The organism is Butyrivibrio sp. DSM 10294 (assembly GCF_028539135.1).
Taxonomy (GTDB): domain Bacteria; phylum Bacillota; class Clostridia; order Lachnospirales; family Lachnospiraceae; genus Butyrivibrio.
Map to the genome: position 1 here is coordinate 346,029 of NZ_JANSWL010000077.1, position 44,288 is coordinate 390,316.

The window sequence follows — 44,288 nt, forward strand, 5'->3', positions numbered from 1 at the left end:
CTTCAGTTTTTTTGAAGAGTCTTATAATGGTTTAAAAAAGCGCGAGGCAAATGAAAAGCTGACAAAAGAGCAGATTCGAAATCTTTTCAAAAAGAGCGACCGCGTTCCCACGGATCTTTCAAAGATCAGGAAGTCTGCTGATAACAAGGAATTCCTCCGGGAACACAGTGTGGAGGATGCAAAGAAAGAAGCGGATCTCATTGACAAGATATTACGAGGAGAAAATACAGAATCCGAGGCAAAAAACAGACTCTATGACGAAAACGGAGCTACAGTTGAACAGTATCTGGATGAGACAAAGGAAGCTATAAATAAGCTTGGCGTTAAGACGGTAACGGGATTAAAACATAAGCAGATACTGGATATGGCGCACGTGCTCCTTAACAGCAATGAAAAAGAAGATTCAGCAGAGATGGACAGCGTAAAGCAGGATCTCACCGCCATTGCAGATGTTATGGAAAAAAATAAGAACCTTGAGGCTGAAAGCAAAGTCATAGAAGAATTTGATGTTGCCATTCATCTTGCAATCACATCCTGTAAGCATTACCTGAACAGTAAAAATCCTCATACGGAAATAGGACAGAAGAGATATCAGATTGTCTATGAAATCTGGAGCTCTCTGATATGTGAGCAGAGACTTATAATGTACGCGTACAATTCTGCTACAGAGAGTAAACTGGCGGGGAATCCCGTTACTCTTGGCCAGCTCTTTGGCATGACTGAGACAAACCGCAAAAAGAAGGCCATGAGCCCCGAAAAGAGTGATGAGGTTCAGACTGAGGATGTACTTGAAAAACTCTATAACTTTGGCAAGCAAAAGAATGCGCCCGGTCCAGGCAAGCTTTCCAAAGAAGCCGAGTATGGCAAAAAGATTCTTGGCCCCGGACATATTTTTATAGATGATGTAAAGAATTCCGGATTAAGTGATAAGGCCAAAAAGGCCCGGGCACAAAAGATTCTTGAGTTTAGAACACGTATCAAAGAATTCCCCAAGGGACAGGTATGCTCTGCAGATTTGGATATCCTTGGTACAAAGGTCCGCGTTCTGCAAAAGAGCGACAACACACTTTATGTAATTGACAATCACAAGGAAATTCCTGTAGGAAACAAGACCTTTGACTCAATCAACAACCAGATTGAGCAGGAAATATTTAATAATCCGGAGATATATGGAGATAAGGCTGTATCAGACCTTATAGCTCATTACCGCTCAAATGATATGACCAGTGGTGAGCATTTAAGGGTCCGTCAGGCCATGATAGAGTTCATCTGCGGCAAGACCGGAATGGTTCCAAATGAATTCTCCAATGTTGTGAAAAGTGCACTGGCAGATTTTACCTTGCATCTTATTAAGGGTGAGATAACTCCGGAAGAAGTTACGCGGCGCGTTCGAGACGAAATAAACAAGGGAGAGTTCGTCAACGGCGTTGAGCTTGCTGAAATGGTGGAACTTACTCGTAACAGAAGTAAAGATCAGCTTGATCAGATGGTTGTTTTGCAATCTGAACAGGTTCAGGTTGAAAGACCTATGGAAGAGGGATGGACCGCTGAGGAGAAGAAGGTAAAGGACTTCGTGGCAGACTTTATTTTCTCTCAGGAGACCTGGGAAATGGATGCCAGTATCTCAAGACCTGAGGGCTTTGTGGCAGATATGATACGTAAGCACGCCCCTGCAGTGCTGGCTCTTGTTAATGCCAAAAAAAAGGGGCAGAATACAGTAGGTCTGGTGGAAGGCATCATGGAAAAGATGTCTCTATCAGAACTGGATGGCGAACTAAACGGCGAAAGGGTAAAACTTGCAGCTGTAGTTAAGGATGCCATTAATTCCCTGACAGATCTTGTGGAAGCACAGCTTTCGCGCTTTAATGAGGGCGGAGACCTTGCTGGAGAAGCTAATTTAACCACTGATGAAGCAAGGCTTTCATACATCTTCGACAATATGAATGCTGATATGAGGCAGCAATTGGCAGGTCTCAAGGAATCCATGGATGCAGTAGCTGATAAGGCAGGTGCTATACTTCAGCAAAATGTAAATAAGATGACTAATGTCATCTTCCCGGAGCAGCAGGAAGGACAGGAAAAGGATCTTTCGCAGCAAAGCCTTAAGGAAATTCTTTCAGGTGCCACAAAGTCAGAAAAAGGACAGGGTAAGCTTATCCGTAATGTCTTGAAGAATTATTTTGGCAAAGTGTCCAATCTGGATAAGCGTGCAATGCTGGCATCTGTTATTCGAAACGCTAAAAAAGTAAGTGTCGATGATCTGACCGATACAGTTATAATTGCAAAGCTAAAGGCAGAGAAACCGGCAGAGTATGCCGGGATGTTCGGGAATCCGGATAAACTCAATGCAAAAGAGCGTGAAGCTATCGAAGAATACAGAAATGCAAAGAAAGAACTGCGCATGCAGTCCAACTTCCTTGCAGGGCTTCTTCGCGGAGCCGGACCTCTTATGCATAAGCTGATGCAGGGAATTCCGGCACAGTCACTGCCACCGGAAATTGCAGAAGCATTAAAGGATATGAAAACAAATCTTCCGCCTATACCGGACGAAATTGTCCGCACAAGGTTTGCTGCTATGGTTGAAAGTAGCGGCGGCACCGTTACCAAGATAGAAAAGATAAAATCTCTTGGAGCAGCTTCTGTGGGACAGGCATTCCTGTGTAAAGTATATGGTCCCGGAATGAAGCCCGAAGGAGAAGAAGTAGTAATCAAGCTCCTTCGTCCGGAAGCATCCAACCGCATGAAACGTGAAGAAGCCATAATGCTGGAGTGCGCAGCAATGACGGATGAAGCCATGAAAGCTACCTATGAAGGACAGCTTAATAACTACCGCAAGGAGCTGGATCTTTCTGTGGAGGCGGAAAACTGCCGAAAAGGTCAGAAGGCCTATAAGGAAGAAATGGAAAAGCTTCCTGAAGAACAAAGACTCAAAGACGTTAAGACCATGTCAGTCTTTGAAGAAATCCCGGCCACCAGTAATGCTCTTGTTATCAAAAAGGTGGAAGGTGATACTCTTGATTCCTATATCAATGACCTTAAAAAGTTCTCGGAAGATGCCGGAGAAAAAGCACATGTAGGAAGGCCTGATTTGCCAATCCGCCTTAATAGTGAAACAGAGAAGACAGTCGTTTCTATCAAAAAGGAACTTCTTGATAAGATTGACAACGCAGTTAAAAGACGTGACCATCTTCTTGGCCTTGTAAATGTCTGGATAACTCAGGCTGTGTGCAAGACCGGCTTTTATCATGGAGATCTTCACGCAGGAAATGTAATGATAAACGATGAAGATGCAACCTTTATTGACTACGGCAATGCAGTTCAACTATCCGAGAGACAGCAGGCCAACATTGCCAAGATGACTCTTGCGGCTTCATTGTCTGTTGTCAAGAAATATAAGGAAGTAACAGAAGAAATAACCAAGAACGGTAAAACGAAGACGGTCACAAGAACTGTATATGACACCGAGAAGATGAACAAGATTAATGATGAATCTGTTGATCTGTTCTTTGAATCCTTTAATGACATGCTGGCAGAGAGCAATGATGAAGCAGAAAATGCTGCTTATACCAATGAAAAGAAGGCTCAGGTTCGGGATATCTTTAAGACTGTACTGCAAAAGGGTAATGAGAATGACACAGGAGCCCGTATTGCTGCAGCAATCCTGAAGGTTCAGGAAATCGGAGTGAAGGTTCCGCCGGCAATGCAGAATTTCTCTCAGGGACAGATACGTCTCCAGAATTCTATTAACGAGCTTAATGAAGCAATTGATGACATGCACGAATTGGCTACTAAGCTCGATAATGCTTTCGCAAATAACACCGTTAAGGATCCTGTTTATGTTGTTCAGAGTAAGATTTCTGAAGAGCACAGACAAGAAGACGATAACGAGGCAGATGCCGCGTTCGAACATGCGCTGAAAGAAATCCAACCCCTGGATGAGGACGAATTTGTTAAGGCGGTTCTTGATGATCAGTATAAGCAGGGTGATCAGGAACTTGGCATTCGTACAATTGACAAGAGACTTGAATTCGACCAGTTCTACTTTAAAGGCGTATTGGACCTCAAGCAGCGCTATAACGAACAGGATGAGGATGTGAGGACAAACTATGAAAATATTAGAGACACTGCCAGAAGCCTTGTAACCGATTATCTTAACAAATACCGATCAAAGAGAGGAACCAAGGAGCAGCTTGACGCTGCAAATAAGCTGTCAAGCGACCTGCTTATCGAATTGGCATATTCTGGTCTATTTGATGCATTTGGAGGTATGTCATTCATGCTAAATGGTCTTCAGACCGCCATGAGAACGATGGATGAAGATTATTTAAATGATTTCCTCAATGCTGTAGATAAGCTGTTCCCGCTTGCACTAACTCTGCAGGAGAAGCTAAATGCCATCAGAAATGAACAGGATGGAATAGGAGGCAGGAAAGCCTCCAAGGAAAAACTTACAAGCATGGCAAAGGAGCTCTACAAAGATTTTGCCAAAATTTGGGATTTCGGCGTAAAACGAAACAAGATTCGAGCAGCCATAGAATTTGATCTAAATCACCCTTCGAATACTCTTACAGAGGCTAATCTAAAGGAAATTATGGCTATTACAGAAAAGAACGTAGGTCAGAGAGTTCGTGAAAAACTGGATAATTTCTTTGCCATAAAGAAAAAGGACATAACGATAGATGAAGGTGGTAAGCCCAAATCCTTTGATCTTTCTCCTGAGAATGCAGAAGAATTCATACGCGCTAAAAATGAACTTCTTGATGTTGTCATGGAGGGTGTGGCCATCAGACTTAAGAACTTCAAAAATGAAATGCATAACAGGAAGCCTAATTTCAAATTCGTTAATTATGATACTGTCATGACGGATGTAGTTTCCAATAATCAGAAGGCGCTTACAAAGAAAGTTGGCTTTGCAAACGCACTGTGGGCAGCAAAAGTGGTAGGATTCATGTAAAAATATTTTTTGCCATTTTTTTATCTGATTCGTATAAATAGTCAGAAGGAGGTACATATTATGGACGGAAAAAATAAACAAATGGATGATAATGCCCTTGAAAAGATTACTGGGGGAGTTGGGAACATAAATATCGAAGGCGGAGATGGAACTGATCTTCCTCAGTTTCCGGAGATGCCTTCTGCTATTCCGGGGTGGGAAAATCCTGCAAAGCCGAAAGATGTTCCTGGGAGTCTTAACGGAATAGGAAGGTAAACTAAAAGGAGAGCTGAAGTATTGCAAAAAGACAGGCGCTCACTTCAGGTTGTCGCCTTCAATACTATACTTTTAATTTCAACGGCACTAATACTGCTGATTGGGGCGGTAACACTTTTAAACAATTATATTGTCAAGATGAAGGAGTACAAGAGAGAGACAGCAAACATTATGGAATATGCGGTCTCTCTTCTTGGCACGTCTTACCTTGAAAAAGCCTATAATTCAACAAAAAAGCTCTACAATGATCTTCCGGAAGAAATCGCAAAGGATCAGTTTTCAGAAGAGTATATTGACTATTTTTTGGAACTGATAGATGAGGACTTCTGGAATGCCTATGACAGTCTTGTTCTTATAAGGGAAAAGGATAAACTAGCCAGCCTGGACTTTATTTTTCTTGATCAGGAAAGGAAACGGGCTGTTTATGTAATTGATGGCTCCGATATTGAAGAGGCGTATATACCGGGGCAGTGGCTTTCTGAAGAAGACAATGGCATAGATACACCGGAGCAGATGGATAAAGTGGCATCATCAAAGTATAAGATTTATGTGGGATACGGAGATGTAAGTGGATGGATAGCCACTAATTATCTAAAAGTATATGATGCAAATGGAGAATTTCTTGGCTACTGTACCTGCGATATAAATGTCACAGACTTCATCAAGGACCTGATTGTGGAAGCTATTGTCTACATCCTGATCTGTATGCTCCTGATCGCCATTGTGGCATATAGGGTAAGCTGTATCATGAGGAAAAAGATGATCATCCCCATTAATACTCTTGCCATGGCAGCTGAGGAATATACAAAAAGAGATAAAGCTGTCGAGGATGAGGACAAGCTGTTTTTTGAAGGGCTTAACATCCATACAAATGATGAGATAGAAACGCTATATCATTCACTTGCTGATATGGAGCTGGACATAAAAGAAACTATGGGGCGCATAAGAATGATGACTGCGGAGAAAGAGAAAGCCGCAGCTGAGATGGATCTGGCAGCCAGGATTCAGGTCAGCATGCTTCCCGGCAACTTTCCGCTGTTTCCTGACCATAGCGAATTTGATATCTATGCGTCTATGGACCCTGCCAAGGAAGTTGGCGGAGATTTCTATGATGCATTTCTTATTGATCCGACGCATCTTTGCCTTGTTATAGCAGATGTGTCCGGAAAGGGTGTTCCTGCAGCACTTTTCATGGTGATATCCAAAACCGTTATAAAGCATAGAGCCCGTATGGGCGGTAGCCCTTCGGAAATAATTGAAGATGTTAATAAAACACTGTGCGAGGGTAACAGCGAGATGATGTTTGTTACGGTCTGGCTGGCTATTCTTGATATTACTACCGGAGAAATGATATCGGTTAACGCAGGGCATGAGAACCCTGTTCTGATGCGAAAAAACGGCGAATGCGAACTGATAAAAACGGTGCACGGTATGGTTCTTGGCGCTGTGCCCGGTTTAAAGTATGAGAATGAGTATTGTAATCTGAGCGAAGGAGACAGATTTTTTGTATATACAGACGGACTTCCCGAAGCCACAAACAGTCAGGATGAAAGGCTGACAGAGCCCGTAATGTTTGAGATCATCCAAAAACACAGTGCTGACGATAACAGAATGTTACTGCAGAATATACGCAGTGACGTAGATTCTTTTGTAAAAGATGCTCCTCAATTTGATGATCTTACTATGCTGGTTATTGAATATAAAGGAAAAAGTGCAGGAGATAATTAATGCTGGAACATAGCCAATTAGACAATCTTCATAGGAGTTTAAATGCATCAGCAATCAGCCGTCAGCAGAATATTTCAGAACACAATCCGGTGCCTGAGCGCAAGGAGCAGGCGGTGCACAATGATCAGGTCGATCTGAATAAGATTGAAACTGAGATAAAAAAGGTCGTGTCTGACCATAAGCGAATGGCAAACTTTCAGAAGGTGATTGCCTGCGCTTTGCTTTATCAGCAGGCAACAAGCGAGGAAGAAAGAACAGAAAGCCTGCTTGCTATCCGTCAGAGCGCCGCAGATTATCTGCTTCGGAGAAAAACATCTTCCAGCCCTGAAAGAAAGGCTTTGTGTGAGAGACTTATCAGCTATATCGATGAGTATGCAAGTCAGATCAATATTTCAGTATCCCGCGATTTATCTTATATGACAGGAAATCGACATCTGACCACTGATGAGATCAATAATGAGCTCTCTCTGGCCCACGACCTTGTTAGCGATAAACCTCTGGGAGAAATAACGAAAGAGCGCAGAGAACGCTTTAAGCAGAAACTTGCTGATGTTAAGCTTACCCGGGGATATCTTAAGGACATAGAGAAATATAAGAACAAAAAGAAAGAGTTCCTTAAACAAAAGAGTGAAGCAGAGGGCCTTGTCGACGGAGTGAACGAACGCTACGATAACTGCCTGACGGATGCGATCCTTTGGTATGCAAGAGCTAATAACCTCAAGGATGAGGCTATGGCTACGATGCTCTGCCGAATGAAGGCCGATGACAACAATGACGCTGAGGGTCAAACCGGGTTGCAGCTAAAGGTAAGACAGATAGAGACCATCCTTTTTGACATCATGTCCTGGGATATGTCGGATTTTACCTTTGCAAGGACAGATGATTTTCTCCACAGAAAGGAAAAAGGAGAGACCGAGAAAGAACATTTTCTAAAGCTATACAGCAAATTACAGGTGGCTAAACACGCAGATCTTCTTCTGGGAGAAGTGCTTCGTCTGGAAAAACGATTCGATACACCCCTGGATTTTTCAAAGAAGACTTTGGAGGAGATGAAGGTCAGAATAAAAATCTATAAGGAAATAGAAAAGGACTATTCTGAGCGACTGGCAATCATGTCCTCTCCTTATTATGCTCTTTTGGAAAAAGAAGATATAGATGGGGCCATGACCGAAATAAGTAATAACAAACTCCTTGCGCTGAAAGAGGAAAAGGAAATTCCGCTCTCCCATGTTAAACGAAAAGTCCCTGCTGAATTCTCTAAATACATCGATACACTTTTTCTTAAGAAGGAGCGTATGGATGAAACAAAGATCAGTGACTATTTTACGAGACATTCAGATCTTGAGGGTGCTATCGAATATCATCTCAAAAAGAAGGATATATATACAAAGGAGAGAAAGAGCAGACTTACCCGGGAAGGTAATGAAGTACGAAAAGCTCTCGCTCAGGATGTCTTAGAGTTAAAGCAGTATAAAGAAGGCGGAGAGGCTGTTCAAAAGAATAAGGCTGAAAATATAAAGCCTCAGGTTGAAAGACAGAATATCGATAATTCCATGCGCGCAGTTCAGGGACGTTCTTTTGTTCCTGTAGAAAGACCAAACAGCAGAATAGGCCTTTGGGGGAAACTCAAGAACTATGGTATGGCCGGCGCAAGATGGATGATCGGTGCAACTGTCGGCCTTGTCGGGTCTATTGTCGGCAAGGCAATTGCGGCACCCAAACAGCTCAAGGAAAAGGAGAGAGCAGCCGGCGCCCAGAAGAAGCGGATACATGGTTTTGTTCCCGGAACCAAAGATGAGAGGTTTGCGGATGAGCACATTACAGACAGTGACGATGAAGAAAATCTTCTTTTTGATTTTAGAAGATTCCCTCTTATCTGGGAAAAAATGACTGCGGGAAATCCGGAGAGCCCACCGGAGGTGACCATAATGACAGCGCAGTCTATGAGAGGCAAAAGAGGTGCTAATATCTGGGCAGGCATGGGCCATGCCATGATAGGTCTGTCCTATAGCCGGTATAACAAAGCTACAAAGCGGAAGGAGAGATATTGCCTCAAAATGGGCTTTTACCCGGGCGGAGGACTTTCGAAAGTTAACCATCTGATGATGGCATCCGGTGCTCTTATGCAGGGGCAGATTCGGAATGATTACAATCATGATTTTGATATTGCCAGAAAGTATAAGGTAAAGACCGGCGATATAAACAGGATCCTTAAGGCAACGGAGACCTATGCAGACGGAGGCTACGGTTATTATAAGAGAAACTGCGCCACTTATGTGACGGATATGGCAAAGCTTGCAAACCTTCCTATTGCCGGCGATATAGAAAAAGAGATAATTGACTTTACAGGTGTTGTCTCCAATGGGCTCAATATAGCTGTGGGAGCTAACGGCTTTGGAAAAAATATTGCCGCAAATGATATAGCTGATAAATTCCAAAAGACTGATATTTCCTATGAGAATTTCGGTCAGAAGATGACTACCAAGGAAGATCTCGACCGCTATTATGATACTGTTGATGGCGCGGATCTGGTACGTAAGGGTTACTCGCCGGGAGCTATAGGAGAAGATCTTCGAGAAGCGGATAAGGGTGAACTGACGGCTAATTACTCAGAGCATTTCGAAATGGAGGATGTTCAGGAATTCCAAAATGTTTACAAGGATACAGGTGTTTTACTTGCTGAAGAGATAAGAAACAGAATAACAGAGCAGGAGGGCAGCTTAAAGAGTTACGATCAGTCAATATGTGAGATGCTTGCAAGCGGAAGCAGAATTGCAGATATAATAATGAAAAGCGGCAAAGGCGTTTCCGATGAGGCCAGAGCAAAACATAAAGAAATCAGTTCCAATATGAAGATGCTTAATGATTATTACGCCAAAAGGCTTAAGCAGGATCATCTCCTCAATGAATCATTTATGAAATACTTAAGTCTATGCGAGGTGGCGCTAAGTTTTCTGGATAATGCTTATACCAATAACATCGCTAATGATTATAAAGGTGAAGTAGGGACAGTTTTAGCAGATTATGAGGCGGATCATGAAATTGTTTATATATCCAAAGAGAATACCGAGTATACAGTAAGTATCAGTCCGCAGATATTTATGGGCTATCTTAAGATGGGCAAGACACCGACGCAGATTGTTACTGAGGGTGCTGAATATGTAAGGATAAATAATATACCTGAAGATGAGAGGACTTCCGAGGATAACAAAATGTTCAGTAAGCTTGAAAGGGAGCTTACTACTGCCACAGCCTTTGGAAAAGCCAGCATGTTTAACCTGTATAAAGAAGAATTTACAGACAAGGACCTGGACTTCGCATTTTCAGAACTTTGCAAGCTGGAAGAAAAGAAAGAAGAGGGAGAAAGGCTTATGGGAACATTTTTCTTAGAGAAGCGTCCCTCTTATGCATATCAGGCAGTGATTCTTGAGAAGGTTATCTCGGGGCTTAGCAGCTTGAATTATCCCAAAGAAAGCAGCGATGAACAGAAAATATCGCAGATCGATGCTTTCATTTCTTCAAAAATGAGTGAAAAGAGTGAATTAATGAAGAAAATCCTGGCTGCTTATGCCAAAGGAAATGAAGAAAAATCACCTCATATTATCGCAGATTCATTTGTGCAGGATAGCCTGATAGTGTATATAAAGTCTGCATTGAAGGAAGCAGGGTATCGGAAAAGGGATATCGATGGAATATGCCTTTTTATTACCAGGATGACTCAAACAATGCAATGGATTGAAAGTGCAGTCAGTTCAGAGAGGAATAGCTGATGAATACTGTGATTTACAGTCAGATCACCGAAAAAAATCTTGAAGAATATGAACCTCTTATTCTTCCTATGGTCGTGGAAGAACTTAAACAGCAAAGAAATTTTGAGGAAAACTATCTGGCTTTGGCAGCCGATGACAAAGATGGGGCTGTGGGAGCATTGGTGGCTGAACTCGAGGATAACGGAGACATCAGCCTGCTCAGCGTTTGGACCGATGAGGAACACAGAAGGGAAGGAATCGCTTCAGGGCTTCTGCAAAAGATGACCGAGGTAGCAAGAGCTCTTTATGACTGGGAGGATAGTCAATACGGAGATGATATTCTGTTAAAGGTTATGTACTGCCTGGAGGATGAGTATCGGGAAGTGTTTGAGGAGTGGCTTCGCAAAAATGACTTCACGGATTTCCTCGTAATGAGGGACAAATCCCAAAACAGGCCGGAAATATGCGGTGCAACCGCTGAGATACATTTTTTCAGATATTGAATATCGCTAAGTCAGGGAACAATATCTTTCTTGACACTGCAACATAGAAAAGGTAATATTAATATGTTGTAAAATTGTATATGGGTAGGCCATTTTGAGGCTTGATATACAAAATATTGTACAATGAAAATTGAATAAGGAGGTGCTCCTGTAATGATCGGTTATGTTATTGCAGTAGTAGTAACTCTTGTCATTTCTGCTCTTGCAACTTGGGTTTTAGCCACCAATTACCACAAAAAGGTAACAGAGGGCAAAATCGGAAGTGCTGAGGAAAGGGCAAGAAAGATTATTGACGAGGCCCTCAAAACTGCGGAAGATACGAAGCGTGAGAAACTTCTTGAAGCTAAAGAAGAAGCCATGAAAACACGTAACGACCTTGAGAAAGAAGTCAAGGATCGTCGTAACGAGGTTCAGCGTTCCGAACGTAGAGTTCAGCAGAAAGAGGAGAACGTCGAGAAGAGATCGGAAGCGATCGAGAGGAAAGAGCAGAGCTTGAATGCCCGTGAAGAGGCAATCAACAAGAAGAGTGAAGAGGTTGCGAAGCTTAACGAACAGAGAGTACAGGAACTGGAGAAAATCTCTGGCTTAACCTCCGAGCAGGCAAAAGAGTATCTTTTAAAGATCGTAGAAGATGATGTGAAGCATGAATCAGCTGTCATGATCAAGAACATGGAAGCTGAGGCTAAGGAAGAAGCAGATAAGAGAGCCAAGGAAATCGTTGTTAACGCAATTCAGCGTTGTGCAGCGGATCACGTTTCCGAGACAACAATATCTGTAGTTCAGCTGCCTAATGATGAGATGAAAGGTCGAATCATTGGCAGAGAGGGAAGAAACATCAGAACCCTTGAGACAATGACCGGTGTTGATCTTATTATCGATGACACACCGGAAGCTGTGGTTATATCCGGATTTGATCCTATCCGACGTGAAGTAGCACGTATAGCTCTTGAGAAGCTTATCGTGGACGGACGTATCCATCCCGCAAGAATTGAAGAGATGGTGGAGAAGGCACAGAAAGAAGTAGCTGCCAAGATCAAAGAGGAAGGTGAGAACGCTGCTATCGAGGCAGGTGTTCACGGACTCCATCCTGAAGTAGTTAAGATTCTCGGTAGAATGAAATTCAGAACCAGTTATGGACAGAACTGCCTTAAGCATTCTGTTGAGGTTGCTCAGCTGTGCGGACTTCTGGCATCAGAGCTTGGACTCGATGTTAGAGTTGCTAAGAGAGCAGGTCTCTTACATGATATTGGTAAGGCTGTAGATCATGAACTTGAAGGCTCACATATTCAGCTTGGTGTTGAGATATGTAAGAAGTACAAGGAATCACAGACAGTTATCAATGCGGTAGAAGCTCACCACGGTGATGTTGAACCCCAGTCTCTTATTGCTGTACTGGTACAGGCTGCTGATACAATTTCTTCAGCAAGACCCGGCGCAAGAAGAGAAACACTTGAAACCTACACATCCAGACTTAAAGAACTCGAGGATATCACTAATAGCTTTAAGGGTGTTGATCACTCATTTGCTATTCAGGCCGGCAGAGAAGTCAGAGTAATGGTTGTTCCTGAGCAGGTATCTGATGAAGACATGGTGCTCATGGCTCGTGATATTGCCAAGAAGATTGAGGACGAGATGGAATATCCCGGACAGATCAAGGTTAATATCATCAGAGAGAGCAGAGCAACAGATTATGCTAAGTAATCAGGCTGCATCGTATTAAATTGAAAATGTAGTGGAGAGGCTATCCGTAAGGATGGCCTCTTTTAAAGTTCAGGGGATTTTACCGGGAGGAGTGGAGTCAGAGGGTATATGCGTAGCAATAAAAAAATAATCATCGCATGCGGTATAACTATAGCAATTCTGGCATTAGTATTTTTGTCACAGATCGTGAAGAATCGCGGCGGTCTCAATGTGAAATGTGAAGTGGATTATCCCGTGTCTGAAAACATGGTTCATTATCGCCAGGATGATGACAGATGGAAGACAATACATCTGGGAGAATCCAAATACACAATGGAGTCATCAGGCTGTATAACTACCTGTATAGCTTCCGCAATTTCCGAGAGCAGTGGGGCATTATCTCCCGGAGGAGTGGCTACTCTTTTATCTGAAAACGGAGTGTTTGATGCTGCCGGAAATATGCAGTGGGGAGCTCTTGATAAGCTTCCCGGCTTTAATGCGGAAGTTTACAGTGACCTGGATTCAGAATATATAGACGAATGCCTTTCCCAGGGGAGGTATCCTATAGTGAAGATCCATAGGAAATCCCTTTTTAGTTATCATCATTTTGTGTTGATCATAGGCGCAGAAAACGGGGAATATATCTGTATGGATCCGCTTAAAGATACGTATACTACATTAAAAGACTATAGCAACAGAATTTATTCTGTAAGATGCGTCTGGTATGAACCATGATCTGAGTTATAAGTGATCATGACTTATATGAAGAGTGATATATTTTATCTGATTAAACTCTTGCATATTTTGGTTGCGTACAATACAATTAACATATTAAGACTAATGCACGGGGGTGTACTATGCACGAATCAGGTGAAGATTATATCGAGACCATATACCTTTTGAAGAAGAAAAAGGGTGTGGTACGATCAATTGATGTGGCCAATGAACTTGAGTTTTCAAGGCCCAGTGTATCAAGAGCTGTGGGCATTCTCAAGGAGAATGGCCTTATTACCATGGAAGCAGACGGTGAGCTCAATCTTACAGCTGAGGGACTTAAGGTTGCCAAGGCTGTTTACGCCAAGCACACCAATCTGACCAAGTTCCTTATGATGACAGCAGGGGTCAATGAGACAATAGCTGAGGCTGATGCCTGCAGGATTGAGCATATCATAAGCCCTGAGACCTTCAAGGGAATCAAGAAGTATATCAAGGAACACGAAGAGAAGTAAATACAAGTAAATGCTGCGCCACTGCTCTTGCGGTGGCGTGTTTATTAGTGAGGTTTTATGTTACCGGAAATATTTAAAGAGAGAATGAAAAGTTCTTTGTCACAGGAAGAATACCAGCAGTTTTTGGACAGTTTTGATGATGACGCAAGGTATCATGCCTTAAGGATCAATACATTTAAGGCTGATAAGTCTGTTCTCAACAAATTTCCTACTGCCAAAGAAGAGGTGCCCTGGGAAGAGAATGGATATTATTATGAGACCAGTGATACTCCGGGCAAGCACCCTTATCATGAAGCGGGATTATATTACATTCAGGAACCCAGCGCTATGGCACCGGTTCATTTCCTTGCTCCAAGGCCCGGAGAGAAGATTCTTGACCTGTGCGCTGCCCCCGGCGGCAAATCCACTCAGATAGCCGTTGCCATGAAGGGAGAGGGGATACTTGTAACTAATGAGATCAACAGAGATAGAGCTAAGATATTATCTCTTAACATAGAGCGTCTTGGTATAAATAATGCGCTTGTAACCAACGAGACGCCTAAGCATCTGTCAGAAGTTTTTGAAGGATACTTTGAAAAAATCCTTGTGGATGCTCCCTGTTCAGGAGAAGGAATGTTCAGGAAAAATGAAGAGGCCTTTTCCGAGTGGAGTCTCGAAAATGTCAAACTCTGTGCCGAGAGACAGGCAGAAATTCTGGATTGTGCCGAAAAAATGCTGCTTCCGGGCGGGACTCTTGTTTATTCCACCTGTACTTTTTCTGTAGAAGAAAATGAGAACACTATACTTCAGTTTATCAGAAAGCACCCAGATTTCCATGTGGTGACTGTACCGCTTGTGGGCGGAATGGAGGCAGGAAGGCCTGAATGGACTGATGCTGACGATATTGAAGCCAATGAGATAGGAAAGAGCGTAAGACTCTGGCCCCACAAGGTAAAAGGCGAGGGGCATTTCCTGTGCGTTCTAAAGAGGGACGGAGAGCTTACTTCTTCAGATTTAAGTAGATACGTTCCGGGAGGCAGGGTAAAAGAAGCGTCAAAGGCCGAGAAAAAAATATTTGAGGAGTTCGCAAAAGAGACTCTGGTGAACCCTGATGATCTTAAGGGAACAATATTTATGTTCGGAGATCAGATGTATCTGGCTCCTGAAAACATGCCTTCACCAAATGGACTTAAGGTAATGCGCCCGGGACTTCACCTGGGAACCTTGAAAAAAGATAGGTTCGAGCCCTCCCATGCGCTGGCACTTGCTCTTAGGAAAGATGAAGTACAGGCCTATGTGGATTTTGAGGCAGAAGCTCCTGAAATAGATGCATATTTGAATGGACAGACCCTGAGGGGCCTTGATAAAAAGGAAAAAGGCTGGCGTCTTATCCTGGTGGACGGCTATAGTATAGGCTGGGCCAAGGCTGCAGGCGGAATGTTAAAGAACCATTATCCCAAGGGACTAAGGATCAACCTATGATAAGAAAAACTTCCGGAAAACTGAGTTTGATCTTAGCGGTGGTAATTGCAGCAGGCACCTTGGGAGCCTGTGGTGAATCCGGGGGAACTCCTGTATCATCGCAAGGGTATTCAAGTTCTGCTTTTGAAAAGATAGAAGATGTTCAGACTGACAGTAGCAGGCTTGGAACTACAGAAGAGACCGAAAGCGATGACATAGAAACGCAGCTGATTCTTGGAGATGAGCGCTTTGAGCAGTATATTCCAATGCTTGAGGGAAAGAGAGTCGCTCTTTTTTCCAATCAGTCAGGAATCGTAGGAGATGAGTGTTCTTTCGACTACGATGCATTAGGTGAAGGAGCTGATCTCATTCACTTCGGCAAGGATGATAAGGGGAATGATGTGACCTATGGGGAACATGTCCTGGATGCTCTTATACGGCAGAATGTTGATGTGGCCTGCGTTTTATCCCCGGAGCACGGCTTTAGAGGTACCAGTGACGCCGGAGAAGGCGTGGATGATTCAATTGACCCGGCTACAGGAGTTCCGCTTCTTTCTCTGTATGAGGATAATCGCAGCAAGGCGGTTTCTGAAGATGCGTTAGAGACATTTGATGTACTTGTGGTTGATATCCAGGATGTGGGACTCAGATTCTATACATATTACATCACAATGTTTGATCTTATGGACGCCTGCTCAGAGCATGGCAAATCGGTGATAATTCTTGACAGGCCCAATCCCAACGGCTTTTTGGTTGACGGACCGATCCTTCAGAATGAGCTTATTTCCAACGTGGGAAGACTTCCGATCCCGGTTGCTCATGGTATGACGCTGGGGGAGTTGGCACTTATGATTAATGGTGAAGGATGGCTACAGGCAGGGAAGGACTCCTGTGATCTTACGGTGATCACCTGTCTTGGCTATGATCATAACACAATGCATTATCTGATCAAGCCGCCATCTCCAAATCTTAAGGATATGAGAGCGGTGTACCTGTATCCTTCCACGTGCCTCTTTGAGAATACTGTTGTATCTGTGGGAAGAGGGACGGAGTACCCTTTTGAAACTTATGGAAGTCCATACCTTGCTGATATGAAAGAATACGATTATAATTTTATACCTGTGTCTATGGAAGGTGCCGTGAGCCCCATGTACCAGGATAAAACATGCTATGGCAGGGATCTGCGGACAATACCTCTTTCGGATATCCGGAATAACGGATTAAACTTAAGCTACCTGATAGATGCTTATAATGCGATAAATGAAAGCAGCTGTGAAGCAGTCTTTTGGGGCCCAAAATATAACGACGGGCATTACTGGATCGATTATCTTATGGGGACGGATAATGTCAGGCTCATGATAGAGGACGGCAAAAGTGCTGAAAAAATCAAGGCTTCCTGGAAGGAGGAACTTGATGACTTTAAAGAGAAGAGAAGGCAGTATCTGCTATACACCGATTTTGAATAAAAGAGGATTTTATGAAAAAGCTATTGGTTTATCTAAAAGATTACAGAAAGGAAGCTACGCTTGGACCTCTGTTCAAGCTTCTTGAGGCTTCCTTTGAACTGATGGTGCCGCTTGTTATAGCGGCTCTCATCGATAAGGGAATCACCGGTGGAGACAAGTCCTATATCATCAGGATGTGTCTTGTTCTGGTGCTTCTTTGTTTTGTTGGATTTGTAAGTGCCATTACAGCGCAGTATTTTGCGGCGAAAGCAGCTTCAGGCTTTGCTGCCAAGGTTAAGAGCGCACTGTTCGAGAATATCCAGAAGCTATCTTTTTCCGATATGGACAGAGTTGGAACTTCTGCAATGATCACAAGGATGACCAGTGACGTCAACCAGGTTCAGCAGGGAGTCAACCTTACTATCAGACTTCTTCTGAGATCTCCCTTTGTGGTATTCGGCGCAATGGCCATGGCATTTACAATTGATGTTCGTCAGGCTTTGATTTTTCTGGTAACGATCATACTTCTTTTTGCTGTTGTTGGATTTATCATGACCTGGAGTATCCCAAGATACGGTAAGATCCAGAGCGGCCTTGATGCGCTTCTTGGCCTCACAAGAGAGAATCACACCGGCGTCAGAGTTATCAGAGCCTTCGGAATGGAAGAGAAGGAGAAGGCTAATTTCAGGGACAAAAATAATGCTCTTTTAAATCTGCAGGAATTCGTCGGAAGGGTGACGGCTCTTATGAATCCCGTTACCTATGCGATACTTAATCTTGCGGTTGTTTATCTTATCTACAGAGGCGCTATCTATGTTAACTCAGGAGCTCTTACCCAGGGCCAGATCGTGGCACTCTATAATTACATGTCACAGATTCTTGTTGAGCTTATCAAGTTTGCCAATCTTGTACTTACCGTGACCAAGGCCATTGCCTCCGGTAACAGAGTTCAGGAGCTTCTTGAACTTAAGTCTTCAATGGTGGACGGAAGCGAGAGAAGCTTTGATACCACCGAGGATCACGTAGTATTTAATGATGTCAGTATGAGATATCAGGGAGACAGCGAGGATTCCCTTGAAAATATCACCCTTACAGTTAAGAGAGGCGAGAGGATAGGCGTTATCGGAGGAACCGGTAGCGGTAAGTCCACCTTTATCAATCTGATTCCCAGATTCTATGACGTTTCCAAGGGAAGCGTTGTTATTGATGGCAAAAATGTCAAGGAATACAGTCTTGAGGCCCTTAGGGAGCGTATTGGAATTGTTCCTCAGAAGGCCGTTCTTTTCCATGGCAGTATAAGAGACAATATCAGATGGGGAAAAAATGATGCCACCGACGAGGAAATCTATGAGGCACTTAGAATTGCTCAGGCAGAAGAAATTGTAAAGGGCAAGGACAAAGAGCTTGATTACATGGTGGCGCAGGGAGGAAAGAACTTCTCCGGCGGACAGAAGCAGCGCCTTACCATCGCAAGGGCTCTTGTAAGAAAGCCTGAGATCCTGATTCTGGATGACAGCGCATCGGCTCTTGATTATCTCACTGACAAGAATCTTCGTGAAGCTATTGCAAAAATGGATAATGCGCCTACAACTTTTATTGTTTCTCAGCGCACCTCCTCTGTACTTAACTGCGATAAGATAATAGTTCTTGATAACGGTAAGGCTGCGGGTATCGGAACTCATGAGGAGCTTCTTGCAAGCTGCGAGCTATATAAGGAAATCTACGATTCACAGTATAAGAAGGAGGGCGCGGTATGAAAAAGGGAACGCTTAAAAAAGTACTGAAATATGCCGGCAAATACCGCCTGCTTATATTGTTGTCCATGGTTCTTGCTATCGTGACAGCGCTCCTTTCTCTCTATGTGCCTATTTTGGCAGGTAACGCAATAGACTGTATTGTCGGTGCCGGAGCCGTTGACTTTGGTAAGATTACTACAATACTGATAAGAATGGTGATCGCCATCGCAATTATCGCTGTTTGTCAGTGGATAATGAACCAGACAAATAATAAGATAACTTTCCAGGTTGTAAGGGATGTTAGAAAAGAAGCTTTTGACAAGCTTCAGATCCTGCCCTTTGAATACATTGATTCCAAGCAGACAGGAGATATCGTAAGCAGGATAATCTCTGATGTTGACCTTTTTGCGGATGGCCTTCTTATGGGCTTTACACAGCTGTTTACAGGAATTGTGACTATTGTGGGAACCCTTGTATTCATGTTCTATCTGAATTACAGGATCGCTATTGTTGTAGTTGTTCTTACTCCGCTGTCTTTGTTTATTGCCAAGTTTATTGCGGATAAGTCCTTTAAGCTTTTCAAAGAACAGAGCCAGTCCCGTGCTGATCAGACCGCATTTGTGGACGAGATGATAGGGAATCTCTCCGTTGTTAAGGCTTTTGCTCATGAAGATGAGAACATGGAAGTGTTTGATGAGGTCAATGAGAGACTCAGGAAGACCAGTATAATGGCCACCTTTATCTCATCCCTTACCAACCCCAGCACCAGATGCGTCAACAATCTGGTATATGCAGCGGTCGCACTGTTCGGAGCTTTTGCTTGCATTGCGGGAGGCATGACTGTTGGTGGACTTACAATTTTCCTTAGCTACGCCAATCAGTACACCAAGCCCTTCAATGAGATATCCGGCGTGGTAACTGAGCTTCAGAATGCCCTGGCATGCGCTGAGAGAGTATTTGCTATTATCGAGGAGAAACCTGAGGTGTCTGATGATGCCAATGCGCCTATGAATTTCTTACCTGAGGGAGAGGTTACTTTTTCTGACGTGGCGTTCTCTTATGATAAGTCCAAAGAACTTATAGGAGATCTTGATCTTAATGTGAAAAAGGGCCAGAGAGTAGCTATTGTTGGTCCTACCGGAAGTGGTAAGACTACACTTATCAATCTTCTCATGAGATTCTATGACGTAGATAACGGCAGCATCTCTATTGACGGTCATGATATCAGAACCCTTAAGAGAAAGGATCTTCGCGACAGCTTTGGAATGGTGCTTCAGGAGACCTGGCTTAGAAGCGGGACTATCAGGGATAATATTACTCTTGGAAGAGAAGGCTTTACCGATGAGCAGATTATTGAAGCAGCCAAGGCTTCTCACGCCCACAGTTTTATAAAAAGGCTTCCGGAAGGATATGATACTGTTATCACTGAGAACGGAGGGAACCTGTCACAGGGACAGAAGCAGCTTTTGTGCATAACCAGAGTAATGCTGAATATTCCTCCTATGCTGATCCTCGATGAGGCAACTTCTTCAATTGATACCAGCACTGAGATCAGGATTCAGAAGGCCTTCAACAAGATGATGAAGGGAAGGACCAGCTTCATTGTTGCCCACAGACTTTCGACCATAAGAGAGGCCGATGTGATCCTGGTAATGAAGGACGGACATATCCTTGAGCAGGGCAACCACGAGCAGCTTCTTGAGAAAAAGGGCTTTTACTATGAGCTTTATAACAGCCAGTTCGCTTAAGATATTACGAAATCTTTTAAAAAATGTAGAAATAATGCGTTCAGATGCGTTAATATGAAATAAGACGGTTTATTAAAAAGTAGTTTACGTTTCACGAGGAAATATAATGGGATATAAAATGGATAACAACAGACCTGTACTGGTAATGGGACACAAGAATCCCGACACGGATTCCATTTGCGCCGCCATTACCTACGCCAAGCTTAAGCGTGAGATTACAGGAGGAGATTATATTGCGGCCAGAGCAGGACACCTTAACGAAGAGACTCAGTTTGTATTGTCTCATTTCGATGTACCGGTGCCGGCTTATATCAAGGACGTAAGAACTCAGGTAAGAGATATGGAGATACGTATGCTTGACGGTTCTCCTGCCAATCTGTCTCTTAAGAACGCCTGGGCCAAAATGAGAGATGCCAATGTTGTGACCTTGTGTGTTACGGAAGGAGATCATCTTTCAGGTATCGTTACAACCAACGATATAGTTGAGACCTACATGGATGTTATCGATCCGAGGATCCTGTCAGAAGCAGGAACATGCTACAGGAACATTGTTGAGACCCTTGACGGTGAGCTTATCGTGGGAGATATCGATGATGTTCTTACCAAGGGTAAGGTTGTAATTGCGGCAGCTAACCCTGATATGATGGAGAATGTTATTGAAGAAGGCGATGTTGTCATACTTGGAAACAGATATGACATGCAGCTGTGTGCTATCGAAATGAATGCCGGCTGTATCATAGTCTGCGAGGGCGCTAATGTTGCCAAGACCATTCAGATCCAGGCACAGGAGCACGGAGCCAAGATCATCAAGACTCCACATGACACCTTCATTGTAGCAAGACTCATTAACCAGAGTATGCCAATCCGGCATGTTATGAAAAAGGATAAGCTGGTGAGCTTCCATATGGATGACTTCATAGAGGATATTCAGGAAGTAATGGCATCCATGAGACACAGATACTTCCCGGTACTTGATAAGAACGATCATTACATCGGAATGATCAGCCGAAGAAACTTCCTGGGAGCCAAGAAGAAACAGCTTATTCTTGTGGATCATAACGAGAAGAACCAGGCGGTTAACGGAGCTGATTCCGCAGATATATTGGAGATCATCGATCATCACAGACTACGTACCATCGAGACCGCAGGCCCGGTTTTCTTCAGGAATCAGCCTCTGGGATCAACCTGTACCATTATTTATCTGATGTACAAGGAGTACGGCGTAGAGATTGATAAGACCACAGCAGGTCTGCTACTGGCAGCTATCCTGTCAGATACGCTGATGTTCAGATCTCCCACCTGTACCAAGATTGACAAGAAAGCGGGAGAAGAGCTTGCAGCCATAGCCGAGATAGATTTTGAAGCCTTTGCAAAAGAGATGTTCCACGCAGGTTCCAACCTTAGTGGCAAGACTGCCAAGGAAATCCTTCATCAGGACTTCAAGAAGTTTACCGTTGATGATATGACCATAGGAATCGGTCAGATCAATTCCATGAGTGCCGAGGAGCTGGTTGAGATCAAAGATAAGATAATGCCGGAGCTTTCCAAGGTAGCTTCCGATGATGGATTGGATATGCTTTTCTTCATGCTGACCAATATCATAGAGGAGTCTTCTGAAGTGGTATATGCCGGCAACAAGGCTGAGCATACACTCGGAAGTGCCTTTGGAATAACCGTAAGCGGTGGAAGTGCCAGACTTGCGGGAGTTGTATCCCGTAAGAAACAGCTCCTTCCCGCAATAGTTGAAACAATACAACAATAAAAGATGAGAGGGCAAGTGTATGGAAGAACTGCGCAGGATTCTTCTTCACGAGATTATTGGGGTATATGGGCCTAAGTACGGCCAGGGAATTGGGACGGTTATAATCCCTGCTTTTTTGGGGGATTTTAAGACTGTCTTGGAAAAAAGCAATTCCGCGGATGAAGTGTCCGAGGAATATATGACTGAGGATAAAAAGGTGCACCTTATTCTGAGCGGCAGAAGGGTTATGGGTGCCAAGGGAATGAATCTTGAGGTCACAGGCTGTAATTTCAATGACAGAGAGATTTTTTATAATAATGACCTTGAGAGGGTTCTTTTATGAATGAACAGTTTTCAAGAACGGCAATGCTCCTTGGTGAAGAGGGAATAAATAAGCTCTCGGACTCCAAGGTGCTTGTTTTTGGCGTGGGCGGAGTCGGCGGATTTGTTGTCGAAGGCCTGGCCAGAGCAGGAGTGGGACATATTGATATTGTGGACAACGATTCAGTCTGCCTCTCTAACTTAAACAGGCAGATCATTGCCCTTCACAGCACTGTAGGCATGGACAAAGCGGATGTCTGCAGAAATAGGATTAAGGATATCAATCCGGAGTGCGAAGTGAATGTTTTCAAATGCTTTTACCTTCCGGAGACTGCTGATCAATTCGATTTTGCCGCCTATGACTATGTGATAGACGCAATTGATACTGTCACTGCCAAGATTGATATCATCGTTAAATGCACTGAGGCCGGAATTCCGGTTCTTAGTTCCATGGGTACAGGCAACAAGCTTGATCCCACCCAGATAGAAGTTACGGATATCTACAAGACCGAGATGGATCCCCTTGCCAAGGTAATGCGAAGGGAACTGAAGAAAAGAGGAGTAAGAAAGCTAAAGGTTGTCTATTCCGGGGAAAAGGCTCTTAAGCCCGATTATTCCTTTGACAGTGAGAAAGAAGAAACGCTTGCAGACAATGAACAGTCAGGTTCCACAGGAAGAAAAAAGCTTCCTCCCGGAAGTGTATCCTTTGTTCCTTCAGTGGCAGGCCTGGTGATCGCATCCGAAGTTATTAAGGATATTTTGGGAATCAAAAAGTAAAAGGACGGAACAGTATTTTGGATAATAAGGATCTGACATGGAAGCTTCAGAATGCACAGCATCTTGCCCAGGATGAATGGATAGATTTCAGAGCCTGTGATTATGAGCTTCCCAATGGAGAAATCATAGGACCTGTCTACAATTTTTCCAAACACAGCTTTTCAATAATCGTGGCCAGGGATGAACAGGGAAGATTTATCTGTGTGCGCCAGTACAGGCATGGTATCGATGAGGTTACCACTGAGTTTCCTGCAGGTGCGATAGAGTATAAGGATAAGAGTGATGTTCCTTATATTACTTTTGACAACATCATTGCTACAGAAGATGATGCATTTGAAACAGCAAGAAGAGAACTCAAGGAGGAGACAGGATACGTTTCCGATAACTGGAAGCATCTGATGACAGCTCCCTCCAATGCAACCCTGTCTAACAGCAATGTCCATATTTATGCTGCCGAGACCTGCCACAAGGTCACCGGGCAGGAGCTTGATGATACAGAGTTTTTAAATGTGGAGCTTATAGACGAGGAAGAACTTGTTAAAAGGATTTATGTCGGAGACTTTAAGCAGACGATTCATATGCTGGCCTATTTTTTGTACAAGAATGCATAAATAGGGCAATTACTTCCATTTTTTACTTGAATATACAGTGGCGCTGTGATAAACTGAATAGGCTGTATGTTGATACAGCCTTTCTTAATTTCATATTCAGCCGGCATGTCGGAATGGCAGACGATGCAGACTCAAAATCTGTTGTGGGTAACCACGTGTGGGTTCAAGTCCCACTGCCGGCACTGATCATTTCAGCTAACACATCCATTTTGGATGTGTTTTTTTGTTGCACAAGACCGGCAAGCGAATGGATGCTTGCATACAAATTCATTTGCCGGTTGGATATATTTATAAAATTTTTGTAAACTAAGCCGTCAATACAAGAACGTTTAAACGATTAATCCCAGTCCCTGAGCGGGTTTGAAAACATTTATAAAAATTTGATAAACTGAAATTAAATTATCAATAAACAGAGTATTGCTGCACATTTGTTACAATATTTGGTTTATAATATAAGTATGCTTGTGCATCTGTACGCATATTGATTTTCACTACGTAAATATGTCTGCAAAGACATACTGTAACGGATTAATTTCTCACAATAATTGATTGGGGGGGACTATCTTCATGGCTAATAGTCAGCTATATCCTTTCGAGCGAAATCGTTATTATCCCGGAAAAATGTTAACAACTGCAGACTTCCAGGCAGAACAGAGCTACCACATGAATAAGCAGCGCTTTATGAGCAGCCTTATGTATGGGGCCGGTATTATCTGCGGCTGTAACGTTGTCAATCTTGATGACTTGTCTATCCTTGTGGAGAGCGGTGTCGTTATAGACGGAACCGGAAGAGAGATAATAATTGATTCTTCTTTGGTTAAGAAGCTGTCGGCTATAGAAGGATTTGAGCAGCTCCATACCGATACAGCCTGCCTTTGTGTGCGCTACAAGGAGAAGGATATTCATTCGGTATATGCGGTAAGCCATAAGGAGTCCGATCAGGAGTATGAGTACAACCGTATAAGTGAGGGCTTTGAGCTGTTCCTTGTTGATAAAGAAGATTATAACGAGGGTATAGAATTTGAAACCGAATTTCTGCAGTCGGAGACCCTGTTCAGAACTTCAAACTACGAAGGAAGTATAGTGATTCCCACAATTGCCTGCAAGGGTAAAAATGTGAGAGCACTTCTGAAGATAAAGAAGCTGTCTAATCAGGAGGTGAAAGTATCCTATAAGGGAATACTTGATATCCCTTCATTTACATCTCCTGAGGGGACTGAGCAGATAGACATCTCAGTGGACGAAGTGGATCTGGCGCAAGGAACTGTTTTCACCAAAGAATTCTGGATGACAGCCCAGAAACACACAGGAATCGAGACAAACATAATCCTGCGAAGCGGCAGTGCTTCAGCCTTTGAAAATGATAAGGCAATCAGTGTTGAGAACAGCTTCGCCATGAAGATAAGGCTTTCGGAAGAGACACCCCAGGCACTTATAGGAAGAGAACTGGGAAGACTGAGTCTTGAAATGAGACAGGCCATGACCAGAGATAATATCAAACTGGCGGAGGTTGATCTTCTTAGAACCGACAGCGCCTATGTTATAGAGGCCATAAGAGAGCCTGTTACCAATCAGTACATTGATGTTCCTGCCCAGAATGCCATCAGAAACAGGTACATGGAATTCTTTGTAAAGGATGTGGATATCGCAGAAAAGAGATCTGCAGATATCCCGGCATCATATCAGATACCTCTTGCTGCTCCTGCCGCCAGTGAACTTAAAAATGTCGCTACCGGCGTGCTGGAGATACCTCTCGGAAGAGATGCCAAGGCAGGAGATATAAGATATTCAGGCGAAATAACCCATGGACTTGGAAATGGAAATGTATTTGTTTCCATCGGTTATGAATATCTTTCTCAGGATCAGACCCTGGGAGCCAGCGCTAAGAGCACTGTATACGGAAATCCTGAACTCTTCAGCAGACAGGCGCAGCAGCTTGTTGACGCTGAGACGGCAGTCAGAGTTCTTAATGACAAGGGAAGCTTTGTTGTAGCAGCAAGACTCCTTCACGATGTGGACTTCTTGGTTCTCACCTACAGGTGGGTTGCCATCAAGTTCCCTAACGGCAAAGAGCTTGATGCTGAGGACTATTACGGAAAGACCATTACAGCCAAGACGCCTACTGTTGTAATGAGACCCAGAGAGAATTATTACTTTGGAGTACAGTTCAACAACATGGATCCCGTCAGCATTACTTATGAGCTTACAGCTCCCGGAAGCGGAGAAGTCTCCGTGGACGGTGTATATACGGCTCCTGCCAAGGAGGGTGTATATGAAATCAGAATATATTGTTCGGATATGCCCATGGTATGTACCTACGCCTATGCCATCGTTAAATCAACAGCTACAGAAGAGGATGCAGGCAGCATAGCCGAGCAGGAAAAAGAACCTATAGTTAAAATACCGGATCTCAAACTCTGATGGGGGCTTTCTGATGATTTATGAATCAGGAACAATGCGGCTTCTGCCGGTGACAACTAAAAGTGTGGGAGAAGTGAATGACTGCTATATATGCAGGGATTTATCTTCTTCCGGGGGAACACTTTATACGGTAATTGTTGTCCATCAGCACGATATCGTGCGGAAGATCTTGGAGCTGTTCAAACTCTCCTCAAGAAAGGGAGAGGGAGCTCTGATAGAAGACTTCTCAGTGGGGGACGGACATGCACTTATTTTTCCGTATCACCGGGAAAGACCGTTACTGGATTTTTATGAGGGGAAATCACTTTCTTTGGCACAGTGTGAGGAGATATGCATAAATACTATCCTCGCATGTATCACATCTGATCTCCCGTATCCAATTTTATATTTGCTTATCAAAGGCGGACAGATAAACCTGGCCGCCGACAGATCCGTTTATCTGAGTTATGAAATGGACCTGTCACTACTGGATGAGAGCATAGGCGAAAGGGACTGCACTTCGGAGTGCGCTTCCATACTTTTGACACTTCTTAGCCCCAAGGCGGGACAGAAGGCCACAAGCTACTATCTTTTGGAAAAAAAGATTGCAAATTCCAGCTATGACAGATTCACGGATTTATACAGAGATATAACCATTGCTGCAGTGACCAAAAAGAAGATCACGCCCTGGTTTTTGATAAAGCTGTGGGTAAAAAGAAATTCCGACACCATTATCGGAATACTTTTCTGGATCAGCATTATCCTGGCAATTATCGCACTCAGCATTTTCCTTTCCAGACTTTTCCTTGGAGGAAATTCCTGGATAAGACTATTGTTTAACACCTTTAAACGAATCGGAACCGAAAGTCTCCTTCAATAAAGCAGAAGGAGTTTATTGATCATTATGTTCATTGATCAAAGACGTGAAGGATTGGAAGGAATCGGATGAGACTCAGAAACAGACTGATAATAATCTTATTTATTCTAAGCATAACCGCATCCATATTCATATTTACCTCCGTTGTAGAGAACAGGAGCGTGGATATGGATTATACCATTTTTTCCGACAGCGCCTTTGTTGATGATCACATCTACTATTCTCAGAACATGATCGACCAGGGACTATTGTTTGATATGTCCCAGAAAGGGGATGTGGCGAGAATCTTTTCCTCAAGAACCGTGGGAGAGGACAGGATATCTGCCATTTCCGTAAAGGGAGAAAACATCTACCTTGTTCTTGAGAGTTATTACCAAAAGGAAAACGAGCAGGACAATACCGTTGAAACAGGTACGATCTACAGGATTGTATGTCTTGACAGAAAGTTCAGGGTACAGAGCCTCACCGACAGATTTTTGATAGCTCAGGACGAAATATTATCGGGTTTTTCTGCCGAACAGAATGGTTTGTTCGTATCAATGATAAGGGAAGATGGATCCTATGTGAGGGTATACAGCATCAATCCATCGGTCCTTAGGCCAGAGGATCAGCTGACCGGTGAGTCCATCAAGGTTGACAGTGTTCGCAGCAAAAAATGTCCCGATGAGAACTTCTATGTGCAGGCTCAGTATGAGTACGGTCAGCTCTACACAAGAACTGATAAGGACGTACCTACGGGTATCTTTGCTGTTGACTCAAATATTGAGCATGCAGTCTCCACCATGAGACTGACGATGGGGCAGCTTCTGTCTCTGTACAGGACAGCTGTTATCTGGTATATAGCACTGCTTCTTATATGGTTGGTGCTTCTGATTCTTATTATCAAGCTTCTGACCGACAGAAACAGGATTTTTTATCTGGCAGTTGTAATAGAAACCGTGCTGGCTCTTATCACCGGAATCGGAATAGTAACTGTGAACAGGCAATGGCAGGAGGCAAGGCAGGCTGAGCACTCAAGATTTGCTGTCATATCACTTATAAGTTTGTCTGATTCTGCAGGACTCAATGAAACAGCCAATTTCTTTGTTCCGAATTTCTATAACTCAGAGTTTTATAAGAACCTTAAAAAGCATATCAGCAGCTTTATAAGGACAGAGGGAAACAACGAGATTTTTTACGATGTGCTGATAACAAGACTGTCCGACAATATGGTTGTTGCCAGCGCCAGCGGAAGAAACCTTCAGACCCTGACCAGCGTATACGGAGACAACGTCATCAACCTTGATTATGCAATATACAGAGGAAGCAAATATGCTGCGGAGGATATCATCCTGGAGGGACAGAGTTACAGAGCCGTAGCCATTTCCGAAGGTGTCGGAGGCAGCAATTACGCTATGGTTGCTATCATCAATGACAGCACTCAGGATTCCAATGTATGGGTTGACAACAGAGGCGCACTTTTGCTATTTGCTCTGTTTTTTGCCCTTGGAAGCGCTCTTGTTATGTTGATCCTATTTATACAGACCAGAGATTTAAGACAGCTGGAGCAGGCTATGGCAGATACAGCTCTGGGGCGTGTGATCCATGACAGACCGCAGGTTATCAGCAGAGACCTGAAGGAGATGTGGAGCTCCATATTTGAGATAAACAAGAGGGTGGAGGAGCTTCAGTACAGTAAGCTCAGAATCCTGGAAGCTTACTACAGATTTGCACCCAAAAACATTGAAAAAACACTTTCCAAGAAGTCCATTATCGAAGTAGAGAAGGGTGAGAATATCGTCACCGACGGAACTGTAGCAATGATGGCTCTCGGTGAATATCTCAGCGAGCCGGATCCTTCCAAGCTTGACAGAGTTCTTGCTTTTATTGGCGACTACCAGAAGGAACACGACAGTATAATAATCGGCAAAACTCCCGACATGTCCCAGATGGCTCTGTTATTCCTTCAAAAAGAAAAGGGCTGCGTGAACTTCTTTGTACAGCTTCTCAATAATAACATCAGGTTCCGCGGAAACAGGGATATGGATATTTCCGTAGTTCTTTTCTATGACAATTGTAAGTTCGGAATTCTCGGAAATGAAGATGAGGCTTCAACCTATCTCTACTTTGACAATAAGCCTGTGGTATCCAAGATTTCAGGCTTTATCAAGAACAAAAAGCTGGGACTTGTAATCACAGAGGAGGTCAAGAACAGAGAGAATGTCACATCACCTCTTCGTTTCATAGGATTTATGACCGGCGGCTGGAATGGAGAAAAGGTAAGACTCTATGAGGTACTGGATGCTTATCCCGCTGCCATCAGGAAGCAGAAGATAGCGACCCTCAAGAAGTTCCAGGATGCACTTGCCCAGTATTATGAAAAGGATTTCTATCTTTCAAGAACGAGCTTTTCGGAGATCCTTAAGGAAGCACCCGACGATCTTCTTGCTAAGTGGTATGTCTTTGAAAGCGACAGATATCTAAACGAGGTTGTAAGCGGTGACGAATACATGTACCTGCATAACAACTAAAGGGAGAGTTTAAATGGGTGGCAATGAACTGTTAAACATCCTGATACAGAGTATCAAGTCCAAACTGACGGGGCTTGTTACGAAGATAAGGCTATACACCAGCTGGGCCTATGTTAAGACCAGAATCGTAATAAAGATCAGAGATTTCTTTGTAAATCTCCTGGGAATCAAGCCGAGGAACAAGGAAGACTATTTCAATGTCGGAAGATGGATGCTGTCAAAAAGGCTCATCTATGCGGCAGTTATCATGATAGGAGTCCTGAGTATCTGGTATATATCTTCGGAAACAACGCTTTTTAAGAACTTTTCACAGGATGGAATTAAGACCTACAAATACAATTCATTAAGACTGCGTACCGCCAAGGGACATGTGAAAATAACCGGTAAATCCGGATATCTGGCCTATGACGGAAATGTGGAAAACGGCTATGCCAACGGCGAGGGAGTTCTTTACAACCCGGCCGGAAATGCGGTCTATATAGGAACCTTTGAACAGAATGACTACGAGGGCTACGGAACAGAGAATTATCCCACAGGAAGCCTTCATTATATAGGCGATTTTCATGACTGCTACTACGAAGGTAAGGGCACTCTGTACAGAGAAAACGGGACCAGAGAATATTACGGAGATTTTTTCCAGGGAAAAAAGAATGGCACCGGAACCCTGTACGATGTGGGTGAAAATGAGATCTACAGCGGTAGCTTCTCGGCTGACAACATAGTTTACAGCGAGCTTCTTGGGAAAAATGCAACAGAAGTAAATGAATGCTACAAGGGCCACAGCACCCTGTATGTAGCTTCCGATGAATCGGTAGTTGTCATGGATGAGATCAATGCTCTCTACAGGGGAGTCGCAGATGAGGATGCTCTGGATGATGAGGTCAAGGTTGATTCCGTATATGTCCTTCAGAATTTTTTTAACATAGGAAACGAATCCATAGAGAGCATATCGGATCTTAAGGATGCGTTGGGAGAACCTATTTATCAGGGCAATTCCGAGGTGGTACTTCCGGAAGCTGTTGCCATCAATCTCCTTGGCAAGAAGAAAAATATTTTTCAGGGTCCCGTAAAAATGGATCTGGAGCAGACCTTTTCCGACGTGGCAGAGGTCAACAGCTTTGACAGAGATTATTCGGTTTATATCTACACCTTCCTAAGAGGCGAGATCGCATATTCTTTTGTTTGCAAAGAAAAATCAGAGTATTTTGAGTTCTACTATTTGTCCAATGCGAATGATGACGATGCTATGTAAAAAATCAAAAGTGAATATAGCAAGGGTTCTGATAGCAGCCCTGATCGCAGGATTATTATCCTTTTCGCCTGCAGTTGAGGCTAAAGCGGCCAAAAAGAAGATGACTCTTAATACTGCAAGGAAGATGGCAATTCTAAATTCAGACTCAGTGGAAAATGCGGAGATGAAGGTGGAATCCAAGCAGGCTGCCTATGAAAGTGCTGTTAAATCCCTGAAGATCAAGGAACAGAGCATGAGGCAGTTCAGATGGTCACCGCTTCTTAGCTTCCACTTTCCCGAGACACCGAATTTTGCCCAGGCTTCTGAGTTCCAATACAAGCCGGTGCAGCTGCAGTATGACATAAGAGTGGCTCAGCACAATCTTCAGGATAAAAACTTCGAGGTATCGGAAAAGGTCAACAACCTTTTTGTAGATATTGTAGCCCTTCAGGAGAACATCGCCTTCAATGAAAAAAGACTTGAAACGGCGCAGACAGGGCTTAAGAAAAATCAGGCCAAGTTAAAGCTGGGACAGGCCAACAAAAGTGATGTTGAAAAGATTGAAAAGAACATCGAATCCCTTACCAGCAAGATTTCATCCCAGAGAACAACCTTGTCCTCAAATCTTACGAAGCTTTCAAAGATGATAGGGGTAGATGTCACCACCGGTTATGATTTTGAGAAGCCCTTTGTGGATGCGGATATTGAACGAAGTCAGCTTCCCGCTATTATCAAGTACACCGAGGATAGAGATGAGGGCTACTATGAGGCCTGTATAGAAGAAGTTACTGCCAGGGCAGAGCTTAATACAAATGCCGGGCTTATGAGAAATAAATACGGCGGAGATTATTTCATGATCTCAAGCTATGTACAGACAGCACTTAATGGACAGGCAGTTAACAAAAAGGCTTTTAAAGCTTCATATAAACAGTTTTTGGTAAAGATAGACAGCTACTGGGGGGGCAAGAAAAGAATCTTTCTATTTATTAAGATTCCCAGACTCTGGTTCAAGGGAAACATGGACGGCACAAGATACATCGATGACGATCCCTATGCTCTGTACCAGAACGTCCTTGATTACAACAGTGCCTGCAATGATAAGAAAGCAGCCAAGGATGAGCTGGATCAGCTTGTTACGGATACCTATAACAACTATGTATCCGTCAAGAATGCATACAAGCAATACGTAAAGGATGTTGACAATGCCTCCAAGGACCTTAAAAAGGCTGAGTACCTGAACCGGGTGGGGCAGCTGACTTTTGAGGAATACCAGTCTCAGCTTGACAGCTACGAAGAGATGCAAAACAGCATGCTGGATGCCATGAAGCTGTATGCCACAACACTTTATTCCTTTGACAGGCTTACCTGCGGAGGGATAAGCGCCCTTATGAAGGGCACGGATGCAGACCTTCAGACTGCAGTTGTGGGCGAGAGCTATGTTGAAAAAGAAGTGTCTGAAGGCGCTTATTACACCTTAAGGCCAATTATTCAGGAACAGGAATTCGAGCTGTCCTTAAGGATTCCCGATGACTTTGAAATATCCATTACACATTATGAACTCTGGGTGGACAACATTCAGGTGGGAGGAAGAACTCCCGTTGATAAGAAACTCAGACATCTTATGATCACCGCAGACGGAGTTGATGAAGCCAAGATAAGACTTCTTGATAACGGAAAGTTTGTGGATGACTGCAAGATAGATCCTTCGGAAGAGTCAGGGCGACTTGAAATAACCAAGGGCTTTGTTGTGAAGAAGGAAGAGATTCCGGAACTCGGAACCTTTACCGTGGATGCCAATGAAACTACCGGCATCGTTGAACTTAAATTTGAGATGAAAAACGAGAAAATCAGGAAGTTTAAGGTACTTACGCAGGACGGCAAGCCCCTTGGCGGTGATGTACAGATAGACATCGACAAGCCACTTAAGTACATTTCGGTTCTAACACAGTCCTTGTCGGAGCTCAAAGTTGAGTTCTACGGAGAAGATGGCAATCTCATTGTCAGAGGAAGACTTGACGATGCCAATGGAATTGTCAGAAGAGAGGAATAAGTAAAGCATGAAATTTGGCAGAATGCTAAAAAAGTTAATAGCCATTTTACTGACAGCTGTTTTAGTGGGCTCCATGATCGTGGCACTCTTCGGACAGAGGGTTACTTCACTTGCAATTTTTGACCAATCCACTGCAGTTACTTATCAGACCTATAGCTCCGGGAACACTATTGAAAACTCTGTGCTGTTTATCGGAACCTACATTATTCATAAGGACGCGCTCAATGATCAGCTCTATGAGAAGGCCCAGAAGTCTGCGTCGGAGTCCAGCCAGAATGAGATTTATTACAAATCCGAGCTATCTGACGGACAGTGGTTTGACATAGGTGATATCGAGAATGGTGTAAGGGGAATTTCAAACCAGGGACGGCCGGTTAACATAGAGACCATCAATCCTCTGTATGTAACTTACTACGTGGGATCTGACGGAATCATGAAGGATGCCAAATCCCGAACAGCTATCAATCCCTTTGATATACCCGACCCTTATGATCTGTCCAAGCTGGCAGAGCTTGAACCTATCTGGACTCAGTATACCTATTCCGAATCCAAGCAGAATATATCCCAGGCAGACTTTTTGAAAAACAGAAATTCCAAGGAAACAGGGAATCTCAGAAGTGACGTGTATTATTATCAGCTTCTTAGTACCTTCTTTACCTTGAATTTACGGGATGCTGCCACTGACAAGTGCGATCAGCAGCTCGCCAAGCTTAATGACAGCTATATAGCAATGAAGGCTGCGGGAAATGATGATGAGGCAGCAATCATATATGAACTTATGGAGAAGGTTGATGCCACAAGACGTGCCATTGTATTCGAGAGGCTGTCTGAGATAGACGATAACCTTCTGGCAACACTGTATACCTTATCGACAGGCAGTTACTACACTCCATACGGAAGCTTCAAGAATTCCTATAGTGAGCCAAATAGAAGTTCCCAGCCTTCATACGTTGTCAAGCTGGAGGATTCCTTAAGGCAGGATCTGTCTACTTTTAATATAAGTGACTTCCAGAGTTCATGGTTTGCAAGGCTTGGTATACCCGGAATTTCACCGGGCTGGTGGACAGTTCTTCAGGAGGATGAGAAGGAAAGAGCCAAGAGGCGAGAAAAGAGTGACGATGAAAATGAGGAGTCTGAGTTTCCCTTTGCCGTGGATTCAAATCTGGTGGATGCCATAGGGACAGCAATCAGCAACTGCTCAGACAGTTACACCGCCAATAAGGGCAAAGCACTGGTTGATTCCGATGATGTCATTAATCACGTTATCTATGATTACAGCAATCAGGTAATCGAACAGACCAGTGGTGCTACCATTGGAGGCCCCATCACTCTTTTAAAGAATGCCAGAAGCATAAGAGACAATATTGTCGATGATAAGGATGGCGAGCTTTCACTGCTGAAAAATACACTGATAGGTCTGGCTTCTACAAGATATCAGACCAATTCCTCAGCGGGAGTTAATTCCGAGTATGCTTCGCTTATGTCGGAAGGAGCCAAGAAAAGCTCCCTTGACGATCAGAAGGCAGCACTTGAGAGCGACAGATCCATGCTTCAATATCTTATAGATGCCCTCAAGCAAAGGGAAACGGCCCCCAATGCTCTGAGCTTTATAAATGAGAGAATTACCTGGACGGAAGGCATTGTAGGCGGAATAAGAAAGGATGATTTCAGCCCCTATGCCCATTCCTCCGTGGAGGCACATATTGCCTGGCTCAAGGAGGAGGCTGCGAATGTTAAGTCCTCCGACGAAAGCCTTAAATCCGATGTGGACAAGCTTAAGGACAAGAAAGAGGAGCTGATAGAAAAACGAGACAGCGCCCTTGATAAGAACGATCTGGCCGGCGCCAAGGCATTAGATGCCAAGATAGCAGCTGTAGACAAGGATATTCAGGATCAGGGCGGAGACCTGGGAACTTTGGCAGATAATCTGCTGGATAAAGCAATGGATATGCTTGCTGACAATGCAGATGCCGATCTTACGGGAGTTGCGGAGTCTCTGGCAGGAATCGGAGCTGTGGACCAGCTGGAGGCTTTGGCCAGCAAGGCGGCTGCCAGCGGTGCTTCGAAGGACAGTTTAAACAGTATAACCGGCGCGCTTAACGAAGCCAAGGAAGAAGCCGGAATAACCGGTGGAAGCGGATCAGGAAAGGGAAGCAGAGCCGGAGCAGGAAGTGGAACCGGAGATGATACCGGAACAGGAACCGGAGATGATACCGGAACAGGAACGGGAGATGGTACCGGAACAGGAACCGGAGCAGGAGCGGGTGCAGGAGCAGGAACCGGAGCCGGTGCAGGAGCAGGAACAGGCACAGGAGCAGGCATGGGAACCGGAGCCGGTACAGGAGCCGGAACAGGCGCAGGCACGGGAGCCGGAGCAGGAACCGGAGCAGGTACAGGAGCCGGAACCGGAGCAGGTACAGGAGCAGGAACAGGCACAGGAGCAGGCACGGGAACCGGAGCAGGAGCAGGTACAGGAGCCGGAACAGGCGCGGGCACGGGAACCGGAGCAGGTACAGGAGCAGGAGCAGGAGCCGGAACCGGAGCAGGAACCGGAGCAGGTACAGGAACAGGAGCAGGCACAGGCACAGGAGCAGGAGCAGGTACAGGAGCAGGTACAGGAGCAGGAACAGGCACAGGAGCAGGCACGGGAACCGGAGCAGGCACAGGAACAGGAGCAGGCACAGGCACAGGAACAGGAGTAGGCACAGGAACCGGAGCCGGCACAGGTACGGGAGCCGGAGCAGGCACAGGAGCAGGCACAGGAACAGGAGCAGGCACAGGCACAGGAGCAGGAGCAGGCACAGGAGCCGGAACCGGAGCAGGTACGGGAGCCGGAGCAGGCACAGGAGCCGGAGCAGGCACAGGAGCAGGAGCAGGCACAGGAACAGGAGCAGGCACAGGTACGGGAGCCGGAGCAGGCACAGGAGCCGGAGCAGGCACAGGAGCCGGAGCAGGTACAGGAGCCGGAACCGGAGCAGGCACAGGAGCCGGAGCAGGAGCAGGTACGGGAGCCGGAGCAGGCACAGGAGCCGGAGCAGGCACAGGAGCAGGAGCAGGAGCAGGAACTGGAGCAGGTAGTGGTGACGCAGATGGAGCCGGTGATTTATCGGATCTTGTGACGGATGCAGACATACCTGAATTATCCGAGGAAGCTCTTTCCATAAGTGCTGATGACCTGGAGAGTGAACTTGAAGAGGCTCTGGGTGAAGACCTGGAAGAAATGAATGACAAAGAACTGGCCTCAGCTGCAGCAGTTGCTGCAAAGCTTGGCAAGAGCGGAATAAATGCAGGAAATGATCTGTCCAAACAGTTGGCAGCGGGAATGTACAAAAAAGGCAACAAGTATATGTACAGGAAATATTCCTCCGGAGGTGCTTCGGAATATGTTTCATTAAAGACTATAGCCTATTGTACAACCTTCAGATATTTCTATGACGATGCCAGGACATCAGCAACCATGACTTCCAATTCTCTGATCTACATATTCAAGAGAGGAAGTGCACTGATGTACAAACAGACCACGGATTCAGCCCCGGAGAGCCTTGCCGCCAAACCGGTGGTTCAGGGAGATATGTATCTGTCGGAAGAGGATGCGATGACGTATTTTGGATGCTCGGCAGAGTACCTGAAGGGAACCAATTATGCACTGTGCATCACTCCCAAAATGCAGGCTGATATAGAACAAGCAGTGGATGCGGTGATAGACAGTATTAACTGAGAACCATTTTAACGAAAGGCAGTATAGATGGCTGATTATCCGATAATTTCAGATGTTAGTGCATATATTATCAAGACCTTGAGAGAAAAGATGTGCCCCGAGCCCATCCCATCTCCCAATAATATCGAGATCTCATCGCCCCTTTCTCAGGATGTTGACTATATTGTGGGGCTGTATCTCTACGACATAAGAGAGGACGTTGAGGTCACAGGGCCCAGATTCATAGAAAGAGGACGGGCACAGATCATGAAACCGCCAAGACCATACTCACTATACTATATGGTCTTTATAAACGGATCCGGCCAGATGGGCTTAAAGGATCCGGATATACAAAAAATCATTGGAAAAATAGCGCAAATTGTTAATGACAACAATTCAGTATTTCCCAATGAGCTGCAATCCTGGCTTGATACGCAGGAACCTCCGATAGTACTGTCTCAGGCGAAGATAAGTCTGGAGGAAAAGGTGCGGGTTTGGCAGGCTATCAACAAACCATATCAGATAAGCCTGTTCTACAGGGCGGCCCCCGTATACTTATCCAGCGGCGAGTACATTGATACTCCTAGGGTAACCGATGCAAGCTTTGGATTGTCTATAACTGGCGAAGAAAGGGGGTAAAAGAAGAGATTGACAACAGTGATCAGAGCGACTCTTTCGGTGGTGCTTCACCTTGTGGACACTACGACCGGGAGAGACGTGGATGATACGAACGTCAGGTTTACCGGTGGTGAAACGACCTTTAAACCAATGTTTAAAGGAGACGGCAACTGGGTATTCATAGGTCTTGGCAAGGAAGACTTTCTTATGCACATTAAGGCTGAAGGATACGATGAAACGGACGTGAGTATCAACTATGGGACTCTGGATCCGAGACTGCCTGTAATTGATGTTTTCCTGATGCCGTCAGAGAAAAATCGATCAGGCGGAAGTGTACTTGAAATTTACGGAACCCTTCCGAAACTGGAACATATCGAGGCCATAAATCTTATGCGTCCGATATGTGGCTTCAGCGCTTTTACTGAAAAGAGAGGAAAGTATATCCTTTCCTTCCTTCCGAGAAACGCAGGAGGCCGGATCAATCTTGAGTGCATGAAATATGCACTGCTTTCAGAAACCAAAGAGCGCTACGAGGTTTTTGAAGTTCTAAGTACTGAAACTCAGACAAGCGTTGCTATAAGGGCTCCCGTCGATGCGGGGCACAAGGTGAACGAGATGATCTACCGTATTGTTTACGGAAGGGCAGGGCCAATGGGAGAATTTTCGCTCAAGGTCAGAAATGATTCTGACAATCTGCCTTATCTGATTCGTTTCAGGGCAGGGGACAGCGAATATTTCAGGCCCCTGGATTTTCACCTTGAACGCGGAGAAACGGACCTGATGAAGGGCGCTTTTAAATTAGATCCTTTAGGTGGAAAGGAAGAGGAAGAAGGAAAGAATGAGTGAGCTTGTTACAGTAGGCGGAACAGCCATGTGCACTATGGGAACCGGTCCCGCACCAATAAGAGTTACATCTCAGGTTAAGGTAATGGTAAGTGGTAAGCCCACGGCCACAATTCAGGATTGTCAGCCCGGGGCTAATATAGGACCCTTCGGATTGTGCACGTCCCTTGCAAATCCCCAGGTAGCCGCAGCTACAGCAGCTGCGCTAGGCGTCCTTACCCCCCAGCCATGTATGCCCGTCCCGGCAGGCTGCTGGATACCAACCAAACCAAAGGTGCTTGTGAGCGGCAAACCATGTCTGACTAATGACTGCAAGCTTATGTGTGCATATGCCGGTCAGATTTCCATCACGAATCCTGCACAGCTAAAGGCCACGGCAAAATGAAAATCTAAAAAGAGAGGTAAAGTATATGGCAGAGTATTTATCACCAGGCGTATACGTTGAAGAATATGATAATTCTCCCAGGGGTATCGAAGGCGTAGGAACAAGTACAGCAGGCTTTATCGGATTGGCTGAGAAAGGTCCCATCGAAGGAGCACCGCTTCTTGTTACCAGCATGAAGAGCTTCCAGCAGCAGTTTGGCGGATTTCTTTCAGAGTTTGGCTATGGAGAATACCGTTTTCTTGCTAACAGCGTAGAGCAGTTCTTCGACAACGGCGGAACAAGATGCTATGTAATGCGTGTAGCTCCGAGAGATGCAAAATATGCATCCGCCAAGAAGGGAATCCTTGACATCAAGGCTTCCAGTCCCGGAACATGGGGCAACAAGATTCAGATTATGCTTGCAACCAATACCAAGCGTAAACTGCAGCTCATCGAAAAGACCGAGACAGGCTTTATCGCAAAGAGTGTTGAGGGTTTCAGAGAAGGCGATCTTGTTGTATTTGAGGATACCTATACAAGAATCAAAACGATTTTCGATAATGAAGTAACCTTCGAGGATGATATTCCCGAGTCAGCCGTTGATACGGATATCATTCCCAAGTCACTTCTTTATCTTGTAAACATCGACATGACAGTTCGCTACGGCGACGACGTTGAGAATTATCCCGAGCTCTCAGTGAATATGCAGTCTCCGAGATACATCGGATCAAGACTGGCTGGCAGCGACATTGTAAAGGTTGAAGTTGCTCCTCTTAAGGAAGCCGGCAACCCTGTAGCTGCAATCCTCGGAGAGGATGTTCAGGATGGAGTATTCCTTCTCGACGGTGGTACAGACGGCTCTGTATCCAAGGTTGATGCAGGCACATTCATAGGTGAGGATTTAGGCCCCGGAAAGAGAACCGGACTTGCAGCCTTTGTTGAGAACAATGTTGTCAGCATGATGGCTATCCCCGGCGTAACAATTCCAGAGGTTGAGGTGGCACTTGTTGGTCACTGTTCTAATCTTCACAGCCGCTTTGCAGTACTTGATATGCCAAGAGACATGACTAAGACTGCAGACCTTATCGGCTTCAGACAGATTGTGGATTCAACCTACTGTGCTATGTACCATCCATGGATCAAGGTATTTGACAGATCGTCAAATAAGCCTGATTTCGTTCCTCCGTCAGGAGCTGTAATGGGTGTTTACTCAAGAACAGATATCGACAGAGGTGTTCACAAAGCACCTGCTAACGAAGTAGTATTCTGTTCCGGTCTTTCAGTTAACTATACCAAGGATGAACAGGACATCCTGAATCCTGAGGGAATCAACCTTATCAGGCAGCTTCCCGGCCAGGGTATCCGTATTTGGGGCGCAAGAACAGCTTCGTCCAACAGCGCCTTCAAGTATGTCAATGTCCGCAGACTGTTCATCTTCGTTGAAGAGAGTATCAAGGCCAACACCAACTGGGTTGTATTTGAGCCTAACGATCCTACTCTTTGGCAGAGAGTCAATCTCACTATCTCCGGATTCCTTGATACACTCTGGAGAAACGGAATGCTGGTTGGAGGATCTTCCTCAGAGGCATTCTTCGTTGAGATCGGACCGTCCACCATGTCCCGTGATGACATTATGAACGGAAGACTTATCTGTAACATTGGTATAGCACCTTCACGTCCCGCAGAGTTCGTAATCTTCAGAGTGACACAGCACACATCTGAAGCAGGCGGTGGTGAATAATAAAAAATGAAAGAAAGGAGTCATGATTTATGGCTACTGGAGCATATGAAAACGATAGAAAGAGCTCATACCCATTAACTAAGATGAATTTCCTTGTGACCGTTGATACCATTGCAGGCTCAGCTGCATTTTCAGAGATCACAGGAGTAGAGGCTACGGTTGATGTGATTGAGTTCCGCCAGGGTAATTCAGGTTCACTGGCACCTGTTAAGATTCCCGGACTAGTTAAGCACGGAAATGTAACACTTAAGATGGGATATATTATCTCAAGCGCGTTCAAGACATGGATCATGGAGTGTGTCAGCGAGACACGTGGTCAGATTCCTCGTCAGGACGTAACCATCGAGCTGATCGATATCAATTCCGGCGCACCCAACAGCCTTGTTACAACTTCACAGGGCGCAAGACAATGGTCACTTAAGAATGCCTGGGTAACCAAGTATACAGCACCTGATCTTGACGCCAAGAACAGTGATGTTGCCATTGAGACTGTTGAGATCTGCTACGAGGAACTTATTATTCCTAACTAAAATTACGTTGCTTTTTTTCAGGGCACAGGGGAGTTTTCCCCTGTGTCATACAAAGGAAACAACACAAACATCATTGTTACTACACATAAAAGGAGGATGCTATGGAAACTACGTACGAATTTACACTTCCCAAGGGGTATATGGATGCAGCGGGGGAACTACACAGAAAGGGGAGAATGAGACTTGCGACAGCGGGGGATGAGATTTCCGCCACAAGAGACCCGAGAGTCCTTGCCAATCCTTCATATCTTACAATTGTTATCCTTAGCAAGGTTATCACAGGAATCGACGGCCTGGACAGCATAACGGCCACCACTATAGAGAAACTTTTCACCGCAGATCTCGCATATCTTCAGGACATGTATCAGAGGATAAATGATGTGGAACCGCCTGTGATGAGATGTGTATGTCCCGACTGCGGCAAGACCTTTGAGGTGCCTCTAAATTTTACTCAGGAGGGTTAAAGCTCTATCCAAAGGATGAACTGTACAAGGAAATGTCTTTTATCTCCTATTATTTCCACTGGGGAAAAGATGAGGTTATGAACCTTGAGCACGCCGAAAGGCGACGCTGGTGCAGCGAGATATCCGGAATAAACAAGAGCCTTTCACCCTCCAAGAAAAAGGAAAAGAGTCTTTTGGATATGAAACCAAGCAGATAAAGAGGATGATCAATGAGCGTTGAGTCATTTTTGTTAGGAAATACAGATGAAGGAGTAAGAAATCCCATAACAGCTTTTAACTTCGTATTGGAGGTTGAAGGCATATATTTCCTGCCCTTAAAAAGTGTTCGCGCTTTTACGAAAGAAAACGAATACGAGTATATCAAGGAAGGCGGCGTCAATGACTATATTCATCTAAAGCGCAAGCCTATCTCCAAACCCTTTACTTTCCAAATAGAACGATACGTAGGAACAGAAAGAGCGTTAGACCCTCTTGCCAACGGCACGGAGCTGGTACTACCGCTTATTCTGCATGTATACAGACATAAGGCAATGGAAGGTTTCACATCTCTTCCGGATGCTTTACCTGCAAGACTTTATACCTTTACGGGATGTACCGTTATCAGCAAGGAATACGGTGAACTCAATGCCGAAAGAAGCAGCATTCTGACTGAGGTTACAACTATAGCATATAGAGAGCTTATGGTAGTGACCAATCCTTTCAAATCTTCATCCGAGAAGGAGGCCTATAGTTACAAGAAGGATGCTCTCAAAAATAAGTATGCCGAAAGATCCAATATTGACAAGGAAAACAAAACTTATACCAAGAACGATAAAAAGGAAATTGCAAGAAAGGATAAAGGTGTCTTTAACAGACCTCAGTATCAGATGAAGGTCGATAAAGAAAAAGCTAAAAATATCGATACAAAGGATCAGGACGCTGCAAATAAGATTTATCAAAGAACAGGTCCCAATGGTTCCTTTGCCAGAAATGATAAAAGTGATTTTAACAGACCTCAGTATCAGATGAAGGTCGATAAAGAAAAAGCTAAAAATGTCGATACTACGGATCAGGACCTTGCCAATAGCATATATGGTAAAACCGGCCCTGACTCTGCCATGGCCAGATCTGATAAAAGTGATTTTAACAGATCTCAGTATGAGATGCATATTAATAAGGACAATGCCAAGTATGCTCCTCAGAGCCCCATTGATAAGGCTAAGGGCATCTATGAAAGGGATGGCAACACTCAGCAATGGAAGCGTATAGATAATAACGAGGTCAACAAACCGGCCTACAGTATTAAAGACAACCAGGAAACGCCCAGGCATGCAACTGTAAGTCCTATAGATGCTGCGGGAAATGTCTATATAAAGGGGCCTAACGGATCCTTGATAAGAAACGATAGCGGAGATCTCAACAGATCTCAGTACAATATGAGGGATAACGGCGCAGATGTTAAATATGCTGAGCAGAGTCCTATCGATGAGATCGGTGATATATACCAGGAAGGCGATGGCGGTGAGCTTATCCGTGTTGATGAAAGCGAAGTCAACAAGGAAATGTACAGCATGCAGGTACATATGGAGGACACCGTCAATGCACAGATGAGTCCTATTGACAGAGACGGTCAGACCTACACCAAGGGTGATAACGGCACAATTATAAGATCCGATTCAGGTGATCTTAACAGACCTCAGTATGAGATGAAGGCCAACATGGCCAAAGTGAAAAATGCCACCACCAACGGTCGAGACTCAGAGAAGCCTAAAGAAAAGCCTCAATATGAAATGAAGAAAGATCAGGCGAAGACCAAGTATGCCCAGACCACCGGAAGAGATTCAGAAAAGCCTGAAGAAAAGCCTCAGTATGAGATGAAGAATGACGGCTCAGATCTAAGGTATGCCGAGCCGAGCCCTATCGACGAGATGGGCGGTATCTATTCAGAAGGCGATGGCGGTGAGCTTATCCGAGTTGACGGAAGCGAAGTCAACAAAGAAATGTACAGCATGCAGGTACATATGGAGGATACCGTCAATGCACAGATGAGCCCTATAGACAGGGACGGCCAGACCTACAGCAAGGGCGATAACGGCAAGATAGTCAGATCCGACAATGGTGATCTTAACAGACCACAGTATGAGATGAAGGCCAACATGGCCAACGCGAAGAATGCTACCACCAGTGGCAGAGACTCAGAGAAGCCTGAAGAAAAGCCTCAGTATGAGATGAAGAAGGATCAGGCCAAAACCAAGTATGCCCAGACCACCGGAAGAGATTCGGAAAAGCCTGAAGAAAAGCCTCAGTATGAGATGAAGAACGACGGCTCAGATTTACGATATGCCGAGCCGAGCCCCATCGATGAGATGGGAGGTACCTATTCGGAAGGCGATGGCGGTGAGCTTATCCGAGTTGACGCAAGTGAAGTCAACAAGGAAATGTACAGCATGCAGGTACATATGGAGGACAACGTCAACGCTGCGATGAGCCCTATAGATAAGAGTGGCCAGATATATAGCAAGGGGCAAAACGGAAGTATTTCAAGAAGCGATTCAGGTGCGCTTAACAGGCCTCAGTATGAGATGGCAAGTGACATGGCCAATGTAAAAAATGCAACTGCCAGCGGACGTGATTCGGAGAAGCCTGTAGAGAAACCTCAGTACGAGATGAGGAAGGATCAGGCTAAGACTAAGCACGCTGAGAAGTCCATAAAGGATTCGGAGAAGCCTGATGCAAAGCCTCAGTATGAGATGAGTAAGGACGACACCTACAACAAGTACGCAGAGATGTCCCGAAAGGATCCGGAGAAGCCTGATGAGAAGCCTCAGTACGAGATGAGTAAGGATGACACCTACAACAAGTACGCAGAGATGTCCCGAAAGGATCCGGAGAAACCTGAAGAAAAGCCTCAGTATGAAATGAAGAAGGATCAGGCCTCAAATAAGTATGCTGAGAAGTCCATAAAGGATTCGGAGAAGCCTGAAGAAAAACCTCAGTATGAGATGAGCAAGGACGATACGTATAACAAATATGCGGAAATGTCCAAGAAGGATCCGGAGAAGCCTGA

General features: G+C 44.6%; 29 protein-coding genes, 1 tRNA gene and 1 pseudogene (1 of these 31 only partly in view). All 31 read left to right on the forward strand.

The genetic code is table 11. The annotated features are described in order from the left end of the window. On the forward strand, positions 1-4,954 hold the 3' portion of the coding sequence (locus tag NXH67_RS10675) for an AarF/UbiB family protein (RefSeq protein WP_272797370.1). The gene continues 2,402 nt to the left of window position 1, outside the view; the window shows 4,954 of its 7,356 coding nt (coding positions 2,403-7,356); its start codon lies off the left edge, out of view; its stop codon occupies positions 4,952-4,954. Positions 4,955-5,014: 60 nt separating this feature from the next. Beyond that, complete coding sequence (locus tag NXH67_RS10680) at positions 5,015-5,209, forward strand: hypothetical protein (protein WP_272797371.1); 195 nt, start codon at positions 5,015-5,017, stop codon at positions 5,207-5,209. 138 nt (positions 5,210-5,347) lie between these two features. Next, positions 5,348-6,937: a PP2C family protein-serine/threonine phosphatase gene (locus tag NXH67_RS10685; protein WP_272797372.1), complete on the forward strand. Its 1,590-nt coding sequence runs from the start codon at positions 5,348-5,350 to the stop codon at positions 6,935-6,937. Beyond that, entirely contained in the window at positions 6,937-10,707 is a 3,771-nt protein-coding gene (locus NXH67_RS10690) for a hypothetical protein (RefSeq protein ID WP_272797373.1), read from the forward strand. The genes NXH67_RS10685 and NXH67_RS10690 overlap by 1 nt, the downstream gene beginning before the upstream one ends. After that, positions 10,707-11,189 carry a GNAT family N-acetyltransferase gene (locus NXH67_RS10695; protein ID WP_272797374.1) on the forward strand — a complete coding sequence of 161 codons (483 nt, stop codon included), beginning with the start codon at positions 10,707-10,709 and terminating at the stop codon, positions 11,187-11,189. Before NXH67_RS10690 ends, NXH67_RS10695 begins: the two co-directional genes overlap by 1 nt. A gap of 153 nt (positions 11,190-11,342) precedes the next feature. After that, a complete protein-coding gene (rny, locus tag NXH67_RS10700) occupies positions 11,343-12,890 on the forward strand; it encodes a ribonuclease Y (RefSeq protein ID WP_022776716.1) in 1,548 nt (515 codons plus the stop codon). 108 nt (positions 12,891-12,998) lie between these two features. Further along, positions 12,999-13,604 carry a hypothetical protein gene (locus NXH67_RS10705; protein ID WP_272797375.1) on the forward strand — a complete coding sequence of 202 codons (606 nt, stop codon included), beginning with the start codon at positions 12,999-13,001 and terminating at the stop codon, positions 13,602-13,604. A gap of 122 nt (positions 13,605-13,726) precedes the next feature. After that, positions 13,727-14,098, forward strand: a complete 372-nt coding sequence (locus NXH67_RS10710; RefSeq protein ID WP_022776714.1) for a metal-dependent transcriptional regulator — start codon at positions 13,727-13,729, stop codon at positions 14,096-14,098. A 57-nt stretch (positions 14,099-14,155) separates the two neighbouring features. Further along, the gene (locus NXH67_RS10715; RefSeq protein WP_272797376.1) at positions 14,156-15,559 is read left to right on the forward strand and encodes an RsmF rRNA methyltransferase first C-terminal domain-containing protein; all 1,404 of its coding nucleotides are present in this window, start codon (positions 14,156-14,158) and stop codon (positions 15,557-15,559) included. Next, positions 15,556-17,004: an exo-beta-N-acetylmuramidase NamZ family protein gene (locus tag NXH67_RS10720; protein WP_272797377.1), complete on the forward strand. Its 1,449-nt coding sequence runs from the start codon at positions 15,556-15,558 to the stop codon at positions 17,002-17,004. The genes NXH67_RS10715 and NXH67_RS10720 overlap by 4 nt, the downstream gene beginning before the upstream one ends. 11 nt (positions 17,005-17,015) lie before the next feature. After that, positions 17,016-18,740, forward strand: coding sequence for an ABC transporter ATP-binding protein (locus NXH67_RS10725; RefSeq protein WP_272797378.1), 1,725 nt, complete (start codon positions 17,016-17,018; stop codon positions 18,738-18,740). Beyond that, positions 18,737-20,467 (forward strand): ABC transporter ATP-binding protein, encoded by a 1,731-nt coding sequence (locus NXH67_RS10730; protein ID WP_272797379.1) that lies wholly within the window; start codon positions 18,737-18,739, stop codon positions 20,465-20,467. The genes NXH67_RS10725 and NXH67_RS10730 overlap by 4 nt, the downstream gene beginning before the upstream one ends. Before the next feature lie 106 nt (positions 20,468-20,573). Next, positions 20,574-22,229 carry a putative manganese-dependent inorganic diphosphatase gene (locus NXH67_RS10735; RefSeq protein WP_022776709.1) on the forward strand — a complete coding sequence of 552 codons (1,656 nt, stop codon included), beginning with the start codon at positions 20,574-20,576 and terminating at the stop codon, positions 22,227-22,229. 19 nt (positions 22,230-22,248) lie between these two features. After that, positions 22,249-22,551: a hypothetical protein gene (locus tag NXH67_RS10740; protein WP_022776708.1), complete on the forward strand. Its 303-nt coding sequence runs from the start codon at positions 22,249-22,251 to the stop codon at positions 22,549-22,551. Next, complete coding sequence (locus NXH67_RS10745; protein ID WP_272797380.1) at positions 22,548-23,306, forward strand: tRNA threonylcarbamoyladenosine dehydratase; 759 nt, start codon at positions 22,548-22,550, stop codon at positions 23,304-23,306. The genes NXH67_RS10740 and NXH67_RS10745 overlap by 4 nt, the downstream gene beginning before the upstream one ends. A gap of 17 nt (positions 23,307-23,323) precedes the next feature. Further along, on the forward strand, positions 23,324-23,917 hold the full coding sequence (locus tag NXH67_RS10750; protein WP_272797381.1) for an NUDIX hydrolase: 594 nt from the start codon (positions 23,324-23,326) through the stop codon (positions 23,915-23,917). 99 nt (positions 23,918-24,016) lie between these two features. Beyond that, positions 24,017-24,099, forward strand: a tRNA-Leu gene (locus tag NXH67_RS10755). Between the two features lie 385 nt (positions 24,100-24,484). Continuing rightward, positions 24,485-26,338, forward strand: a complete 1,854-nt coding sequence (locus NXH67_RS10760) for a hypothetical protein (RefSeq protein WP_272797382.1) — start codon at positions 24,485-24,487, stop codon at positions 26,336-26,338. 13 nt (positions 26,339-26,351) lie between these two features. After that, complete coding sequence (locus tag NXH67_RS10765) at positions 26,352-27,197, forward strand: hypothetical protein (RefSeq protein ID WP_022776704.1); 846 nt, start codon at positions 26,352-26,354, stop codon at positions 27,195-27,197. 65 nt (positions 27,198-27,262) lie between these two features. Then, positions 27,263-29,704 carry a hypothetical protein gene (locus NXH67_RS10770; protein ID WP_272797383.1) on the forward strand — a complete coding sequence of 814 codons (2,442 nt, stop codon included), beginning with the start codon at positions 27,263-27,265 and terminating at the stop codon, positions 29,702-29,704. Positions 29,705-29,717: 13 nt separating this feature from the next. Beyond that, the gene (locus tag NXH67_RS10775) at positions 29,718-30,956 is read left to right on the forward strand and encodes a hypothetical protein (RefSeq protein ID WP_022776702.1); all 1,239 of its coding nucleotides are present in this window, start codon (positions 29,718-29,720) and stop codon (positions 30,954-30,956) included. A 10-nt stretch (positions 30,957-30,966) separates the two neighbouring features. Continuing rightward, positions 30,967-32,985: a TolC family protein gene (locus NXH67_RS10780; RefSeq protein WP_272797384.1), complete on the forward strand. Its 2,019-nt coding sequence runs from the start codon at positions 30,967-30,969 to the stop codon at positions 32,983-32,985. Between the two features lie 22 nt (positions 32,986-33,007). Further along, positions 33,008-36,703, forward strand: a complete 3,696-nt coding sequence (locus tag NXH67_RS10785) for a hypothetical protein (RefSeq protein ID WP_272797385.1) — start codon at positions 33,008-33,010, stop codon at positions 36,701-36,703. 27 nt (positions 36,704-36,730) lie between these two features. Beyond that, on the forward strand, positions 36,731-37,321 hold the full coding sequence (locus NXH67_RS10790; RefSeq protein ID WP_022780071.1) for a DUF4255 domain-containing protein: 591 nt from the start codon (positions 36,731-36,733) through the stop codon (positions 37,319-37,321). A gap of 9 nt (positions 37,322-37,330) precedes the next feature. Further along, on the forward strand, positions 37,331-38,146 hold the full coding sequence (locus NXH67_RS10795; protein ID WP_272797386.1) for a hypothetical protein: 816 nt from the start codon (positions 37,331-37,333) through the stop codon (positions 38,144-38,146). Further along, the gene (locus NXH67_RS10800; RefSeq protein ID WP_022780073.1) at positions 38,139-38,528 is read left to right on the forward strand and encodes a DUF4280 domain-containing protein; all 390 of its coding nucleotides are present in this window, start codon (positions 38,139-38,141) and stop codon (positions 38,526-38,528) included. Before NXH67_RS10795 ends, NXH67_RS10800 begins: the two co-directional genes overlap by 8 nt. A 25-nt stretch (positions 38,529-38,553) precedes the next feature. Further along, a complete protein-coding gene (locus NXH67_RS10805; RefSeq protein WP_022780074.1) occupies positions 38,554-40,248 on the forward strand; it encodes a phage tail sheath family protein in 1,695 nt (564 codons plus the stop codon). Positions 40,249-40,277: 29 nt separating this feature from the next. Continuing rightward, entirely contained in the window at positions 40,278-40,778 is a 501-nt protein-coding gene (locus tag NXH67_RS10810) for a phage tail protein (protein WP_022780075.1), read from the forward strand. 101 nt (positions 40,779-40,879) lie between these two features. Then, positions 40,880-41,242 carry a hypothetical protein gene (locus NXH67_RS10815; RefSeq protein WP_022780076.1) on the forward strand — a complete coding sequence of 121 codons (363 nt, stop codon included), beginning with the start codon at positions 40,880-40,882 and terminating at the stop codon, positions 41,240-41,242. An 11-nt stretch (positions 41,243-41,253) separates the two neighbouring features. Then, positions 41,254-41,439: pseudogene (locus NXH67_RS10820) on the forward strand (DUF6760 family protein); the annotation flags it as partial. Positions 41,440-41,451: 12 nt separating this feature from the next. Then, on the forward strand, positions 41,452-44,288 hold a 2,837-nt coding region (locus NXH67_RS10825; RefSeq protein WP_272797387.1), incomplete at its 3' end, for a hypothetical protein.

Excerpts from the sequence above, each read along its gene's own strand:
- NXH67_RS10710 (WP_022776714.1), top strand. The coding sequence starts at position 13,727 with ATGCACGAATCAGGTGAAGATTATATCGAGACCATATACCTTTTGAAG.
- NXH67_RS10785 (WP_272797385.1), top strand. The coding sequence starts at position 33,008 with ATGCTAAAAAAGTTAATAGCCATTTTACTGACAGCTGTTTTAGTGGGC.
- NXH67_RS10720 (WP_272797377.1), top strand. The coding sequence starts at position 15,556 with ATGATAAGAAAAACTTCCGGAAAACTGAGTTTGATCTTAGCGGTGGTA.
- NXH67_RS10775 (WP_022776702.1), top strand. The coding sequence starts at position 29,718 with ATGGGTGGCAATGAACTGTTAAACATCCTGATACAGAGTATCAAGTCC.
- NXH67_RS10805 (WP_022780074.1), top strand. The coding sequence starts at position 38,554 with ATGGCAGAGTATTTATCACCAGGCGTATACGTTGAAGAATATGATAAT.
- NXH67_RS10705 (WP_272797375.1), top strand. The coding sequence starts at position 12,999 with ATGCGTAGCAATAAAAAAATAATCATCGCATGCGGTATAACTATAGCA.
- NXH67_RS10735 (WP_022776709.1), top strand. The coding sequence starts at position 20,574 with ATGGGATATAAAATGGATAACAACAGACCTGTACTGGTAATGGGACAC.
- NXH67_RS10680 (WP_272797371.1), top strand. The coding sequence starts at position 5,015 with ATGGACGGAAAAAATAAACAAATGGATGATAATGCCCTTGAAAAGATT.
- NXH67_RS10715 (WP_272797376.1), top strand. The coding sequence starts at position 14,156 with ATGTTACCGGAAATATTTAAAGAGAGAATGAAAAGTTCTTTGTCACAG.
- NXH67_RS10760 (WP_272797382.1), top strand. The coding sequence starts at position 24,485 with ATGGCTAATAGTCAGCTATATCCTTTCGAGCGAAATCGTTATTATCCC.
- NXH67_RS10695 (WP_272797374.1), top strand. The coding sequence starts at position 10,707 with ATGAATACTGTGATTTACAGTCAGATCACCGAAAAAAATCTTGAAGAA.
- NXH67_RS10730 (WP_272797379.1), top strand. The coding sequence starts at position 18,737 with ATGAAAAAGGGAACGCTTAAAAAAGTACTGAAATATGCCGGCAAATAC.
- NXH67_RS10815 (WP_022780076.1), top strand. The coding sequence starts at position 40,880 with ATGGAAACTACGTACGAATTTACACTTCCCAAGGGGTATATGGATGCA.
- NXH67_RS10800 (WP_022780073.1), top strand. The coding sequence starts at position 38,139 with ATGAGTGAGCTTGTTACAGTAGGCGGAACAGCCATGTGCACTATGGGA.
- NXH67_RS10740 (WP_022776708.1), top strand. The coding sequence starts at position 22,249 with ATGGAAGAACTGCGCAGGATTCTTCTTCACGAGATTATTGGGGTATAT.
- NXH67_RS10765 (WP_022776704.1), top strand. The coding sequence starts at position 26,352 with ATGATTTATGAATCAGGAACAATGCGGCTTCTGCCGGTGACAACTAAA.
- NXH67_RS10810 (WP_022780075.1), top strand. The coding sequence starts at position 40,278 with ATGGCTACTGGAGCATATGAAAACGATAGAAAGAGCTCATACCCATTA.
- NXH67_RS10790 (WP_022780071.1), top strand. The coding sequence starts at position 36,731 with ATGGCTGATTATCCGATAATTTCAGATGTTAGTGCATATATTATCAAG.
- NXH67_RS10685 (WP_272797372.1), top strand. The coding sequence starts at position 5,348 with ATGAAGGAGTACAAGAGAGAGACAGCAAACATTATGGAATATGCGGTC.
- NXH67_RS10770 (WP_272797383.1), top strand. The coding sequence starts at position 27,263 with ATGAGACTCAGAAACAGACTGATAATAATCTTATTTATTCTAAGCATA.
- NXH67_RS10725 (WP_272797378.1), top strand. The coding sequence starts at position 17,016 with ATGAAAAAGCTATTGGTTTATCTAAAAGATTACAGAAAGGAAGCTACG.
- NXH67_RS10690 (WP_272797373.1), top strand. The coding sequence starts at position 6,937 with ATGCTGGAACATAGCCAATTAGACAATCTTCATAGGAGTTTAAATGCA.
- rny (WP_022776716.1), top strand. The coding sequence starts at position 11,343 with ATGATCGGTTATGTTATTGCAGTAGTAGTAACTCTTGTCATTTCTGCT.
- NXH67_RS10745 (WP_272797380.1), top strand. The coding sequence starts at position 22,548 with ATGAATGAACAGTTTTCAAGAACGGCAATGCTCCTTGGTGAAGAGGGA.